This is a genomic window from Pseudenhygromyxa sp. WMMC2535, assembly GCF_011083025.2.
Window position 1 is genome coordinate 1 of the sequence record NZ_JABJWV010000011.1, and the last position, 40,638, is coordinate 40,638.

At 64.9% G+C, this 40,638-nt stretch carries 48 protein-coding genes and 1 CRISPR repeat array; of the genes, 19 read left to right on the top strand and 29 right to left on the bottom strand.

What is annotated here, in order from left to right:
- Positions 1–38: 38 nt before the first annotated feature.
- The 11 genes from G6O69_RS37805 to G6O69_RS37855 all read right to left on the bottom strand — a co-directional run bounded on the left by G6O69_RS37805 (position 39) and on the right by G6O69_RS37855 (position 7,558).
- Entirely contained in the window at positions 39–2,072 is a 2,034-nt protein-coding gene (locus G6O69_RS37805) for a methyltransferase (protein ID WP_176397352.1), read from the bottom strand.
- Between the two features lie 42 nt (positions 2,073–2,114).
- Positions 2,115–2,954, bottom strand: a complete 840-nt coding sequence (locus tag G6O69_RS37810; RefSeq protein WP_172303329.1) for a hypothetical protein — start codon at positions 2,952–2,954, stop codon at positions 2,115–2,117.
- Positions 2,955–2,982: 28 nt separating this feature from the next.
- Entirely contained in the window at positions 2,983–3,408 is a 426-nt protein-coding gene (locus tag G6O69_RS37815) for a hypothetical protein (protein ID WP_172303330.1), read from the bottom strand.
- Positions 3,405–4,151, bottom strand: a complete 747-nt coding sequence (locus G6O69_RS37820) for a hypothetical protein (RefSeq protein WP_346017006.1) — start codon at positions 4,149–4,151, stop codon at positions 3,405–3,407. Before G6O69_RS37820 ends, G6O69_RS37815 begins: the two co-directional genes overlap by 4 nt.
- The gene (locus G6O69_RS37825; protein WP_172302437.1) at positions 4,141–4,962 is read right to left on the bottom strand and encodes a hypothetical protein; all 822 of its coding nucleotides are present in this window, start codon (positions 4,960–4,962) and stop codon (positions 4,141–4,143) included. The genes G6O69_RS37820 and G6O69_RS37825 overlap by 11 nt, the downstream gene beginning before the upstream one ends.
- 3 nt (positions 4,963–4,965) lie before the next feature.
- On the bottom strand, positions 4,966–5,166 hold the full coding sequence (locus tag G6O69_RS37830) for a peptidoglycan-binding protein (protein ID WP_172303331.1): 201 nt from the start codon (positions 5,164–5,166) through the stop codon (positions 4,966–4,968).
- Entirely contained in the window at positions 5,163–5,849 is a 687-nt protein-coding gene (locus tag G6O69_RS37835; RefSeq protein ID WP_172302439.1) for a hypothetical protein, read from the bottom strand. The genes G6O69_RS37830 and G6O69_RS37835 overlap by 4 nt, the downstream gene beginning before the upstream one ends.
- Entirely contained in the window at positions 5,812–6,270 is a 459-nt protein-coding gene (locus G6O69_RS37840) for a hypothetical protein (RefSeq protein WP_255215756.1), read from the bottom strand. Before G6O69_RS37840 ends, G6O69_RS37835 begins: the two co-directional genes overlap by 38 nt.
- Positions 6,270–6,869, bottom strand: coding sequence for a hypothetical protein (locus G6O69_RS37845; protein ID WP_255215706.1), 600 nt, complete (start codon positions 6,867–6,869; stop codon positions 6,270–6,272). Before G6O69_RS37845 ends, G6O69_RS37840 begins: the two co-directional genes overlap by 1 nt.
- Positions 6,866–7,090, bottom strand: coding sequence for a hypothetical protein (locus G6O69_RS37850; protein WP_176396748.1), 225 nt, complete (start codon positions 7,088–7,090; stop codon positions 6,866–6,868). The genes G6O69_RS37845 and G6O69_RS37850 overlap by 4 nt, the downstream gene beginning before the upstream one ends.
- Positions 7,091–7,165: 75 nt before the next feature.
- Positions 7,166–7,558 (bottom strand): hypothetical protein, encoded by a 393-nt coding sequence (locus G6O69_RS37855; RefSeq protein WP_172302440.1) that lies wholly within the window; start codon positions 7,556–7,558, stop codon positions 7,166–7,168.
- A gap of 365 nt (positions 7,559–7,923) precedes the next feature.
- Here G6O69_RS37855 and G6O69_RS37860 point away from each other — a divergent pair, with 365 nt between their 5' ends.
- The 5 genes from G6O69_RS37860 to G6O69_RS37880 all read left to right on the top strand — a co-directional run bounded on the left by G6O69_RS37860 (position 7,924) and on the right by G6O69_RS37880 (position 12,346).
- Positions 7,924–9,051, top strand: coding sequence for a hypothetical protein (locus G6O69_RS37860; RefSeq protein WP_172303332.1), 1,128 nt, complete (start codon positions 7,924–7,926; stop codon positions 9,049–9,051).
- Between the two features lie 28 nt (positions 9,052–9,079).
- Positions 9,080–9,292: a hypothetical protein gene (locus G6O69_RS37865; RefSeq protein WP_172303333.1), complete on the top strand. Its 213-nt coding sequence runs from the start codon at positions 9,080–9,082 to the stop codon at positions 9,290–9,292.
- Positions 9,292–11,253, top strand: coding sequence for a hypothetical protein (locus G6O69_RS37870; RefSeq protein WP_172303334.1), 1,962 nt, complete (start codon positions 9,292–9,294; stop codon positions 11,251–11,253). Before G6O69_RS37865 ends, G6O69_RS37870 begins: the two co-directional genes overlap by 1 nt.
- A 14-nt stretch (positions 11,254–11,267) precedes the next feature.
- On the top strand, positions 11,268–11,696 hold the full coding sequence (locus G6O69_RS37875) for a hypothetical protein (protein ID WP_176396749.1): 429 nt from the start codon (positions 11,268–11,270) through the stop codon (positions 11,694–11,696).
- 122 nt (positions 11,697–11,818) lie between these two features.
- Positions 11,819–12,346 carry a hypothetical protein gene (locus G6O69_RS37880; protein ID WP_172303336.1) on the top strand — a complete coding sequence of 176 codons (528 nt, stop codon included), beginning with the start codon at positions 11,819–11,821 and terminating at the stop codon, positions 12,344–12,346.
- Here G6O69_RS37880 and G6O69_RS37885 read toward each other — a convergent pair.
- Positions 12,307–13,839, bottom strand: a complete 1,533-nt coding sequence (locus tag G6O69_RS37885; RefSeq protein WP_255216210.1) for a serine/threonine-protein kinase — start codon at positions 13,837–13,839, stop codon at positions 12,307–12,309. The two genes, G6O69_RS37880 and G6O69_RS37885, sit on opposite strands and share 40 nt — an antisense overlap.
- A 154-nt stretch (positions 13,840–13,993) precedes the next feature.
- On the opposite strand from G6O69_RS37885, the gene G6O69_RS37890 reads away from it, so the two are divergent.
- Entirely contained in the window at positions 13,994–14,533 is a 540-nt protein-coding gene (locus G6O69_RS37890) for a sigma-70 family RNA polymerase sigma factor (RefSeq protein WP_176396751.1), read from the top strand.
- 113 nt (positions 14,534–14,646) lie between these two features.
- Here the strand turns inward: G6O69_RS37890 and G6O69_RS37895 are convergent, their stop codons facing one another.
- Positions 14,647–15,456, bottom strand: a complete 810-nt coding sequence (locus G6O69_RS37895; RefSeq protein ID WP_172303339.1) for a hypothetical protein — start codon at positions 15,454–15,456, stop codon at positions 14,647–14,649.
- Positions 15,457–15,525: 69 nt separating this feature from the next.
- Positions 15,526–15,852 carry a hypothetical protein gene (locus G6O69_RS37900; RefSeq protein WP_172303340.1) on the bottom strand — a complete coding sequence of 109 codons (327 nt, stop codon included), beginning with the start codon at positions 15,850–15,852 and terminating at the stop codon, positions 15,526–15,528.
- Between the two features lie 145 nt (positions 15,853–15,997).
- Here G6O69_RS37900 and G6O69_RS37905 point away from each other — a divergent pair, with 145 nt between their 5' ends.
- From G6O69_RS37905 to G6O69_RS37925, 5 genes are all read left to right on the top strand, one after another.
- Positions 15,998–16,438, top strand: a complete 441-nt coding sequence (locus G6O69_RS37905; protein ID WP_172303341.1) for a hypothetical protein — start codon at positions 15,998–16,000, stop codon at positions 16,436–16,438.
- Between the two features lie 24 nt (positions 16,439–16,462).
- Positions 16,463–17,017, top strand: coding sequence for a Uma2 family endonuclease (locus G6O69_RS37910; protein WP_172303342.1), 555 nt, complete (start codon positions 16,463–16,465; stop codon positions 17,015–17,017).
- Between the two features lie 64 nt (positions 17,018–17,081).
- Positions 17,082–17,423, top strand: a complete 342-nt coding sequence (locus G6O69_RS37915; protein WP_172303343.1) for a helix-turn-helix transcriptional regulator — start codon at positions 17,082–17,084, stop codon at positions 17,421–17,423.
- Positions 17,424–18,281: 858 nt separating this feature from the next.
- Positions 18,282–18,697: a CRISPR direct-repeat array (repeat unit 36 nt; unit sequence GTCTTCCTTGCCTTGATGCCGAAAGGCGTTGAGCAC).
- A 169-nt stretch (positions 18,698–18,866) separates the two neighbouring features.
- Positions 18,867–19,094: a helix-turn-helix domain-containing protein gene (locus G6O69_RS37920; protein ID WP_172302468.1), complete on the top strand. Its 228-nt coding sequence runs from the start codon at positions 18,867–18,869 to the stop codon at positions 19,092–19,094.
- 68 nt (positions 19,095–19,162) lie between these two features.
- On the top strand, positions 19,163–20,308 hold the full coding sequence (locus G6O69_RS37925; RefSeq protein WP_172303344.1) for a site-specific integrase: 1,146 nt from the start codon (positions 19,163–19,165) through the stop codon (positions 20,306–20,308).
- Between the two features lie 368 nt (positions 20,309–20,676).
- Here G6O69_RS37925 and G6O69_RS37930 read toward each other — a convergent pair whose 3' ends face one another.
- The 12 genes from G6O69_RS37930 to G6O69_RS37985 all read right to left on the bottom strand — a co-directional run bounded on the left by G6O69_RS37930 (position 20,677) and on the right by G6O69_RS37985 (position 31,177).
- Positions 20,677–21,312 carry a peptidoglycan recognition family protein gene (locus tag G6O69_RS37930; RefSeq protein WP_172302433.1) on the bottom strand — a complete coding sequence of 212 codons (636 nt, stop codon included), beginning with the start codon at positions 21,310–21,312 and terminating at the stop codon, positions 20,677–20,679.
- Complete coding sequence (locus G6O69_RS37935) at positions 21,312–25,691, bottom strand: methyltransferase (RefSeq protein WP_172303328.1); 4,380 nt, start codon at positions 25,689–25,691, stop codon at positions 21,312–21,314. Before G6O69_RS37935 ends, G6O69_RS37930 begins: the two co-directional genes overlap by 1 nt.
- Positions 25,692–25,733: 42 nt before the next feature.
- Positions 25,734–26,573, bottom strand: a complete 840-nt coding sequence (locus tag G6O69_RS37940) for a hypothetical protein (protein WP_172303329.1) — start codon at positions 26,571–26,573, stop codon at positions 25,734–25,736.
- A 28-nt stretch (positions 26,574–26,601) separates the two neighbouring features.
- The gene (locus tag G6O69_RS37945; protein WP_172303330.1) at positions 26,602–27,027 is read right to left on the bottom strand and encodes a hypothetical protein; all 426 of its coding nucleotides are present in this window, start codon (positions 27,025–27,027) and stop codon (positions 26,602–26,604) included.
- A complete protein-coding gene (locus tag G6O69_RS37950) occupies positions 27,024–27,770 on the bottom strand; it encodes a hypothetical protein (RefSeq protein ID WP_346017006.1) in 747 nt (248 codons plus the stop codon). The genes G6O69_RS37945 and G6O69_RS37950 overlap by 4 nt, the downstream gene beginning before the upstream one ends.
- Positions 27,760–28,581, bottom strand: coding sequence for a hypothetical protein (locus G6O69_RS37955; RefSeq protein ID WP_172302437.1), 822 nt, complete (start codon positions 28,579–28,581; stop codon positions 27,760–27,762). Before G6O69_RS37955 ends, G6O69_RS37950 begins: the two co-directional genes overlap by 11 nt.
- A gap of 3 nt (positions 28,582–28,584) precedes the next feature.
- The gene (locus tag G6O69_RS37960) at positions 28,585–28,785 is read right to left on the bottom strand and encodes a peptidoglycan-binding protein (RefSeq protein WP_172303331.1); all 201 of its coding nucleotides are present in this window, start codon (positions 28,783–28,785) and stop codon (positions 28,585–28,587) included.
- Entirely contained in the window at positions 28,782–29,468 is a 687-nt protein-coding gene (locus G6O69_RS37965) for a hypothetical protein (protein ID WP_172302439.1), read from the bottom strand. Before G6O69_RS37965 ends, G6O69_RS37960 begins: the two co-directional genes overlap by 4 nt.
- Positions 29,431–29,889: a hypothetical protein gene (locus tag G6O69_RS37970; RefSeq protein ID WP_255215756.1), complete on the bottom strand. Its 459-nt coding sequence runs from the start codon at positions 29,887–29,889 to the stop codon at positions 29,431–29,433. Before G6O69_RS37970 ends, G6O69_RS37965 begins: the two co-directional genes overlap by 38 nt.
- A complete protein-coding gene (locus tag G6O69_RS37975; RefSeq protein ID WP_255215706.1) occupies positions 29,889–30,488 on the bottom strand; it encodes a hypothetical protein in 600 nt (199 codons plus the stop codon). Before G6O69_RS37975 ends, G6O69_RS37970 begins: the two co-directional genes overlap by 1 nt.
- Complete coding sequence (locus G6O69_RS37980) at positions 30,485–30,709, bottom strand: hypothetical protein (RefSeq protein ID WP_176396748.1); 225 nt, start codon at positions 30,707–30,709, stop codon at positions 30,485–30,487. Before G6O69_RS37980 ends, G6O69_RS37975 begins: the two co-directional genes overlap by 4 nt.
- Before the next feature lie 75 nt (positions 30,710–30,784).
- The gene (locus tag G6O69_RS37985) at positions 30,785–31,177 is read right to left on the bottom strand and encodes a hypothetical protein (protein ID WP_172302440.1); all 393 of its coding nucleotides are present in this window, start codon (positions 31,175–31,177) and stop codon (positions 30,785–30,787) included.
- A gap of 365 nt (positions 31,178–31,542) precedes the next feature.
- On the opposite strand from G6O69_RS37985, the gene G6O69_RS37990 reads away from it, so the two are divergent.
- The 5 genes from G6O69_RS37990 (at position 31,543) to G6O69_RS38010 (ending at position 35,965) form a co-directional block, all read left to right on the top strand.
- Positions 31,543–32,670: a hypothetical protein gene (locus tag G6O69_RS37990; protein ID WP_172303332.1), complete on the top strand. Its 1,128-nt coding sequence runs from the start codon at positions 31,543–31,545 to the stop codon at positions 32,668–32,670.
- A gap of 28 nt (positions 32,671–32,698) precedes the next feature.
- Entirely contained in the window at positions 32,699–32,911 is a 213-nt protein-coding gene (locus G6O69_RS37995; protein ID WP_172303333.1) for a hypothetical protein, read from the top strand.
- Positions 32,911–34,872, top strand: a complete 1,962-nt coding sequence (locus tag G6O69_RS38000; RefSeq protein WP_172303334.1) for a hypothetical protein — start codon at positions 32,911–32,913, stop codon at positions 34,870–34,872. The genes G6O69_RS37995 and G6O69_RS38000 overlap by 1 nt, the downstream gene beginning before the upstream one ends.
- Before the next feature lie 14 nt (positions 34,873–34,886).
- Positions 34,887–35,315, top strand: coding sequence for a hypothetical protein (locus G6O69_RS38005; RefSeq protein ID WP_176396749.1), 429 nt, complete (start codon positions 34,887–34,889; stop codon positions 35,313–35,315).
- A gap of 122 nt (positions 35,316–35,437) precedes the next feature.
- Positions 35,438–35,965, top strand: coding sequence for a hypothetical protein (locus G6O69_RS38010; protein ID WP_172303336.1), 528 nt, complete (start codon positions 35,438–35,440; stop codon positions 35,963–35,965).
- On the opposite strand, the gene G6O69_RS38015 is transcribed toward G6O69_RS38010, so the two are convergent.
- Positions 35,926–37,458: a serine/threonine-protein kinase gene (locus G6O69_RS38015; RefSeq protein ID WP_255216210.1), complete on the bottom strand. Its 1,533-nt coding sequence runs from the start codon at positions 37,456–37,458 to the stop codon at positions 35,926–35,928. The genes G6O69_RS38010 and G6O69_RS38015 overlap by 40 nt on opposite strands.
- A gap of 154 nt (positions 37,459–37,612) precedes the next feature.
- Here G6O69_RS38015 and G6O69_RS38020 point away from each other — a divergent pair, with 154 nt between their 5' ends.
- The gene (locus G6O69_RS38020) at positions 37,613–38,152 is read left to right on the top strand and encodes a sigma-70 family RNA polymerase sigma factor (protein ID WP_176396751.1); all 540 of its coding nucleotides are present in this window, start codon (positions 37,613–37,615) and stop codon (positions 38,150–38,152) included.
- A 113-nt stretch (positions 38,153–38,265) separates the two neighbouring features.
- On the opposite strand, the gene G6O69_RS38025 is transcribed toward G6O69_RS38020, so the two are convergent.
- Both G6O69_RS38025 and G6O69_RS38030 read right to left on the bottom strand, forming a co-directional pair.
- Positions 38,266–39,075, bottom strand: coding sequence for a hypothetical protein (locus G6O69_RS38025; protein ID WP_172303339.1), 810 nt, complete (start codon positions 39,073–39,075; stop codon positions 38,266–38,268).
- A 69-nt stretch (positions 39,076–39,144) separates the two neighbouring features.
- Entirely contained in the window at positions 39,145–39,471 is a 327-nt protein-coding gene (locus tag G6O69_RS38030) for a hypothetical protein (RefSeq protein WP_172303340.1), read from the bottom strand.
- Positions 39,472–39,616: 145 nt separating this feature from the next.
- Between G6O69_RS38030 and G6O69_RS38035 the strand changes: the two genes are divergently transcribed.
- The gene (locus tag G6O69_RS38035; protein ID WP_172303341.1) at positions 39,617–40,057 is read left to right on the top strand and encodes a hypothetical protein; all 441 of its coding nucleotides are present in this window, start codon (positions 39,617–39,619) and stop codon (positions 40,055–40,057) included.
- Positions 40,058–40,081: 24 nt separating this feature from the next.
- Positions 40,082–40,636 (top strand): Uma2 family endonuclease, encoded by a 555-nt coding sequence (locus tag G6O69_RS38040; RefSeq protein ID WP_172303342.1) that lies wholly within the window; start codon positions 40,082–40,084, stop codon positions 40,634–40,636.
- Positions 40,637–40,638: the final 2 nt, after the last annotated feature.

Genomic DNA, 40,638 nt, shown 5'->3' on the forward strand with positions numbered 1-40,638 from the left:
GTTGTCGCTGCGATGCTGGAGCCCGGCCGACGCGATCGCTACGAGGCGCCCACCGGCGCCAACATCCCCAGGGCGCGCTCGATGTGCTCGACATCTTGCTGACGCTCGAAGGGCGGGTTCATCACGATGCGGTCGTAGGGTCGCTCGGGCACGTGCGCGCAGAAGTCTCGCGCGATCACCTCAAAGCCGTCCTCACACAACATGTCCCGCAGCGTGGGACTCAGCTCGATCAGGTGTAGCGTCGCGTCCGGGTGACGGGCACGGATCTCCGAGGCCAACGCCCCCGCACCCGCCGAGGGCTCGAGCACGCGCATGCCCGCCTCGATCTCCGCGGCATCGACCACGCGCTTGGCGAGGTCTTCGGGGGTCGGGACAAACCCCGAGATGTTGATGTTCAGCAGCTTGCGCCCGCGGGCGTGCTTGGGATCCTCGCCCTTGGGAGCGACCGCGCAGCAGCCCAGGTACTCGCGCAGCGCGGCCTTGAGGGACACGGTGTCGGTGACCGAAAGCTTCGCCAGTCGGTCGCGGCTGCGCAGATCGTCGGCGAGCATCTCGGAGGGCAAGAAGACCTTGCGCTCGTGCTTCTTGGCGGCTTTGAGCAGGGCGCGGACGGCCTCGACATCCTCGGCGTCGAGCTCGGCCTTGTCGTCGCGCATCTTCTTGTGGAGGGCTCGCACGCGGGCGCGATCACCCGAGACACCCGAGAGCCCCTCGGTGGCCTTCAAGAGGTCATCGACGGCGTAGTTGGACGCACGAAGGGGCCTCAGCGTCGCAAACGCGATGTCCTCGGCAGCAGGCTTGGTGACGCTCGACGACGGGCGTCCTTCGCTACGCGCCCGCTCCCAGCCCGCGCGCCGAAGCTCGAGATCCAACGCCTTGACCTGGGTCTTGTTGGAGATCCGCGAGACATGCTCGAGCTCGCCAGCTTCGACTTCATCGGCGGCCCTGCGCAGAATCTCGGCGATCGCCAGCTCTCCGCGCGCCCGTTGCCGGACGCTGGCGGCTTGCTCGGCCCGCCGGTGGGTGTTCTCGAGGCGGTCGGTGTCGAGCTCGCGGCGCGCGGCGGCGGCGGCCTTGTCCGCGACCGCCCGCAGCTTTGCTGCGCGCTTGCTCGCGTCGGGCGTCCGACCTCGGGGCTTTGGCTTTGTCGCCTTCGTCTTCGCCCTCGCGCGTGAGGCCGTGGGAGTCTTTGGTGCCGGGGCGAGGGCTGGGACCGTCTTCAAGGCGTCGGCCTCGGGCTCGTGGTCGTAGTCCAGCACCGCAGGCACTCCTCGAAGGCGCAGCGCCTCCACGAGCTGCTCGACGCGCTCGCGCGGCTGAAAGGTGTCTCGTGTCCGCGGGACGTACCAAGCGCAGCCCTTCGGGAGCCGCCGGGACGGTTTGAGCCGATAAGGCACACGGATCTCCCGGATCTTCGCGCGGTGCGGGTAGGTCTCCCCGCACAAGATCACCCCTGCGATCCGCGAGTAGCGAACCACCACCTGCGTCGACATGTCCGCCGTCGACGAGGGCGGACCCAGCTGCTCACGCTGCGCGTCGATCAGCGCCTGGTCGGATGCGTGTCGCGCCCTCGCGGCTTCCTCGGCTTCACGCGCGAGCGAAGGGACCTCACGGTCGAGCTGCATCGCATAGTCTTTGGTGAAACCCATGGACGCCGTGTTGGGGTTCCACGTCCAGGAACCACGATGGTTGCGGATCCGACCTTGGTGATGGACCACCTGCTCGCGCAGCTGGAGGCGCACGGAGTCTGTGGGATCGCTGACGTAGGTGTAGCGTCCCCCCTGATGGGACTCCCAGCCGATCGCCCGTAGACGCGCGATGATCCGCCGGTTGGCCTCGTGCACCGTCTTGGGTCGCGGCAGGGCCGGCGCCTCGAACATGTCCCCGGGCCGCTTGATCGTCAGCACCTCGGAGGGCGGCCATGTCTGGCTGGGGGCGTCTTGCGCTTCGTCTCCGCGAAACCAGGCTCGAACTCGGTCTGTGCCCGCTTCGAGTCGACGGACTTCCTGCTCACCGACACCCGGAACCAAGACGACGTCTGCCATGCGCAGCTGCGCAGCTTCGATCTGCATCTCTCACCTCGTTGTCTCGTCGCCGGCCTCGCCGGCGAACGCTCAGTCGTCCAGCACGAAGTCCCAGCGGCCCACGAGGACCTTGCCGTGCATGGGATCGTTGTCGATCGCCCGCACCGTCACGTCTCCGCGCATGCTGCCCTCGGTGAACATGACCTGCTCGAGCAGGCCGTCTTCCCCGATGTGCTTCATCGTCGCCAGCTGTGGATCCACGTACCACTCCAGCTCCTTCGTGCGATAGGGGAGCTGAAAGTCGTAGGGCGTGCTCGGGTGGATCTTGTAGGTCTTCCCGGTCTCGGTGCTGGCCTTGAAGGTGTCCACGGGCTCACCCTTGCTCCCGTAGCCCTCGGCGGGCTGCGGACGACCGGCACCGAGCACGACGGAGCGCGGCACGTCGACGGCCATCCCCGCCCGCAGGCCGTGGCCCGCGTTGGTTCCGAAGTGCTCGGCGTAGCGGATCTCTCCGGTGACCCGCGCGCGGATCAGGGTCTTCTCGACCACGATCACGCTCGCCGAGATCAGTTCGCGTGCGGCCTTGTAGGCGCCGACCGGTCGGCTCTCGACCCCAAAGACGATCACGTCGCCAGTTTCGAGCTGGTCGAGCGTCTCCTCCGAGGGTGGCCAGCCGTCGCCGAGGATCTCATCGAGGGTCTCGGACTCCTCTTTGTTGAGCGCCTCGTCCCCGAGGAACTCGTACCCCAGGGTCTGCTTGGCGCCCCCAGGCGTTCGCGGGGGCGCGCTGGGAACGATGTCGGGGCTGTCCCCGTCCTCATTGGGGCTCGCTTGCCCGTTTTGGCGCCGCTTGTAGGCCCAGACGAGGCCACCGATGACGGCGGCTAATCCGACGCCGCCGGCGAGCCAGGCGATCCACTTCGTGCTCATGTCTGCATCCTCTTGCTCTCGATTCTCTTCAACACCTCGAACGCCCCTCCCAGCCCAAGGTGATCTGGCCGTGCACGCCTTCGACGATCTTCGTCAAGCGCACGGCCAAGACCATCAGGGATCCCTTGATCCCCACCGCGGGAAAGGCGGAGCCGTCGTCACTGCGATAGAACACCGGCTGATCCCCTGTGATGACCAAGGGCACCTGGTCGGGATCTGCGAGCGCGGCGTCGATCTCCTCGGTGGAGCTCGCTTCGTCGGTGACACGCTCTCGCGGCACCCAGGCCACGGTCAGCGTGGGCGCGTCGGGGGTGGGCGCGTAGGTCCCGGAGCCCTTGTCGAGGGTCACCAGCGCGATGAAGCGTAGGCCCGACATCTCGGGGGGAACGATCGCCGTGTGGAGGGCCTCGGACACGTCCCCGTCGAAGCGGCGAACCGTGGTCCAGCAGATCACGGCACCAGCTCCAGGCCGCCGCGGTAGTTGGGCCAGTCGAGGGGGACGGGCTGGTCGAGATAGTCCTCCCGCAAGCCGAGGGACTTCAGGGCCTTGGTCGCGTTCTTCCGGGAGGTCTGCGAGCGCGTCTTTTGCTCGTTGACGTCGCTCACCAGCGCAGGCGAGGCCATGCCGCGCTTGAGCGCCATGAAGGTGCGCGAGCGCTCGGGCAAGCTCGTGAAGCTCGACTTCCCGATCAACCGGCGGACGTACTCGAGGAAGAAGACCGTCGAGCGCCACGGGTTGAACACGTCGTAGGGGGTGACCTTGCCGCGGCGTAGCGCGTCGGTGTCCTGCCACGGCGCCAGCGCATTCGCCGGGAGCAGGCCATAGGCCCCGCCGCTACCAAAGACCCACATCTGCCTGGGATAGGGCGACTCGGCGTAGGCTTCTGCGTTGCGGTCGTAGGCGGACGCGGCCGCGTCGGCTTCGTTGAGCTGCTGGGCGCGCGAGGCGTTGCGGGGCTCGGCCCACGCAGGGAAGAGCTCGGGGCGGCCAAGGCCGGCCTTGGGGTTCCCGCGGCTCTCGGTGTAGCGCTGGATCGCCGCGAAGGGCCACAGCTCGCGGGGCGCCCCCGCTCGGCGCAGCAGGATCTCCCAGGCAGGCCGGCGCGCGCTGATGACCATGGCCCCGAGCAACCCGCCGAGGGTGACGCCGCCGAGGGCCGCCCAGGCCCACCCTGGGATCTCGAGATCACCGCTCACGATTGCCCTCGCGGGTGAGCAACACCGCGGTGCCCACGGCCCCGCTCACCACCACGGTGACCCCGCCCACGATCCACCAGTACGCTCGCTTCCATGCGGACTGGGCGTCTTCGGCGGTATCCCGCACCTCGTCCGAGAGCGCTTCGGCGGCGTCCTCGGCGACGCGATCCACGACCGCGAGGGCCGTCATGACACGACCGACAAAGCCCTCGCTCATGTCCTCGGCGTGCTGCTCGAGGATCCCGATCTGGTTGGAGAAGTACAGGTGCATGATCGCGTCCGGCACGGGGCCTGCCCCCGATCGACGCTTGATCAAGCCCAGGTAGATCTCGTCGGTGTCCCTGCTGGTCTCGGGCAGCACGAGCAGGGTCTGCTTGTAGCCCTTGAGCCGCTTGAGATAGGCCAGATACTCGCTTTGAAAGCGGTCAAACTCCGACTCGGGGATCGTCTTGGCCGCGAGGGAGTCCCAAAACTCGAGCTGCAATTGGTGCAGGCGCATGGACTCGGCCGCGACCTGCTCGACCAGGGCGAGCATGCGACCAGCCGTGCGCTCCTCGGGATCGTCGAACTCCATCCACAGCTGGTCGAGAACCTCGGTGTAGTGGGGAGCCTCGAGCTCGCCGAGGACCGGCGGCTGCCCGGGTTCGAGAGCCTGGAGGTCGATGTCGTCGAGCTCGTAGACCTCGTCGTGTGGCGGGCTCGCGCCCAGGCTCTGTGCCGGGACGAAGGGGATCACCTCGGGGCCGAGGCTCGGCTCTAGCGACGCCGTCGCCACGGAGGGTTGAATGAGCAGGTCCACGAAGTCGGGCATGGCTCAGTCTCCGTCGCGGGTCAGGATGAACATCGTGCGGACCTCGTAGGCGAGGTCGATCGCTTTGGCGGTTGCGGCGTCGAAGCGCCCCGTGAGAGGGAGCAGGCGCTTGGGCGGCAAGCGGTTGTAGTCGCGTTGAAAGCGCTCCATCTCCTTGGCGGTCGTCCCGTAGCCGAGGGCCTCGAGCTTGCGTCGGCTGTTCATCGCTTCGACTCCTCTCGCATCTTGGTGAACTTGACGAGGTTGGTCAGCGCGTTGCGGATCGCAATCTCGATGGCGCGCAAGGTGTACTTCCCGGGGATATCGTCGACGCTGAGCAGCCCGCGATACATCGCCAGCTTCTCCGGACTCTTCACGGACTTCGGCAAGCTGATCTTGCCGGTGTCGATCGCCTTGATGACCCGGTTCCAGTCGGTTTGAAAGCGCTGGACCTCGCCGTGGGTCTCCTCGTAGCCGACGAGGGGCGCAGCCTCGAACTCGACGTCATAGCCGAGGGACTTGAGCGCCAGGCGGACCGCCGCCGGCGAAGGAAAGAGCGAGGTGTTGTACCCCTCTGCATCTCCGCTCATGTTGGGTGGGTTCCCGATCGCAATGGTCGAGCTCTTGGAGCCGCCGCCGGAGTTGCTCTCCCCGCCGCCGCTTTGATCTCCGCCGCTGTCCGCAGGGTCGTCGATCACGATCGTGCTCGGATCCCCCCACCAGCCGGCACGCTCGCCGAGCTTGTAGAGGCCAAAGGCGACGAGCCCCGTGCCCGCGGCCGCGCCGAGGCCCGCCGCGACCACCCCACCAGAGGACCTGCGGACGTCGACGCGCGCCGGCTCGTCGGTCTTGGGGCGAGTCGCCGGGAGGTCAGCGCGGGCTGTCTTGGCGCCCTGCGTGGGTGTCATCGCCGGCCTGTCCTTCGCTTTGTCCGCAGCAGCACTGCTCTTTGCCATGGTCTTGCTCCTTCGTCTCACTCTCGAACTTGCTCAGCGGATCCGCGACCGCGCCGTCTTCACGCTGATAAGCCAGGCGTTGCCCGTCGATCAGCACCACGCGGCAGGCCACGCCCTGCGCGAGCTCGCGGCCCATGGAGTAGGCCACGATGCTCGCGGGCGAAGCCTGCCTTGCCTCGAGCAGGCGCTTGGCGTCGCGCAGCGGGGCTTCCCGATCGAGCTCGCAGCCAGCACACTGCGCGCAGCAAGGCGAGTCCTCGGGCTGCTCACGCACGAACTGACGCGCGTTGAGCTTGGCGAGGGCTTCGGTGAAGAACACCGCCCCCTCGCTGAGCAGCTGCTCACCGACAAGCTCGATGGGGAAGCGGATCATCACTTCGCCCCGCTGCTCTCGATCGTGATCCCAGACTCTCGCAGCCAGGTGCCCAGCTTGCTGAAGAGCTGATCGGACAGGCCGATGTTGTCCTGAAGGTAGCGAAGCCCGGCGTAGCCACCGATCGCCCCGAAGAAGGTGGCCTGGAAGAGCTGGCTCTTGTCGCCAGTGAGGTTGGAGACCGTGATCTGAAAGCCCTTGCTGCTGTCGACGGGGCCGATGTCTGGGGGGAAAGGGTTGAAGGGCGTCTTGAGGGGCTCCCAGTCGAAGCTGTCGGGGTCGCGTGTGGTCGTGATCCCCGTTCCCGTGAGTCCCGCGGCACGGTCGTCTCGGCGCGTGATCGCCTCGATCCGAATATCCGATCCCGACAAGTGGGCGACCATGGCGACGGGCAGGAGCCGGACGTTGGGCTTGACCTCATGGCTCACGCGTGTGCCAGGGGCCAAGGCGATCTCGACCTCGAAAGGCACGACGCAGCCAAAGGCAAACTCGCTGGGGCAGACCATCTTGCGCTCCATGGCCTCCTGCGCGGCTTCGAGGCCGTAGGGCGAGCCTGGTGTGGTGCAAGGGAGAAGACTGTTGAGATGGGATCCGATCATGACTTGGCCTCTTGGTTCAGTGGGGACTGGGTTTCAGGGGCGAACTCGGCGAGGAGGGTCTCCAGCTTGGCGCAGCGAGCCTCCAGCCCAGCGACGCGCACGTCGACGTTGGAGATCTGCAGCTCCAGCTGCTCGTCGCGGGTCTTCTTCTCGTCTTGAGCGGCCAAGATCATCTCGGCCCGACGGTCGCGGCCTGCTTGCTTGGCCTGCTTGCGCTGCATCTTTCGCTGTTCGAGGGGGCGCTCTTGTGTCTGGGTTTTGGTCATGGGTCTACCTTTGTGGGTGCGCATGCGCGCTCAGGGGTCGAGGATCGCGTTGCGGGCGAGGATCGCCAGCTGGCAGTGCAAGAACTCCTTGCCTCCCCGGCTGAGAACCTGGGCCGCAGGGTGCTTGGGGGCCATGAAGCTGAGCACCTTCGAGGCGCCGCCGATCAAGAAGTTCGCTGCGGCGCCAGCAGGCACGGAGCCCAGATGCACCGTGGACAAGCTGCCCGCGCACACGCTCGTGGCCACCTCCAGGCCCTCGGCCGTGCGGTGAAACAAGAGCGAGCGGCGCTCATCTTCGGCCTCTCGTCGAGCGCACTCGAGACCAAAGGCCGTGGCCTCGGTCTCTTCGGTGAGCCTCACCATTTCGGCGTCGAGGCTGTCGAGCATCTCCTCGCGCGTCGCCAACTGACTACTGACTGCCATGGCAACAAACTGGGCTGGTTTTCGCAAAGCGTCAACATGCCCGCGGGTCTGCATGTGTCCAGATTATTCGCGGCCAGGTCATGCACATGCCTTTTGGCGTGCCATCGCCAGGGGTTGTCGAAAACCGGCAAATGTTCCCGCTTTTGAGAGCCTCGAGGTCACCGCCTGGTTTTTTCGTTTGTGTTTCAGGCCTTCCGGTCTATTCGATTCTCTATTGCCCGGTCTATTATCCGGTCTATTGTCCGGTCTATTCGTGCTCATAGATCCTCGAATTAGACAGCGGAGAGGAAAAATAGACTTTTGCCGTTGACCTTTGCCCAGGGTTCCCTCAGCTTGGTGTTCGTCGCTCGTTAGAAGGAGAGAACATGACGGTGAAGAAACGGGAGGCGTCCGCGCCGAACGAGTGGATCGATGCGCTCGTCGCCCACGACGAACAACTGCTCCGAGTACGGCTGCTGTGGCGGCGAGGCTCGAGCCGGTACCGGCCGATGGTCTCGCCGGCGCTGGACCTGTCCGAGTTCGAGGGGGCACCCGTAAGGACCTGGGAGGGCTTCGAGCTCTCGGATACCCACTTCGAGTGGCCGCCCGGCGAGGACGAGGATCCGCAGGAACTTCGCGAGCAGGCGCGGCTCATCGTCGAGGGGCTGTGGCGCCGCTGTGTCCACTGGGCCCGCGGCCTCGACTCGCGCTGCGACTTCCAGCTGCGCGGCTACGGAGAAGACGGTGCCGTGCTCTTCGAGGTCTCACGCCGCGTCGAGGGCGGGCGAGGCCCCAGCGAGGAGATGGGCGAAGAGGAGCACTCCCCACCGCAGGATCGGTTTGGAGACGACTTCGAGCGCATCAACGCGATCAAGGACGAGCTGCTCCTCAAGCTCACCGAGGAGCGCAACCACTCGTTCTCGCTCGCGCAAAAAGCGTCGGCCGCCGCGCCCGAGCTGATCTCGAGCACCCGGGCGATCCTCGAGCGGGCGATCGAGTACGAACAGGAGCAGGTGCGAGGGCTGCTCGACCAACACACCGGGCGGACCGAAGCCCGCGCCCGCGCCTTCGAGGCCAAGCAGCAGACCCAGCGTCGGGGGATGACCCTGGAGTTCCTGCGCTACGCAGTCGACGCCACGTTGACGACGGTCGTGCCCACGGCACGGGCGATGTTCGAGAACTGGGCCAACCGCTCCATGCAGGTGTTCCCTGAGTTTCGATGCGCACAGCAAGCGCTGGCCTATGTGGGGATGACACTGACGCAGCCGCAGCTATGCAAGCTCTTCAATGACAATCGCAACGCGATCGAAGGCTTCATGGTGTTGGTGGAGGAAGCTGCAAAGATGGAAGACGAACGCGAGGCGCTCTTGCACTTGCGTGGGATGAGTAAGGTATTTGTGACCAAACGATTCTTGGAGATTGGAACGCCCGAGCAGCAGCTCGCGGGGCGCTACATCGTGGGCCGGTTGGCCATGTACAGGTTGGGGGACTATGGCGAGCCAGCGCAAGAGTAGCTCTGAAGGGCGGCTCGGTCCGACGGTCTTGGAGCTCGAGGCGGGCGAGCTCGAGGGGCTCACCTGCGAGGACCTCGAGCGGGCCTTGGGGTTCGAGGAATTCGAGGACGAAGAAGCCCTCGCGCTCGCGCTCTTCGGCGATCTCGTCGAGATCGTCGACACGCCACGGCCCGCGCCCTCGAGCGGCGGTGAAGGACTCAAGGTGACCCAGGTCGGACCTGGGCGACGGGAGAAGGACTGATGTTGTTGCGACCAGCCGAGACCTACATCAGCGAGGTCACCAAGCGAGCCGAGCGAGTATTTCCCCAGGGGTCCGAGTGGCTCACCTTTGCCAGCAAGATGCCGGGCAAGGAGGTGCTTCAAAACTCCGTGCTCGATCCCGCCGTGGGGCTCGTGGGGGAGCTGGCGATGCAAGCCTTCGCCTCGGCGGATTGGCAAAACTGGATCTCGAGCATGCAGATCGGGGTCTATGAGCTGGCGACCCGAGTGGGGCTCCCAGCGCTGGACAAGGTCGACCTCGGCGGCGCCGTGGCGACCGTCTACGGGAACATCACCCGGACGCTCGACGCCTTCGGCAACTTCGAGAACGCCGAGGAGGTGCTCCCGACGCTGCTCAAGGACATGGGCTTGCAGGTCTTGCAGTTGATCGCCGCGAACACGGGGATCATCGCGCGGACGATCGCGCAGGTGATCGCGGTGGCGGTGTGGGCGGTGGACGTGGGGATGGCCATCCGGGCGGAGGAGCTGGGCAAGGACGTGGTGTTGCCGCCGCTCCAGACCGACGACCCCGCGACGGACTCGTGGCAGGTCAACCGCGTGTTCGAGGTCTTCAGGGAGCTGGGGACCGGCGGGATCGTGTATCCCGACGGCAAGATCGAGCCAGCCTACAACGCCGACTACACCTCGCTATACTTGCCGGCCTATCGCCACGATCAGCCTTGGACCTTTCAGCATCGCGAAGATGGGATCGCCGCGCAGCAAGGGACCCCGCAGGTTGCACGGGGGCCGAAGGGCGACACGGAGTTCAGCTTCGACCCCGGCGATGGATCGACCTTCGGGTTCATGCCAGGCACGATGGTGACGCTGCGGGTGTTGCAGGCGTCGTATCGCTTCTACTACTCGGTGCGCGGGACGTCGGTGGATCGCTACACCTTGAGGTGCAAGGGCGTGGACAAGCCCTGCTACAAGGGCGTGAAGACCTTCGACGGGAGCCGAGACTGCCGGCAGTGCGTGGACCCGGAGTCGGTGTGGCCGACGGAGGGGGTCGGGTGGGCCTACGGCGGGGCTCCGCTCAACGCGTCGACCCCTGGGGAGAACGTGGGGGCGTTCTATCCATCGACGAACAAGTTGTTGCTCAACACTCTCGACATGATCTCCCGGCCGGGGCCACTGCTCTATACGCTGGACACCGACAAGATGCTGACTCAGTGGAAGAGCTCCTTCGAGTTTTTCTGGGAATTCGCTGCCGAGGAGTGGCTTCACTATAAAGGCCAAGGCTGGCGGGGACTGATCTCCAGGCTGGCAACGCTGATGACATCCTTCGACGGGAAGACCGGGCCCGAGCTGGGGGGACGGGAGCCCGACATGCCGCTCGGGCTGATCGCGTCACCGCGGGAGGACAGCACGTTCTCGATCCCCTTCGAGGCGTCGGTGTTCTCGAGGATCATCAAGCCGTTTTGCGAGGACCTGCGAGCGCTCCAGGCCCACTACCTCGACTCTTTTCAAGTCGCCTACGTCCCGCCAGGAGCAGGCGCGCTCTACCATCCCGGCGGCAAGCTGCGCTCCACGGCGCTCGCCGACCGCTTCATGGATGCTCGGCGAGCGCTCCTCAACGACGGCAAGCGGATGCTCATCGACCTCCGGCAGGTGAGCGATCCCGAGTACCGCGCGGAGCTCGAGGCCGTCGGGGTCAAGGCATCGCCGGTCAATCCCTTGCTCAAGGGTCCGGGGGTCGATGGCCACCAGCTGCTCGCACCCGATATCAGGCCACCGAGGGCGCCCCGACGGCCGCAGGTCGTTGGGCGACCCACCCTCACCAGTGCGAACGAAATCGCGGCTAAGGCGCCCCGCGTCCCGATGAACACAGCCGGCCGGAGCCGTTGGCGTCGGGCGGTCACCGTGGGTGTTGGCGTGAGTAGCGCGGCCGTGCTTGCTGGTGCAACACTCAGGCTCAGCCGTTCTAGCGAAGATCAGGAGGGATAGCCTACCATGGCACCATGCCAAGGCGCCTATGCCGCATGTTTCTGATGGCCTCGCTTTCTTGCGTCGCATGCCAGCAGCCCCCCGATGTCTCGGAGGAACTCGAACTCTACGCGAGCCTCCAAAACATGGCGTTCGCAGAGATCTGTGAATGCCCGGAGGACGTGCTCTACGCGAGCATACAGGCATGTGCGGACGCACTCTATCTTCGAGCTGAAGACCGCGAGTGTCTCGCCGACTCGCTCGAGGGCTTCGAGGAGGAGGGCAAGCGCTACCTCGACTGTGCAAATCCGGTAGTGGAAGAGTACGGCAACTGTCTGAGCATGAACCCAGGGTGCGAAGCCGGCTGGTACGATGACTGCACTGTCGCCTACCAGGACGCCATCGAGATGTGTCCCGAGCTGCCCGATGGTGCTCGAAACAAGTTCATCACCTGCGACTTGTAGCGCCTGATTCGTGCGGTGGCCTCGCGGCTGAGCTCTTTGAGCTTTGGCCAGAGGCTTGCTCGAGTTCCTCTCGCCTTCAGAGCTCGAAGTGGGCTACCTTTGGCCCTTAGAGGAAGCCCATCATGATCAGGAACAACACGCTCATACTCGCCTTTGCCCTGGGACTACTGCTGCCAGCCTCGGCCTTGGCCTCGCTTCCGGATCTTTGCGACGACGTCTACCTCGATGAGATCGGCGCACCAGTCACCGACAGCGAGGGCACCAGGCTCTCTCGCTTTTGCAAGTGGACCGGGCCCGACGCGCCGCTGTGGGCCGACCACGTGTGCTGCTCGATCGGCGCGAGCGCGAGCTGTACGGCCACCGACGAGAACGGGCGATGCACGACAGGCATCAAGATGTGGTGCGACTACGGGGAGAAGAACAACGGGGAGGTCGTGTGCTACCAGCCCTTCGACGATGCCTGCGATCGAGGGTTCTGTGATGTGGCGCCCTCGGGGAGTTCATCTCTTGTATATACGGTTCCGCTGTGCTGCTACTCGAGCAGTAACGAGTGCTACGAGCTCAGCTTCGCTGAAATATGTGGAGGGTTCTTCGTTCACTGCGATTCGCCTTATTCAAACATAGATGGGACAGCGGGCTGTGAAGAGTAGTCGCATCGCTCTCCAACTGCATTGGCGATTGCGCAGTATTGCTGCAACCTCGCCAGATCGATTTCGCCTGCACTTTCGAGCAAAGACGCGGCTTGACTCCTGGCCATGGATGCTCGCCTCCAATCCTCGGTATACTCCCATGACTGAGATGCCCCCTCCGCGATCCAGCCTGCAATGATGTAGTTGGCGGGTGTCGGGGATAACTCGAGAATCTCGTTTGAGATCGCCTCTGAGAAAAGACTGTGGGCACGGGGAAGAGTCCGTTGAAGGAGCTCTCGGCTCAACAGCCAGTGGCTATAACACTCTTGTGTTTTCCCCGCAGATGCCGCGTTCCACGCCTCCAGGTTCTCATGTAACCCCACCCACCACCTGGGGACCGAGGGCAGCGGCAGGACCGGCGAGGAATCCTCACTGCCAGGCACATCTCCGAGCTTGGTTACCGCAAATCCTCCCAGGGAGGCCAAGAGCAGACCCCCAAGGAGCACCTGCCCCCACATCGAACGCCTGCGCGTCTTCCGCTCCAGTGCCTCTCGCTCCGCGCTCTCGAGCTCGGCGAGCAGGGCCTCCATGCTCGGGTGCCTGTCTTGCGCTCGCCAGGCCAGCCCCCGAAGCAACGCAGCCCGGACCCGCGGAGGGATCCCCGGCAGGGCTCTGTCTCCGGCCGCCAACTCCCCGGCCTCCATGGCCTCGAGCACGGCGATGCGTGTCCCTCCACCAAAGGGCAGCGTCCCATAGAGCGCCCCGTAGACCGCCGCACAAAACGAGAACTGATCGGACTGTGCATCCCCAGGACCCCCGATCACGCGCTCGGGCGCCATGTAGCCGGTCGTCCCCCCAGGCTTCTGCTCCGACTCAACGCCCCGGGGCATCGACGCCGCCAGGCCCAGATCCGCCACGCACACGCGCCCATCGTCCCCGAGCAGCAGGTTCTCGGGCTTGAAGTCGTTGTGGACCAAGCCGGCCGCGTGGATGGCGATCAGACCACGAGCCGCCAGGCCGTAGACATAGAGCACCTCCCTCCAGTGGCGCGGATCCCAGTGCGCGGCGTCCTGACCACGGATGAACTCCATCACCACGTAGAGGTGGCCCTCGTACTCGCCGACGTCGAACACGGAGACCACGTTGGGGTGCGAGAGGCGAGCCAGGGCCTGCGCTTCCTGAAGCATCCGCGCGTCCTCGCTGGGCATCGCGTCGGTCCACAGCTTGAGCGCCACCATGCGCCCGAGCGTGGAGTCCCAGGCCCGGAACACCACGCCCATGCCCCCATGGCCGATCTCCCAGAGCAGCTCGAAGCGCCCGATGGCCACGTGCTCCCCGTCACCCAGCACGGCACTCAGATGACGCTCATCGACCTCGCGTCGCAGCTCTCGCCAGGGTCCCTCGGCGTAGCGATCCTTGCCCTCATCGGCGGCGCGGGGACGATCGATCGCGTCATCGGGGCCGAAGACCTTGGCGTACTCGCGCTCGATCACCTCGAATTCCTCGGGCGTCATCGGCACGTATTGCTCTTCGGAATGGTACTTGATCTCCACGAGGGACCCCGGGGCGCCAATCCTACACCAACGTGCATGGACCTTGGTACAGTTTCGCGTCGGTTGCAGTCAGTGATAGCGTTTGATGGTGAACGACGAAGGGTTGGCCAAGCGTTTGGAAAAACTCAGAGTCGACACGCTCGCCCAAAAGCCCGGTGCCAGTCAGGCGCTGGGCAAGGTGCTCGCCGAGGAGCTCGAGCGCATGCTGGGTTCTGGGGATCTCACTCATGACGCCTTCTTGGCTGTCTGGGAGAAGATCTGGTCCTTCGAGCCTCGGCAGGAAGACTCCCTTCTGCGCTGGCTGCGGGTGACTGCAAAGAACAAGCGCCTTCAAGCCCACCAGAGCCAGGTCAGGCGGCCCTGGGTGCAGCTCGAGGCCGAACCACTGGCGCGAGACAAGAGCCCCAGTCAGGAGCTCGAGATGCAGGAGCAGGCGAGCCGCTTGGAGAGCGCTGTGGCCAAGCTCGGCTCGATCTTCGTGCGTGCGCTTCGGCATCGCCTCGCGGGAGGTCGCCCCGAAGCGCTCGCGCAGGCCGAGTCCATCCAGCTGAGCACGGCTCGGTGGCGCATGGGGGAGGTGGTTCGTCAGCTCCGGCGACTGCTCGATGAGAGCCAGAGGAAGCCCCGGGTTTCTCTAAGCAGCTCCTCGTCCTGAAGGCGCACTCCCCAGCAACCATGCGCATCTGCATACAGCGATGCTGCACATCCTCTGCCCCCCCTCTTGGGGGGAACGAGTTTGCCATCACGAACTATTTTTCAGTCAATTTATCAATACGTAGAAGGACCGAGGGCTTGGAGGATCGTCTGACAAGCGTAGGGAATCGTGTCTTTGCAGTGTTGCGTTGTCGGGCTACACCACCCGTAGTCCCCACCGAGCGGCGGGTCACAACTGTAGTAGTCCTTGGGGTCGCAGGGATCACCAAAGTCCAACCGAGGTGTGCAAATACCCTCGCCATCCTCCTGGAGACCTTGGCAGAACCCGAAGTGGCAACCGAAGACATGCGTGCAAGGTTCATCGCACTCCGCCCGCTGCCGACAAACACCCTCATCACAGTAGAGATATTCATTGAAGCAATTGTTTGTTAACGCTTCAGAGCAGATGTCCCCTTCTGACTTGAAGTCTGGAAAAGGCGGGTCATTGTCACACACGCCGGTGACAAAGTAGCAGTCCACTCCCTCCACGCAGGTGTCAGTGGGGTTCATGTCTCCAAAGAGCGCGTTGGGAATGCAAGATTCCCCCTCGACAGCCGAGCCGTAAAACGCTGCACAATCGGGAAAGAGGTCCCTCGCTTCTTGGGGAGTGCCACAGCTCTCATAGGCGCCGCTTGCCAAAAAGGCGTCAAAGCACTCCTGGTCGAAGTCGCGCAGCCCCCCAGCGATGGCATCGAACTGCTCGGCCACCACGACCTCGCAGGCTTCGGAAGATTCGAAGTAGCCACAGCCACAGTCCTGAACCGAAGCACAGAGCGCCTCAGCGTAGCGCTGCGCCGTACCATCGGGAATCGGCTCGGGAATCGGGCGCTCCGAGCAGCTCAGGCCCAGCAGGGGAAGAAGCACCCAGCGTAGACGTAGGCTCACGGCGCTACCTCATAGCGAAGGTTCAGTGCGACTCCATCACGCTCAATTTGAATTCCCATATTCTCTAGATTATAGATGGAATCCGCACAAAAAGACAACCTCCCAGTCATCCGGCCCAGGATCATCCTTGGTCTGTAGCAAGCACTGCTCGGGGTGATTGCAGTCCGTGCTGCACACCTGCTCGATCAGACTACCAGCCTCGTCATCGCCACCACCAAACGCTCCTCCACAGGCTGGCAGCAGAACCGAAGAGGTCAGCAGAAGAAGTGAGAGATTTTTTCTTTGGACTTCCGGCACATGAGCATGCTGCCACCAGACATATTTACGATTAACGAGTTGCTCGGTGTCAGGGGCCGCACTCTTCGGCGTCACGAGATACTGGTGCAAGGACATCATTTCGTGTGTCCAACTCGAACTTGCGCCCATCTCCTTCTTAGAGTCGTAGAAGCAAGCCAAGCGCCCCCGTCCGGGGAGTGACTTTACTCTCGTTCCGCTTCCCAGATTTGGGCCATCACTTCGAGGGGTTTGGTGACCTAAAGGCGTGAGCCTGGAAGCCCTTCTCGAAGACGGTCAGCGCAGCGCGGTGCTCCGCGTCATCTATGGTCATCCGGAGATCAGCCTCGGCGAGCTCGCCAGCTTCGTCATGAGCGACGACCCCCTGGCTCCGGTCCTCAGAACCCTGACGATCGATGAGCTCCTTCAGGTGAGCCGCACTGCGCAGGGCGGCGACTCCGACCCGTCAGCGATCGACTACGCCCGCCTGGGGCGCGCCAAGAAGGCCACCGGGGAGGACTTCGATGAGCTCGCCATCGAGGTGCTCACCGCAGCTGGACGGCCTGTCGCGGCGGCCTACCTGCGAACTCGCCTCGGGGGCCCTCGCTGGAAGCTGCAAGCGTCGATGCGCCGTCTCGAGGCCGCGGGGGTCGTGCGGCGTCACGGTCAGACCAGCGGAACACGCTGGGGGTTGGTAGAGCGTTCCTAGTTGGGCCCCTCCTGCGTGCCTGCGATGAGCCGCGCCCTGCCAAAGCCCATCAAGCGAGGGGCGACCTTTCGTGATTTCAACCAGCACGATCGCAAAGACCGGGTGACGGAGCTGATCGGGGGAGACCTCTACAGTCGACCCGCGCCCCACTTCTTCGACCTCGTCGTGCGCTCGACCTTGCTCAGCGAGCTGGAGCGGCGCGAGGGGTGGCTACTCCTCGAGGAACCATTGCTCCGGCTCGATGGAGTAGAGCTGCTCGTGCCCGGCATCGCAGGGTGGCGCTACGAGGGCGAGGCCGCGGAGTTCGAGGCGCAGCACATCTGCGCCCAGAAGCGGCCGGACTGGGTCTGCGAGCTACTCACGCCTGCGTTCGAGGAACTCGACCGCCAGCGCAAGCTGCCGCGCTACGCCGCGGCCGGAGTGGCCTTCGTCTGGCTCATCGACCGGCCCCGACGGCGGCTGGAGATCTATCAGACACGAGATGGCGTGCCTGCCCTGCTCCAGACTCACTCCGGCAACGCCTACGTGCGAGCCGATCCTTTTGTCTCGTGCACCCTGAGCCTGGGCCCGCTGTGGTGATCGCCCGAAATGCGAGCTCGCCTCCTGAGCGAGAATGTCTCTATCGAATCGGTATCGGTGATTGATGAACACGACCGACAATGAGTTCAGGCAAGACTTTGGCAGTCATGTTCGATCTCTGCGCAAGGCTCGGAACATGACTCAAGAGGGTCTCGCCGAGAGCTCGGGGTTGTCCGCGGACACGATCCGCCGGCTCGAGAAGGGGAACTTCTCGCCGAGCCTCGACACGCTGAGGAAGCTCTCCCAGGGAATGACGCTCAGCCTCAGCACGCTCTTCGCGGCCTTCGAGTTTGGCGAGCTGGATCCGAGTCGGGAGCTCCAGGATTTACTCAGGGGGCTCGAGACGCAGGAGGTGAGGCAGATGCTCAGGGTGTTGCAGGTGTTGCTCGATTGCCTCAAGGGGTAAGCCCCCGATCCAAGAACGGCCTGGCGAGTCGATGGTCGTGTTCACGGCTGTGCTTGGCGTCTCGGTCCGGGAGCGGCCGATGATCCCGCGGTGCGGCTGCTGGTGATCAGCGATGCGGTACAGATGCATGTGGACGTCCGAGACCGAGGGCCCACTGCCGTAGGCCGCATTCGCCGAGGGGCCCGCCTGCGCTTTGCTCCCGCGGTCGTGCCCCTCGACGTCAGGCTCAGTGAGTAGGTGAATTGATTAGGCATTCCCTCGGCAAACGTGCAGTGCGCATGGTCACAAATGGTGAGTGATCGGACGCCGCTTCGGCCGGATGAAGATCTGCGCGATCGTGTGGATGCGATCAATGAAATGCGCGCGCGTGCAGGTGTGGCGCCCCTCGTCCTCGCAGTTGCCCTGAATGAACGTTTCGACGCCTTGCTCCCTCAATATGTCGCCACGAGGGTGAGGGAGACTTCGAGCGTGCGGAGCGGATCACCCTGGGCCTGCTCGCCAGCTGGGAGCCCACTGGGGAGCACCTGATGCTTGCATGAAAAGTGCTACCATCGAGGTCAGGGTTTGCGTATTTTGCTCTCGATCCGCCAACACGACAGCTTCTGAGCAGGGGTGAGCACCTCCGGGTGTTTGCCGAGGGAAGCCCCGGTTTGACAACTTTCATGAATGAACACGCGCACTTAGAGGCTGTGGAGGGGGGCAGAGGTGCTCACCGGGGGATTTGGGGCCAGGGAACGTCGTTTGGCGGGGTTTTGGGTCAGGGGTTGGTCTCCTTTTGGCGTGCGGAGAGAGCGCACGGGGAGGTGCTTGCGGAGGAGGTGAAAAAAGTGTTTTATCTTGCGGACTTGCAGAGGCAGGGTCTTCCTTGCCTTGATGCCGAAAGGCGTTGAGCACTCTGTCTCGGCGCTCCCCGACATGAGAGTCACCAACGGCTGTGTCTTCCTTGCCTTGATGCCGAAAGGCGTTGAGCACTCGGCGAAGCAGGTTGAGCGCACCGTTTCGGAGATGCTTGTCTTCCTTGCCTTGATGCCGAAAGGCGTTGAGCACCAGCGAGCGCTGGCCGCCCTCGCTGCTGGTGACCCGGGGTCTTCCTTGCCTTGATGCCGAAAGGCGTTGAGCACAGGCTGTGGCAGCCGCTCGCGTGGTGTCTGGTCTTCACCTCGGTCTTCCTTGCCTTGATGCCGAAAGGCGTTGAGCACAGCGAAAGAACGCGTCGGAGCCACTAGAACTTGACGCCTGTATTCCTTGCCTTGATGCCGAAAGGGCTTGCAGGGGGGCGACGCGCTCGGGGTCACGGGTGGCCGGAAGCCCAGCCACCCAAAGGACGACTGTGCGACCCGACATCACCGCCCGGCCTACACACCGGAACGATCGCAAGACGTCGGCATCGATCCCCGCCCCACGGCCGTTGGCGGCCTTTCGGACCCGCGCCACACTCCTTGGATGGCGCGCCGCTCCCGTCGCCTGCCAGGCTTCGAAGACCTCCCCCTGCTCCTCCAGGCAGACGAGGTCGCCCAGCTCCTCCGCGTGAGCCGCAAGGCCGTGTACGCCATGGTCGAGCGCGGAGAGATCCCCGGGGTCACCAAGCTCGGCCGGCGGCTGCGCTTCCGCCGTGACGCTCTCGAGGCGTGGCTGGCCTCCTCCGTCGAGCCTGGCCCGTGGGCTGGCTAGGTCGATCCCCCGCTGCTAGGCTGGGTGGGCATCAGACGTGCGGTCGCGCCTGTCAGGAGAGACAGGCAATGACCGTGAAAATCAGGCCGTACCGCAAGGGCGGCTGGGAAGTCGACATCATGATCCGGCTCGACAACGGAGAGCGATACCGCGAGCGCCGCAAGGCGCCCGTCGAGCTCAAGTCGGCCGCGTTGCGCTGGGGTCAGCAGCGGGAGCGCCACCTGCTCAAGCACGGGCCCACGCCCAAGACGTCGACGCGCACCAAGGCCGGGGCGGCGCCCCGGTCCGAGACGAAGGAGGTCCCGACCTTCGCCAAGTTCGCGCCGCGCTTCCTCGAAGGACACGTGTACGCCAACCGGCACAAGCCGACCACCGTCAAGAACACCAAGAAGAAGCTGCGCCTTCACATCCTCCCCGCCTTCGGGGGCACTCGGCTCCACGAGCTCGCGCCCGAGGACATCCAGCTCTTCAAGGGCCAGCGCAAACACCTCGCCAACAGCACCGTCAACAAGCTCCTCGGGCAGGTCAAGACCATGCTCAAGGTCGCCGTCCGCTGGCGGATCATCGAGGCGATGCCCCTCGAGATCGAGATGCTCAAGCTGCCCATGACCGCGATGGAGTTCTACGACTTCGACGAGTTCGAGGCGCTGGTCACCGCAGCGACGCGGCTGGACCACCGCATGCTCGTGATGGTCCTGCTCGGCGGCGAGGCGGGCCTGCGCTCCGGTGAGATCCGCGGCCTCGAGTGGTCGTCGATCAACTTCCGCCGGCGGCTGCTCACGGTCGAACAGGCGGAGTGGGAGGGCCACGTGACGCTGCCCAAGCACGACAAGATCCGCACGGTCCCCATGACCGAGCGGCTCACGAAGGCGCTCAGGAAGCACCGGCACTCACAAGGCCCGCGGGTCCTCTACGAGGACGACGGGGAGCCCTTGCACGTCAACAGCCTGGCGAACTGGCTCATGAAGCTGTGCCGGCAGGCCAAGCTGAAGTACAGGTCGCCCCACAAGCTCCGGCATACCTTCTGCTCCCACCTCGCCATGAGGGGGGCGCCCGCGAGGGCGATCCAGGAGCTCGCCGGGCACGGCAACCTCCAGACGACGCAGCGCTACATGCACTTGAGCCCTGCTGCGCTCGAGCGGGCGATCAAGCTCCTCGAACTTCCTTCGCCCGGCTCGCCGGTCGGGAGTGGAGACATGGTGGAGACGGTCTAGCCGGGCTCCAGAAACTTGTTTGATCTCGATGGCTTAGGGGCGTATTCAGGATTCCGTGGTGGAGTCTGACATCGGTTCTCTAACTAGGCGCCACCGCACATCTTTTGCAGCAGACGCCACCTCGGAGCCTGGAGCCGCCCCTTCATCGAGTCCTCGTGAGTCCCCATCCGTCCCCCCAATTCCTCCGATCTCGTGGAGACATGGTGGAGACGGCTCGGGGGCTATTCTGGATCGATCCTTGCCGGTGCCAAAGGGTCTGTAGAGGCCCAGAACTGCCGGCTGGGAGCACTTCTAGCCGATCGAGATCGATCGCACAAGAGACGAGGGCGACCCGCCGGGTCGCCCTCGTCTCCATGCTCGAGAGATCATCACGCCAGCGTCGGTGCTCGTCGCCACGCGTCGGGGATCGGCGCCCCGGTCCCGACCGCGTACCCCGGGCCGCCGTCCGACATGCCCAGCGCCGTCACGGCCCACTGCCCGACCGCGTGCCAGATCTCCGGCCCCGGGTCGTTCCCTCGCGTCTCCAGGCTCTGCCGGTGCGCAAACACGTAGCGCACGCCCACTCGCTGAAGCTCGCGCAAAAGCTGTCGACCCGCACGGATCTGTGCGGCGGAGGGCGTGTTGCGTCCGTACTTCTCCGGCTTCCACCACCCACCCTGCACCGACCGAAAATTCCCCACGAACTCGACCGCGACTGACCTCGAGTTGAACCCGTTCGAGGCTGACAAGCGCGCCGACACGGGATGCAGTTGCACCACGGTCCCATCGGGGAGGACCACGAAGTGCGCTGTCACCTTGCGATAGCGGATCGGATCGAGCCCACGAGAAAATCCAGTCTGATGAAGGACGACAGCATCGACCGTGGCCTTGCGTACCTGGCGTTTGCTCGCCGGGGCCTCCGCGCGCAGATCCACGACCTCGAGCGTGTTCGCCCGCGCCCGTGCCCAGGCCATCACGACCCCAGAGGCGAGCACCGACGACAGGCCAAGGACGAGCTCGAGCATCAGTACCTCCGCGCGAGCTCGACCATGAGCCGCTGAGTCGCCTTCGAGACAGATCCCCCGAGCTTGGAGAGCCGTGCGGCGCAGCGGCGGATGTCTGCCGGCATCGCGTCTGCGCGCTCGACCAAGGCGAGATGACCCACGGGGATCGCGGGCGCCTGGCTGGGCTTGGTCAGGCCCAAGTCGAGGACAGCGAACTCCCGGTTGTCGCGGGCCACGACACGCAGCACCCGAAACACGCGCTCGCTGTCGATGCCCAGGCCGATGGCGATCCGCGAGTTGGAGCGAAACCGGACCTTGTCGTTGCGACGCAGCCGAAACCCCTTGGGCTCCCGGCGCTTGCCCTCGTTGCGCTCGGTCTGCGGACTCTCAGTTCGTTTGCGTGCTCCCGCCTTGGTCGTGGTCTTCCTCTTGGCGGTGGCCTTCTTCTTGGCGGTGGCCTTCTTCTTGGCGGCGGTCTTCTTCTTGGCGGTGGCCTTCTTCTTGGCGGTGGTCTTCTTCTTGGCGGCGGTCTTCTTCTTGGCCGCGACGGTCTTCTTCTTGGCGGTGGTCTTCTTCTTGGCGGCGGCCTTCTTCTTGGCGGCGGCCTTCTTCTTGGCGGCGGTCTTCTTCTTGGCGACGGTCTTCTTCTTGGTGGCAGTGGTCTTCTTCTTGTGCTTGCCCATGTCATCGTCCTCCGCAGAAGTCTTCTTCGACCGCTTGGAAACCGCCCTCGCCGAGCTCTGCTCTCGAAGCCACCGCTTCACCCAGCGGATCCTCTTCGGCCCCATCTTCACCCACAGCTGAAGCGGCTCATTGTCCGGGGACGCGCTCAGCAAGGAGACGTACTCGCCGTACTCCTCGGTCGCCTGCTCCACGCTCACCGCTCCACCCGTCGGCGGATCGAAGCTCACCCGGTCCCCGAAGTCGCTCGGATAGAGCACGCCCAGCCACGGCCCGGCCACGCGCAGCCGAACGGAGTCGGGTGCTCGCTTCACAGCCTCGTGAAGCGCGTACGCCGAGGCGTGCATGATGTCCACGAACCCGTCCTTCTCGGCCCACTGCGCGCGCCTCGGGAGGGCGTCTTGTTCGAGCCAGTCTTCGTCGCCCTCCGCCTTGAAGAGTATCTTCCCCGCCTTGGCGTCCCACAGGTTCCAGACCACCCGGTTGCTGATGAGGCTCGTGATCTGAAGCGTCGTCTTGGGATCCCAGCCTGCGGGCAGCTCGGGCAAGGGAAGCGCTGGCTCGGCGTAGAGCTTGCTGAAGTGCGCTCGGATCGCCTTCGTGTTGACGTGCTCTCCAGTCGCGGTCACGGGCCCGTAGGTGAACCGGCCTTCGTGGTCGTGTAGCCAGTACAGCGAGCGCCTACCGATCCGCCCAAACTGAATATCGTGCATGGTCAGACCACGCGCCGCGAGCTCGGCACGACGAGGCGCGGGGATCTCCTTCAACACGTGCGCTGCGGTCGAGGGAGCCACGTGGCCGCGGTAGGGGATGAGCGTCGAGCCCAGCTTGGCCTCGAACGTATCGAAGTCCATCCGACTGCTCGCGCTCACCTGCATGACGATCTTCGCGTCCTTGGGGATCGCGCCACGCCAGCGAAGGATCGAGACGGACGCCCCGTCGGGCGTCACGATCTGGGGTGGAAGCAGCACCACGTCGAGCAGCTGGAAGGGCATGCGCGGGAGGTAGACCCTTCGCGTGGGTACCAGCGTGTCCAAGAGCTGCTCTTGTGCCTCGAAGTCGTCGATGGCCACGGGGCGCGTCGGCGCATCGAGCTCGGCGAAGCGGCGCATGCGGCCGCGGACGATCCGGTTGTCGGCCTCGGCTTTGGCCGCGGTGATCCCAGGCGTGTGTCCCCGAAAATACTCGGGGCCCTCGCCCGCTTGGCACAGCACCAGCTGCGACGAGTTCCCCTTCAGCATGGCCTGGGTCGGCGGACAGTCGCCGGTCGGCTCGTCGAGCAAAGCCGCGCACAGCGTCACGGAGACGCTCCCCTCCTTGCGGATCCAGCACGCGGTCTTGGGGATGGCGTTCCAGTAGCGTTCCTTGTCGACCTGCTGGCGCTGCGCCTCGTGGCGACGCCATTTGCTGAGCAGGTGCTGAATGTCCCTGCTCGGCGCTGGCCGCTTCGAGGATCCCGGGGACCGTGTCTTGGCAGAACTGGGGACCGGCTGTTCGTGCGCTGGCATCACCTTCTTCGCCGGTGCCTTGTCGACGATCACCAGCACCGTCTCGACGGCGGTGCCCGACGCCTTGAAGGACCCTGCGGGGAGCTTCCGTATGCTGCCGTCGAGCTCGAGCAGCTTCTTGCGCAGCCGCTCGGTCTTGTTGTCGCTGCGATGCTGGAGCCCGGCCGACGCGATCGCTACGAGGCGCCCACCCGGCGCCAACATCCCCAGGGCGCGCTCGATGTGCTCGACATCTTGCTGACGCTCGAAGGGCGGGTTCATCACGATGCGGTCGTAGGGTCGCTCGGGCACGTGCGCGCAGAAGTCTCGCGCGATCACCTCAAAGCCGTCCTCACACAACATGTCCCGCAGCGTGGGACTCAGCTCGATCAGGTGTAGCGTCGCGTCCGGGTGACGGGCACGGATCTCCGAGGCCAACGCCCCCGCACCCGCCGAGGGCTCGAGCACGCGCATGCCCGCCTCGATCTCCGCGGCATCGACCACGCGCTTGGCGAGGTCTTCGGGGGTCGGGACAAACCCCGAGATGTTGATGTTCAGCAGCTTGCGCCCGCGGGCGTGCTTGGGATCCTCGCCCTTGGGAGCGACCGCGCAGCAGCCCAGGTACTCGCGCAGCGCGGCCTTGAGGGACACGGTGTCGGTGACCGAAAGCTTCGCCAGTCGGTCGCGGCTGCGCAGATCGTCGGCGAGCATCTCGGAGGGCAAGAAGACCTTGCGCTCGTGCTTCTTGGCGGCTTTGAGCAGGGCGCGGACGGCCTCGACATCCTCGGCGTCGAGCTCGGCCTTGTCGTCGCGCATCTTCTTGTGGAGGGCTCGCACGCGGGCGCGATCACCCGAGACACCCGAGAGCCCCTCGGTGGCCTTCAAGAGGTCATCGACGGCGTAGTTGGACGCACGAAGGGGCCTCAGCGTCGCAAACGCGATGTCCTCGGCAGCAGGCTTGGTGACGCTCGACGACGGGCGTCCTTCGCTACGCGCCCGCTCCCAGCCCGCGCGCCGAAGCTCGAGATCCAACGCCTTGACCTGGGTCTTGTTGGAGATCCGCGAGACATGCTCGAGCTCGCCAGCTTCGACTTCATCGGCGGCCCTGCGCAGAATCTCGGCGATCGCCAGCTCTCCGCGCGCCCGTTGCCGGACGCTGGCGGCTTGCTCGGCCCGCCGGTGGGTGTTCTCGAGGCGGTCGGTGTCGAGCTCGCGGCGCGCGGCGGCGGCGGCCTTGTCCGCGACCGCCCGCAGCTTTGCTGCGCGCTTGCTCGCGTCGGGCGTCCGACCTCGGGGCTTTGGCTTTGTCGCCTTCGTCTTCGCCCTCGCGCGTGAGGCCGTGGGAGTCTTTGGTGCCGGGGCGAGGGCTGGGACCGTCTTCAAGGCGTCGGCCTCGGGCTCGTGGTCGTAGTCCAGCACCGCAGGCACTCCTCGAAGGCGCAGCGCCTCCACGAGCTGCTCGACGCGCTCGCGCGGCTGAAAGGTGTCTCGTGTCCGCGGGACGTACCAAGCGCAGCCCTTCGGGAGCCGCCGGGACGGTTTGAGCCGATAAGGCACACGGATCTCCCGGATCTTCGCGCGGTGCGGGTAGGTCTCCCCGCACAAGATCACCCCTGCGATCCGCGAGTAGCGAACCACCACCTGCGTCGACATGTCCGCCGTCGACGAGGGCGGACCCAGCTGCTCACGCTGCGCGTCGATCAGCGCCTGGTCGGATGCGTGTCGCGCCCTCGCGGCTTCCTCGGCTTCACGCGCGAGCGAAGGGACCTCACGGTCGAGCTGCATCGCATAGTCTTTGGTGAAACCCATGGACGCCGTGTTGGGGTTCCACGTCCAGGAACCACGATGGTTGCGGATCCGACCTTGGTGATGGACCACCTGCTCGCGCAGCTGGAGGCGCACGGAGTCTGTGGGATCGCTGACGTAGGTGTAGCGTCCCCCCTGATGGGACTCCCAGCCGATCGCCCGTAGACGCGCGATGATCCGCCGGTTGGCCTCGTGCACCGTCTTGGGTCGCGGCAGGGCCGGCGCCTCGAACATGTCCCCGGGCCGCTTGATCGTCAGCACCTCGGAGGGCGGCCATGTCTGGCTGGGGGCGTCTTGCGCTTCGTCTCCGCGAAACCAGGCTCGAACTCGGTCTGTGCCCGCTTCGAGTCGACGGACTTCCTGCTCACCGACACCCGGAACCAAGACGACGTCTGCCATGCGCAGCTGCGCAGCTTCGATCTGCATCTCTCACCTCGTTGTCTCGTCGCCGGCCTCGCCGGCGAACGCTCAGTCGTCCAGCACGAAGTCCCAGCGGCCCACGAGGACCTTGCCGTGCATGGGATCGTTGTCGATCGCCCGCACCGTCACGTCTCCGCGCATGCTGCCCTCGGTGAACATGACCTGCTCGAGCAGGCCGTCTTCCCCGATGTGCTTCATCGTCGCCAGCTGTGGATCCACGTACCACTCCAGCTCCTTCGTGCGATAGGGGAGCTGAAAGTCGTAGGGCGTGCTCGGGTGGATCTTGTAGGTCTTCCCGGTCTCGGTGCTGGCCTTGAAGGTGTCCACGGGCTCACCCTTGCTCCCGTAGCCCTCGGCGGGCTGCGGACGACCGGCACCGAGCACGACGGAGCGCGGCACGTCGACGGCCATCCCCGCCCGCAGGCCGTGGCCCGCGTTGGTTCCGAAGTGCTCGGCGTAGCGGATCTCTCCGGTGACCCGCGCGCGGATCAGGGTCTTCTCGACCACGATCACGCTCGCCGAGATCAGTTCGCGTGCGGCCTTGTAGGCGCCGACCGGTCGGCTCTCGACCCCAAAGACGATCACGTCGCCAGTTTCGAGCTGGTCGAGCGTCTCCTCCGAGGGTGGCCAGCCGTCGCCGAGGATCTCATCGAGGGTCTCGGACTCCTCTTTGTTGAGCGCCTCGTCCCCGAGGAACTCGTACCCCAGGGTCTGCTTGGCGCCCCCAGGCGTTCGCGGGGGCGCGCTGGGAACGATGTCGGGGCTGTCCCCGTCCTCATTGGGGCTCGCTTGCCCGTTTTGGCGCCGCTTGTAGGCCCAGACGAGGCCACCGATGACGGCGGCTAATCCGACGCCGCCGGCGAGCCAGGCGATCCACTTCGTGCTCATGTCTGCATCCTCTTGCTCTCGATTCTCTTCAACACCTCGAACGCCCCTCCCAGCCCAAGGTGATCTGGCCGTGCACGCCTTCGACGATCTTCGTCAAGCGCACGGCCAAGACCATCAGGGATCCCTTGATCCCCACCGCGGGAAAGGCGGAGCCGTCGTCACTGCGATAGAACACCGGCTGATCCCCTGTGATGACCAAGGGCACCTGGTCGGGATCTGCGAGCGCGGCGTCGATCTCCTCGGTGGAGCTCGCTTCGTCGGTGACACGCTCTCGCGGCACCCAGGCCACGGTCAGCGTGGGCGCGTCGGGGGTGGGCGCGTAGGTCCCGGAGCCCTTGTCGAGGGTCACCAGCGCGATGAAGCGTAGGCCCGACATCTCGGGGGGAACGATCGCCGTGTGGAGGGCCTCGGACACGTCCCCGTCGAAGCGGCGAACCGTGGTCCAGCAGATCACGGCACCAGCTCCAGGCCGCCGCGGTAGTTGGGCCAGTCGAGGGGGACGGGCTGGTCGAGATAGTCCTCCCGCAAGCCGAGGGACTTCAGGGCCTTGGTCGCGTTCTTCCGGGAGGTCTGCGAGCGCGTCTTTTGCTCGTTGACGTCGCTCACCAGCGCAGGCGAGGCCATGCCGCGCTTGAGCGCCATGAAGGTGCGCGAGCGCTCGGGCAAGCTCGTGAAGCTCGACTTCCCGATCAACCGGCGGACGTACTCGAGGAAGAAGACCGTCGAGCGCCACGGGTTGAACACGTCGTAGGGGGTGACCTTGCCGCGGCGTAGCGCGTCGGTGTCCTGCCACGGCGCCAGCGCATTCGCCGGGAGCAGGCCATAGGCCCCGCCGCTACCAAAGACCCACATCTGCCTGGGATAGGGCGACTCGGCGTAGGCTTCTGCGTTGCGGTCGTAGGCGGACGCGGCCGCGTCGGCTTCGTTGAGCTGCTGGGCGCGCGAGGCGTTGCGGGGCTCGGCCCACGCAGGGAAGAGCTCGGGGCGGCCAAGGCCGGCCTTGGGGTTCCCGCGGCTCTCGGTGTAGCGCTGGATCGCCGCGAAGGGCCACAGCTCGCGGGGCGCCCCCGCTCGGCGCAGCAGGATCTCCCAGGCAGGCCGGCGCGCGCTGATGACCATGGCCCCGAGCAACCCGCCGAGGGTGACGCCGCCGAGGGCCGCCCAGGCCCACCCTGGGATCTCGAGATCACCGCTCACGATTGCCCTCGCGGGTGAGCAACACCGCGGTGCCCACGGCCCCGCTCACCACCACGGTGACCCCGCCCACGATCCACCAGTACGCTCGCTTCCATGCGGACTGGGCGTCTTCGGCGGTATCCCGCACCTCGTCCGAGAGCGCTTCGGCGGCGTCCTCGGCGACGCGATCCACGACCGCGAGGGCCGTCATGACACGACCGACAAAGCCCTCGCTCATGTCCTCGGCGTGCTGCTCGAGGATCCCGATCTGGTTGGAGAAGTACAGGTGCATGATCGCGTCCGGCACGGGGCCTGCCCCCGATCGACGCTTGATCAAGCCCAGGTAGATCTCGTCGGTGTCCCTGCTGGTCTCGGGCAGCACGAGCAGGGTCTGCTTGTAGCCCTTGAGCCGCTTGAGATAGGCCAGATACTCGCTTTGAAAGCGGTCAAACTCCGACTCGGGGATCGTCTTGGCCGCGAGGGAGTCCCAAAACTCGAGCTGCAATTGGTGCAGGCGCATGGACTCGGCCGCGACCTGCTCGACCAGGGCGAGCATGCGACCAGCCGTGCGCTCCTCGGGATCGTCGAACTCCATCCACAGCTGGTCGAGAACCTCGGTGTAGTGGGGAGCCTCGAGCTCGCCGAGGACCGGCGGCTGCCCGGGTTCGAGAGCCTGGAGGTCGATGTCGTCGAGCTCGTAGACCTCGTCGTGTGGCGGGCTCGCGCCCAGGCTCTGTGCCGGGACGAAGGGGATCACCTCGGGGCCGAGGCTCGGCTCTAGCGACGCCGTCGCCACGGAGGGTTGAATGAGCAGGTCCACGAAGTCGGGCATGGCTCAGTCTCCGTCGCGGGTCAGGATGAACATCGTGCGGACCTCGTAGGCGAGGTCGATCGCTTTGGCGGTTGCGGCGTCGAAGCGCCCCGTGAGAGGGAGCAGGCGCTTGGGCGGCAAGCGGTTGTAGTCGCGTTGAAAGCGCTCCATCTCCTTGGCGGTCGTCCCGTAGCCGAGGGCCTCGAGCTTGCGTCGGCTGTTCATCGCTTCGACTCCTCTCGCATCTTGGTGAACTTGACGAGGTTGGTCAGCGCGTTGCGGATCGCAATCTCGATGGCGCGCAAGGTGTACTTCCCGGGGATATCGTCGACGCTGAGCAGCCCGCGATACATCGCCAGCTTCTCCGGACTCTTCACGGACTTCGGCAAGCTGATCTTGCCGGTGTCGATCGCCTTGATGACCCGGTTCCAGTCGGTTTGAAAGCGCTGGACCTCGCCGTGGGTCTCCTCGTAGCCGACGAGGGGCGCAGCCTCGAACTCGACGTCATAGCCGAGGGACTTGAGCGCCAGGCGGACCGCCGCCGGCGAAGGAAAGAGCGAGGTGTTGTACCCCTCTGCATCTCCGCTCATGTTGGGTGGGTTCCCGATCGCAATGGTCGAGCTCTTGGAGCCGCCGCCGGAGTTGCTCTCCCCGCCGCCGCTTTGATCTCCGCCGCTGTCCGCAGGGTCGTCGATCACGATCGTGCTCGGATCCCCCCACCAGCCGGCACGCTCGCCGAGCTTGTAGAGGCCAAAGGCGACGAGCCCCGTGCCCGCGGCCGCGCCGAGGCCCGCCGCGACCACCCCACCAGAGGACCTGCGGACGTCGACGCGCGCCGGCTCGTCGGTCTTGGGGCGAGTCGCCGGGAGGTCAGCGCGGGCTGTCTTGGCGCCCTGCGTGGGTGTCATCGCCGGCCTGTCCTTCGCTTTGTCCGCAGCAGCACTGCTCTTTGCCATGGTCTTGCTCCTTCGTCTCACTCTCGAACTTGCTCAGCGGATCCGCGACCGCGCCGTCTTCACGCTGATAAGCCAGGCGTTGCCCGTCGATCAGCACCACGCGGCAGGCCACGCCCTGCGCGAGCTCGCGGCCCATGGAGTAGGCCACGATGCTCGCGGGCGAAGCCTGCCTTGCCTCGAGCAGGCGCTTGGCGTCGCGCAGCGGGGCTTCCCGATCGAGCTCGCAGCCAGCACACTGCGCGCAGCAAGGCGAGTCCTCGGGCTGCTCACGCACGAACTGACGCGCGTTGAGCTTGGCGAGGGCTTCGGTGAAGAACACCGCCCCCTCGCTGAGCAGCTGCTCACCGACAAGCTCGATGGGGAAGCGGATCATCACTTCGCCCCGCTGCTCTCGATCGTGATCCCAGACTCTCGCAGCCAGGTGCCCAGCTTGCTGAAGAGCTGATCGGACAGGCCGATGTTGTCCTGAAGGTAGCGAAGCCCGGCGTAGCCACCGATCGCCCCGAAGAAGGTGGCCTGGAAGAGCTGGCTCTTGTCGCCAGTGAGGTTGGAGACCGTGATCTGAAAGCCCTTGCTGCTGTCGACGGGGCCGATGTCTGGGGGGAAAGGGTTGAAGGGCGTCTTGAGGGGCTCCCAGTCGAAGCTGTCGGGGTCGCGTGTGGTCGTGATCCCCGTTCCCGTGAGTCCCGCGGCACGGTCGTCTCGGCGCGTGATCGCCTCGATCCGAATATCCGATCCCGACAAGTGGGCGACCATGGCGACGGGCAGGAGCCGGACGTTGGGCTTGACCTCATGGCTCACGCGTGTGCCAGGGGCCAAGGCGATCTCGACCTCGAAAGGCACGACGCAGCCAAAGGCAAACTCGCTGGGGCAGACCATCTTGCGCTCCATGGCCTCCTGCGCGGCTTCGAGGCCGTAGGGCGAGCCTGGTGTGGTGCAAGGGAGAAGACTGTTGAGATGGGATCCGATCATGACTTGGCCTCTTGGTTCAGTGGGGACTGGGTTTCAGGGGCGAACTCGGCGAGGAGGGTCTCCAGCTTGGCGCAGCGAGCCTCCAGCCCAGCGACGCGCACGTCGACGTTGGAGATCTGCAGCTCCAGCTGCTCGTCGCGGGTCTTCTTCTCGTCTTGAGCGGCCAAGATCATCTCGGCCCGACGGTCGCGGCCTGCTTGCTTGGCCTGCTTGCGCTGCATCTTTCGCTGTTCGAGGGGGCGCTCTTGTGTCTGGGTTTTGGTCATGGGTCTACCTTTGTGGGTGCGCATGCGCGCTCAGGGGTCGAGGATCGCGTTGCGGGCGAGGATCGCCAGCTGGCAGTGCAAGAACTCCTTGCCTCCCCGGCTGAGAACCTGGGCCGCAGGGTGCTTGGGGGCCATGAAGCTGAGCACCTTCGAGGCGCCGCCGATCAAGAAGTTCGCTGCGGCGCCAGCAGGCACGGAGCCCAGATGCACCGTGGACAAGCTGCCCGCGCACACGCTCGTGGCCACCTCCAGGCCCTCGGCCGTGCGGTGAAACAAGAGCGAGCGGCGCTCATCTTCGGCCTCTCGTCGAGCGCACTCGAGACCAAAGGCCGTGGCCTCGGTCTCTTCGGTGAGCCTCACCATTTCGGCGTCGAGGCTGTCGAGCATCTCCTCGCGCGTCGCCAACTGACTACTGACTGCCATGGCAACAAACTGGGCTGGTTTTCGCAAAGCGTCAACATGCCCGCGGGTCTGCATGTGTCCAGATTATTCGCGGCCAGGTCATGCACATGCCTTTTGGCGTGCCATCGCCAGGGGTTGTCGAAAACCGGCAAATGTTCCCGCTTTTGAGAGCCTCGAGGTCACCGCCTGGTTTTTTCGTTTGTGTTTCAGGCCTTCCGGTCTATTCGATTCTCTATTGCCCGGTCTATTATCCGGTCTATTGTCCGGTCTATTCGTGCTCATAGATCCTCGAATTAGACAGCGGAGAGGAAAAATAGACTTTTGCCGTTGACCTTTGCCCAGGGTTCCCTCAGCTTGGTGTTCGTCGCTCGTTAGAAGGAGAGAACATGACGGTGAAGAAACGGGAGGCGTCCGCGCCGAACGAGTGGATCGATGCGCTCGTCGCCCACGACGAACAACTGCTCCGAGTACGGCTGCTGTGGCGGCGAGGCTCGAGCCGGTACCGGCCGATGGTCTCGCCGGCGCTGGACCTGTCCGAGTTCGAGGGGGCACCCGTAAGGACCTGGGAGGGCTTCGAGCTCTCGGATACCCACTTCGAGTGGCCGCCCGGCGAGGACGAGGATCCGCAGGAACTTCGCGAGCAGGCGCGGCTCATCGTCGAGGGGCTGTGGCGCCGCTGTGTCCACTGGGCCCGCGGCCTCGACTCGCGCTGCGACTTCCAGCTGCGCGGCTACGGAGAAGACGGTGCCGTGCTCTTCGAGGTCTCACGCCGCGTCGAGGGCGGGCGAGGCCCCAGCGAGGAGATGGGCGAAGAGGAGCACTCCCCACCGCAGGATCGGTTTGGAGACGACTTCGAGCGCATCAACGCGATCAAGGACGAGCTGCTCCTCAAGCTCACCGAGGAGCGCAACCACTCGTTCTCGCTCGCGCAAAAAGCGTCGGCCGCCGCGCCCGAGCTGATCTCGAGCACCCGGGCGATCCTCGAGCGGGCGATCGAGTACGAACAGGAGCAGGTGCGAGGGCTGCTCGACCAACACACCGGGCGGACCGAAGCCCGCGCCCGCGCCTTCGAGGCCAAGCAGCAGACCCAGCGTCGGGGGATGACCCTGGAGTTCCTGCGCTACGCAGTCGACGCCACGTTGACGACGGTCGTGCCCACGGCACGGGCGATGTTCGAGAACTGGGCCAACCGCTCCATGCAGGTGTTCCCTGAGTTTCGATGCGCACAGCAAGCGCTGGCCTATGTGGGGATGACACTGACGCAGCCGCAGCTATGCAAGCTCTTCAATGACAATCGCAACGCGATCGAAGGCTTCATGGTGTTGGTGGAGGAAGCTGCAAAGATGGAAGACGAACGCGAGGCGCTCTTGCACTTGCGTGGGATGAGTAAGGTATTTGTGACCAAACGATTCTTGGAGATTGGAACGCCCGAGCAGCAGCTCGCGGGGCGCTACATCGTGGGCCGGTTGGCCATGTACAGGTTGGGGGACTATGGCGAGCCAGCGCAAGAGTAGCTCTGAAGGGCGGCTCGGTCCGACGGTCTTGGAGCTCGAGGCGGGCGAGCTCGAGGGGCTCACCTGCGAGGACCTCGAGCGGGCCTTGGGGTTCGAGGAATTCGAGGACGAAGAAGCCCTCGCGCTCGCGCTCTTCGGCGATCTCGTCGAGATCGTCGACACGCCACGGCCCGCGCCCTCGAGCGGCGGTGAAGGACTCAAGGTGACCCAGGTCGGACCTGGGCGACGGGAGAAGGACTGATGTTGTTGCGACCAGCCGAGACCTACATCAGCGAGGTCACCAAGCGAGCCGAGCGAGTATTTCCCCAGGGGTCCGAGTGGCTCACCTTTGCCAGCAAGATGCCGGGCAAGGAGGTGCTTCAAAACTCCGTGCTCGATCCCGCCGTGGGGCTCGTGGGGGAGCTGGCGATGCAAGCCTTCGCCTCGGCGGATTGGCAAAACTGGATCTCGAGCATGCAGATCGGGGTCTATGAGCTGGCGACCCGAGTGGGGCTCCCAGCGCTGGACAAGGTCGACCTCGGCGGCGCCGTGGCGACCGTCTACGGGAACATCACCCGGACGCTCGACGCCTTCGGCAACTTCGAGAACGCCGAGGAGGTGCTCCCGACGCTGCTCAAGGACATGGGCTTGCAGGTCTTGCAGTTGATCGCCGCGAACACGGGGATCATCGCGCGGACGATCGCGCAGGTGATCGCGGTGGCGGTGTGGGCGGTGGACGTGGGGATGGCCATCCGGGCGGAGGAGCTGGGCAAGGACGTGGTGTTGCCGCCGCTCCAGACCGACGACCCCGCGACGGACTCGTGGCAGGTCAACCGCGTGTTCGAGGTCTTCAGGGAGCTGGGGACCGGCGGGATCGTGTATCCCGACGGCAAGATCGAGCCAGCCTACAACGCCGACTACACCTCGCTATACTTGCCGGCCTATCGCCACGATCAGCCTTGGACCTTTCAGCATCGCGAAGATGGGATCGCCGCGCAGCAAGGGACCCCGCAGGTTGCACGGGGGCCGAAGGGCGACACGGAGTTCAGCTTCGACCCCGGCGATGGATCGACCTTCGGGTTCATGCCAGGCACGATGGTGACGCTGCGGGTGTTGCAGGCGTCGTATCGCTTCTACTACTCGGTGCGCGGGACGTCGGTGGATCGCTACACCTTGAGGTGCAAGGGCGTGGACAAGCCCTGCTACAAGGGCGTGAAGACCTTCGACGGGAGCCGAGACTGCCGGCAGTGCGTGGACCCGGAGTCGGTGTGGCCGACGGAGGGGGTCGGGTGGGCCTACGGCGGGGCTCCGCTCAACGCGTCGACCCCTGGGGAGAACGTGGGGGCGTTCTATCCATCGACGAACAAGTTGTTGCTCAACACTCTCGACATGATCTCCCGGCCGGGGCCACTGCTCTATACGCTGGACACCGACAAGATGCTGACTCAGTGGAAGAGCTCCTTCGAGTTTTTCTGGGAATTCGCTGCCGAGGAGTGGCTTCACTATAAAGGCCAAGGCTGGCGGGGACTGATCTCCAGGCTGGCAACGCTGATGACATCCTTCGACGGGAAGACCGGGCCCGAGCTGGGGGGACGGGAGCCCGACATGCCGCTCGGGCTGATCGCGTCACCGCGGGAGGACAGCACGTTCTCGATCCCCTTCGAGGCGTCGGTGTTCTCGAGGATCATCAAGCCGTTTTGCGAGGACCTGCGAGCGCTCCAGGCCCACTACCTCGACTCTTTTCAAGTCGCCTACGTCCCGCCAGGAGCAGGCGCGCTCTACCATCCCGGCGGCAAGCTGCGCTCCACGGCGCTCGCCGACCGCTTCATGGATGCTCGGCGAGCGCTCCTCAACGACGGCAAGCGGATGCTCATCGACCTCCGGCAGGTGAGCGATCCCGAGTACCGCGCGGAGCTCGAGGCCGTCGGGGTCAAGGCATCGCCGGTCAATCCCTTGCTCAAGGGTCCGGGGGTCGATGGCCACCAGCTGCTCGCACCCGATATCAGGCCACCGAGGGCGCCCCGACGGCCGCAGGTCGTTGGGCGACCCACCCTCACCAGTGCGAACGAAATCGCGGCTAAGGCGCCCCGCGTCCCGATGAACACAGCCGGCCGGAGCCGTTGGCGTCGGGCGGTCACCGTGGGTGTTGGCGTGAGTAGCGCGGCCGTGCTTGCTGGTGCAACACTCAGGCTCAGCCGTTCTAGCGAAGATCAGGAGGGATAGCCTACCATGGCACCATGCCAAGGCGCCTATGCCGCATGTTTCTGATGGCCTCGCTTTCTTGCGTCGCATGCCAGCAGCCCCCCGATGTCTCGGAGGAACTCGAACTCTACGCGAGCCTCCAAAACATGGCGTTCGCAGAGATCTGTGAATGCCCGGAGGACGTGCTCTACGCGAGCATACAGGCATGTGCGGACGCACTCTATCTTCGAGCTGAAGACCGCGAGTGTCTCGCCGACTCGCTCGAGGGCTTCGAGGAGGAGGGCAAGCGCTACCTCGACTGTGCAAATCCGGTAGTGGAAGAGTACGGCAACTGTCTGAGCATGAACCCAGGGTGCGAAGCCGGCTGGTACGATGACTGCACTGTCGCCTACCAGGACGCCATCGAGATGTGTCCCGAGCTGCCCGATGGTGCTCGAAACAAGTTCATCACCTGCGACTTGTAGCGCCTGATTCGTGCGGTGGCCTCGCGGCTGAGCTCTTTGAGCTTTGGCCAGAGGCTTGCTCGAGTTCCTCTCGCCTTCAGAGCTCGAAGTGGGCTACCTTTGGCCCTTAGAGGAAGCCCATCATGATCAGGAACAACACGCTCATACTCGCCTTTGCCCTGGGACTACTGCTGCCAGCCTCGGCCTTGGCCTCGCTTCCGGATCTTTGCGACGACGTCTACCTCGATGAGATCGGCGCACCAGTCACCGACAGCGAGGGCACCAGGCTCTCTCGCTTTTGCAAGTGGACCGGGCCCGACGCGCCGCTGTGGGCCGACCACGTGTGCTGCTCGATCGGCGCGAGCGCGAGCTGTACGGCCACCGACGAGAACGGGCGATGCACGACAGGCATCAAGATGTGGTGCGACTACGGGGAGAAGAACAACGGGGAGGTCGTGTGCTACCAGCCCTTCGACGATGCCTGCGATCGAGGGTTCTGTGATGTGGCGCCCTCGGGGAGTTCATCTCTTGTATATACGGTTCCGCTGTGCTGCTACTCGAGCAGTAACGAGTGCTACGAGCTCAGCTTCGCTGAAATATGTGGAGGGTTCTTCGTTCACTGCGATTCGCCTTATTCAAACATAGATGGGACAGCGGGCTGTGAAGAGTAGTCGCATCGCTCTCCAACTGCATTGGCGATTGCGCAGTATTGCTGCAACCTCGCCAGATCGATTTCGCCTGCACTTTCGAGCAAAGACGCGGCTTGACTCCTGGCCATGGATGCTCGCCTCCAATCCTCGGTATACTCCCATGACTGAGATGCCCCCTCCGCGATCCAGCCTGCAATGATGTAGTTGGCGGGTGTCGGGGATAACTCGAGAATCTCGTTTGAGATCGCCTCTGAGAAAAGACTGTGGGCACGGGGAAGAGTCCGTTGAAGGAGCTCTCGGCTCAACAGCCAGTGGCTATAACACTCTTGTGTTTTCCCCGCAGATGCCGCGTTCCACGCCTCCAGGTTCTCATGTAACCCCACCCACCACCTGGGGACCGAGGGCAGCGGCAGGACCGGCGAGGAATCCTCACTGCCAGGCACATCTCCGAGCTTGGTTACCGCAAATCCTCCCAGGGAGGCCAAGAGCAGACCCCCAAGGAGCACCTGCCCCCACATCGAACGCCTGCGCGTCTTCCGCTCCAGTGCCTCTCGCTCCGCGCTCTCGAGCTCGGCGAGCAGGGCCTCCATGCTCGGGTGCCTGTCTTGCGCTCGCCAGGCCAGCCCCCGAAGCAACGCAGCCCGGACCCGCGGAGGGATCCCCGGCAGGGCTCTGTCTCCGGCCGCCAACTCCCCGGCCTCCATGGCCTCGAGCACGGCGATGCGTGTCCCTCCACCAAAGGGCAGCGTCCCATAGAGCGCCCCGTAGACCGCCGCACAAAACGAGAACTGATCGGACTGTGCATCCCCAGGACCCCCGATCACGCGCTCGGGCGCCATGTAGCCGGTCGTCCCCCCAGGCTTCTGCTCCGACTCAACGCCCCGGGGCATCGACGCCGCCAGGCCCAGATCCGCCACGCACACGCGCCCATCGTCCCCGAGCAGCAGGTTCTCGGGCTTGAAGTCGTTGTGGACCAAGCCGGCCGCGTGGATGGCGATCAGACCACGAGCCGCCAGGCCGTAGACATAGAGCACCTCCCTCCAGTGGCGCGGATCCCAGTGCGCGGCGTCCTGACCACGGATGAACTCCATCACCACGTAGAGGTGGCCCTCGTACTCGCCGACGTCGAACACGGAGACCACGTTGGGGTGCGAGAGGCGAGCCAGGGCCTGCGCTTCCTGAAGCATCCGCGCGTCCTCGCTGGGCATCGCGTCGGTCCACAGCTTGAGCGCCACCATGCGCCCGAGCGTGGAGTCCCAGGCCCGGAACACCACGCCCATGCCCCCATGGCCGATCTCCCAGAGCAGCTCGAAGCGCCCGATGGCCACGTGCTCCCCGTCACCCAGCACGGCACTCAGATGACGCTCATCGACCTCGCGTCGCAGCTCTCGCCAGGGTCCCTCGGCGTAGCGATCCTTGCCCTCATCGGCGGCGCGGGGACGATCGATCGCGTCATCGGGGCCGAAGACCTTGGCGTACTCGCGCTCGATCACCTCGAATTCCTCGGGCGTCATCGGCACGTATTGCTCTTCGGAATGGTACTTGATCTCCACGAGGGACCCCGGGGCGCCAATCCTACACCAACGTGCATGGACCTTGGTACAGTTTCGCGTCGGTTGCAGTCAGTGATAGCGTTTGATGGTGAACGACGAAGGGTTGGCCAAGCGTTTGGAAAAACTCAGAGTCGACACGCTCGCCCAAAAGCCCGGTGCCAGTCAGGCGCTGGGCAAGGTGCTCGCCGAGGAGCTCGAGCGCATGCTGGGTTCTGGGGATCTCACTCATGACGCCTTCTTGGCTGTCTGGGAGAAGATCTGGTCCTTCGAGCCTCGGCAGGAAGACTCCCTTCTGCGCTGGCTGCGGGTGACTGCAAAGAACAAGCGCCTTCAAGCCCACCAGAGCCAGGTCAGGCGGCCCTGGGTGCAGCTCGAGGCCGAACCACTGGCGCGAGACAAGAGCCCCAGTCAGGAGCTCGAGATGCAGGAGCAGGCGAGCCGCTTGGAGAGCGCTGTGGCCAAGCTCGGCTCGATCTTCGTGCGTGCGCTTCGGCATCGCCTCGCGGGAGGTCGCCCCGAAGCGCTCGCGCAGGCCGAGTCCATCCAGCTGAGCACGGCTCGGTGGCGCATGGGGGAGGTGGTTCGTCAGCTCCGGCGACTGCTCGATGAGAGCCAGAGGAAGCCCCGGGTTTCTCTAAGCAGCTCCTCGTCCTGAAGGCGCACTCCCCAGCAACCATGCGCATCTGCATACAGCGATGCTGCACATCCTCTGCCCCCCCTCTTGGGGGGAACGAGTTTGCCATCACGAACTATTTTTCAGTCAATTTATCAATACGTAGAAGGACCGAGGGCTTGGAGGATCGTCTGACAAGCGTAGGGAATCGTGTCTTTGCAGTGTTGCGTTGTCGGGCTACACCACCCGTAGTCCCCACCGAGCGGCGGGTCACAACTGTAGTAGTCCTTGGGGTCGCAGGGATCACCAAAGTCCAACCGAGGTGTGCAAATACCCTCGCCATCCTCCTGGAGACCTTGGCAGAACCCGAAGTGGCAACCGAAGACATGCGTGCAAGGTTCATCGCACTCCGCCCGCTGCCGACAAACACCCTCATCACAGTAGAGATATTCATTGAAGCAATTGTTTGTTAACGCTTCAGAGCAGATGTCCCCTTCTGACTTGAAGTCTGGAAAAGGCGGGTCATTGTCACACACGCCGGTGACAAAGTAGCAGTCCACTCCCTCCACGCAGGTGTCAGTGGGGTTCATGTCTCCAAAGAGCGCGTTGGGAATGCAAGATTCCCCCTCGACAGCCGAGCCGTAAAACGCTGCACAATCGGGAAAGAGGTCCCTCGCTTCTTGGGGAGTGCCACAGCTCTCATAGGCGCCGCTTGCCAAAAAGGCGTCAAAGCACTCCTGGTCGAAGTCGCGCAGCCCCCCAGCGATGGCATCGAACTGCTCGGCCACCACGACCTCGCAGGCTTCGGAAGATTCGAAGTAGCCACAGCCACAGTCCTGAACCGAAGCACAGAGCGCCTCAGCGTAGCGCTGCGCCGTACCATCGGGAATCGGCTCGGGAATCGGGCGCTCCGAGCAGCTCAGGCCCAGCAGGGGAAGAAGCACCCAGCGTAGACGTAGGCTCACGGCGCTACCTCATAGCGAAGGTTCAGTGCGACTCCATCACGCTCAATTTGAATTCCCATATTCTCTAGATTATAGATGGAATCCGCACAAAAAGACAACCTCCCAGTCATCCGGCCCAGGATCATCCTTGGTCTGTAGCAAGCACTGCTCGGGGTGATTGCAGTCCGTGCTGCACACCTGCTCGATCAGACTACCAGCCTCGTCATCGCCACCACCAAACGCTCCTCCACAGGCTGGCAGCAGAACCGAAGAGGTCAGCAGAAGAAGTGAGAGATTTTTTCTTTGGACTTCCGGCACATGAGCATGCTGCCACCAGACATATTTACGATTAACGAGTTGCTCGGTGTCAGGGGCCGCACTCTTCGGCGTCACGAGATACTGGTGCAAGGACATCATTTCGTGTGTCCAACTCGAACTTGCGCCCATCTCCTTCTTAGAGTCGTAGAAGCAAGCCAAGCGCCCCCGTCCGGGGAGTGACTTTACTCTCGTTCCGCTTCCCAGATTTGGGCCATCACTTCGAGGGGTTTGGTGACCTAAAGGCGTGAGCCTGGAAGCCCTTCTCGAAGACGGTCAGCGCAGCGCGGTGCTCCGCGTCATCTATGGTCATCCGGAGATCAGCCTCGGCGAGCTCGCCAGCTTCGTCATGAGCGACGACCCCCTGGCTCCGGTCCTCAGAACCCTGACGATCGATGAGCTCCTTCAGGTGAGCCGCACTGCGCAGGGCGGCGACTCCGACCCGTCAGCGATCGACTACGCCCGCCTGGGGCGCGCCAAGAAGGCCACCGGGGAGGACTTCGATGAGCTCGCCATCGAGGTGCTCACCGCAGCTGGACGGCCTGTCGCGGCGGCCTACCTGCGAACTCGCCTCGGGGGCCCTCGCTGGAAGCTGCAAGCGTCGATGCGCCGTCTCGAGGCCGCGGGGGTCGTGCGGCGTCACGGTCAGACCAGCGGAACACGCTGGGGGTTGGTAGAGCGTTCCTAGTTGGGCCCCTCCTGCGTGCCTGCGATGAGCCGCGCCCTGCCAAAGCCCATCAAGCGAGGGGCGACCTTTCGTGATTTCAACCAGCACGATCGCAAAGACCGGGTGACGGAGCTGATCGGGGGAGACCTCTACAGTCGACCCGCGCCCCACTTCTTCGACCTCGTCGTGCGCTCGACCTTGCTCAGCGAGCTGGAGCGGCGCGAGGGGTGGCTACTCCTCGAGGAACCATTGCTCCGGCTCGATGGAGTAGAGCTGCTCGTGCCCGGCATCGCAGGGTGGCGCTACGAGGGCGAGGCCGCGGAGTTCGAGGCGCAGCACATCTGCGCCCAGAAGCGGCCGGACTGGGTCTGCGAGCTACTCACGCCTGCGTTCGAGGAACTCGACCGCCAGCGCAAGCTGCCGCGCTACGCCGCGGCCGGAGTGGCCTTCGTCTGGCTCATCGACCGGCCCCGACGGCGGCTGGAGATCTATCAGACACGAGATGGCGTGCCTGCCCTGCTCCAGACTCACTCCGGCAACGCCTACGTGCGAGCCGATCCTTTTGTCTCGTGCACCCTGAGCCTGGGCCCGCTGTGGTGATC

Coding starts and splice junctions, on each gene's coding strand:
- G6O69_RS37875 (WP_176396749.1), top strand. CDS start 11,268: ATGCCAAGGCGCCTATGCCGCATGTTTCTGATGGCCTCGCTTTCTTGC.
- G6O69_RS37935 (WP_172303328.1), bottom strand. CDS start 25,691: ATGCAGATCGAAGCTGCGCAGCTGCGCATGGCAGACGTCGTCTTGGTT.
- G6O69_RS38015 (WP_255216210.1), bottom strand. CDS start 37,458: ATGACGCCCGAGGAATTCGAGGTGATCGAGCGCGAGTACGCCAAGGTC.
- G6O69_RS38010 (WP_172303336.1), top strand. CDS start 35,438: ATGATCAGGAACAACACGCTCATACTCGCCTTTGCCCTGGGACTACTG.
- G6O69_RS37870 (WP_172303334.1), top strand. CDS start 9,292: ATGTTGTTGCGACCAGCCGAGACCTACATCAGCGAGGTCACCAAGCGA.
- G6O69_RS37880 (WP_172303336.1), top strand. CDS start 11,819: ATGATCAGGAACAACACGCTCATACTCGCCTTTGCCCTGGGACTACTG.
- G6O69_RS37910 (WP_172303342.1), top strand. CDS start 16,463: ATGAGCCGCGCCCTGCCAAAGCCCATCAAGCGAGGGGCGACCTTTCGT.
- G6O69_RS37805 (WP_176397352.1), bottom strand. CDS start 2,072: ATGCAGATCGAAGCTGCGCAGCTGCGCATGGCAGACGTCGTCTTGGTT.
- G6O69_RS37940 (WP_172303329.1), bottom strand. CDS start 26,573: ATGAGCACGAAGTGGATCGCCTGGCTCGCCGGCGGCGTCGGATTAGCC.
- G6O69_RS38040 (WP_172303342.1), top strand. CDS start 40,082: ATGAGCCGCGCCCTGCCAAAGCCCATCAAGCGAGGGGCGACCTTTCGT.
- G6O69_RS37930 (WP_172302433.1), bottom strand. CDS start 21,312: ATGCTCGAGCTCGTCCTTGGCCTGTCGTCGGTGCTCGCCTCTGGGGTC.
- G6O69_RS37845 (WP_255215706.1), bottom strand. CDS start 6,869: ATGATCGGATCCCATCTCAACAGTCTTCTCCCTTGCACCACACCAGGC.
- G6O69_RS37990 (WP_172303332.1), top strand. CDS start 31,543: ATGACGGTGAAGAAACGGGAGGCGTCCGCGCCGAACGAGTGGATCGAT.
- G6O69_RS37855 (WP_172302440.1), bottom strand. CDS start 7,558: ATGGCAGTCAGTAGTCAGTTGGCGACGCGCGAGGAGATGCTCGACAGC.
- G6O69_RS37885 (WP_255216210.1), bottom strand. CDS start 13,839: ATGACGCCCGAGGAATTCGAGGTGATCGAGCGCGAGTACGCCAAGGTC.
- G6O69_RS37975 (WP_255215706.1), bottom strand. CDS start 30,488: ATGATCGGATCCCATCTCAACAGTCTTCTCCCTTGCACCACACCAGGC.
- G6O69_RS37925 (WP_172303344.1), top strand. CDS start 19,163: ATGACCGTGAAAATCAGGCCGTACCGCAAGGGCGGCTGGGAAGTCGAC.
- G6O69_RS37825 (WP_172302437.1), bottom strand. CDS start 4,962: ATGCCCGACTTCGTGGACCTGCTCATTCAACCCTCCGTGGCGACGGCG.
- G6O69_RS37830 (WP_172303331.1), bottom strand. CDS start 5,166: ATGAACAGCCGACGCAAGCTCGAGGCCCTCGGCTACGGGACGACCGCC.
- G6O69_RS37900 (WP_172303340.1), bottom strand. CDS start 15,852: ATGATGTCCTTGCACCAGTATCTCGTGACGCCGAAGAGTGCGGCCCCT.
- G6O69_RS37835 (WP_172302439.1), bottom strand. CDS start 5,849: ATGACACCCACGCAGGGCGCCAAGACAGCCCGCGCTGACCTCCCGGCG.
- G6O69_RS38005 (WP_176396749.1), top strand. CDS start 34,887: ATGCCAAGGCGCCTATGCCGCATGTTTCTGATGGCCTCGCTTTCTTGC.
- G6O69_RS37970 (WP_255215756.1), bottom strand. CDS start 29,889: ATGATCCGCTTCCCCATCGAGCTTGTCGGTGAGCAGCTGCTCAGCGAG.
- G6O69_RS38030 (WP_172303340.1), bottom strand. CDS start 39,471: ATGATGTCCTTGCACCAGTATCTCGTGACGCCGAAGAGTGCGGCCCCT.
- G6O69_RS37960 (WP_172303331.1), bottom strand. CDS start 28,785: ATGAACAGCCGACGCAAGCTCGAGGCCCTCGGCTACGGGACGACCGCC.
- G6O69_RS37810 (WP_172303329.1), bottom strand. CDS start 2,954: ATGAGCACGAAGTGGATCGCCTGGCTCGCCGGCGGCGTCGGATTAGCC.
- G6O69_RS37850 (WP_176396748.1), bottom strand. CDS start 7,090: ATGCAGCGCAAGCAGGCCAAGCAAGCAGGCCGCGACCGTCGGGCCGAG.
- G6O69_RS38000 (WP_172303334.1), top strand. CDS start 32,911: ATGTTGTTGCGACCAGCCGAGACCTACATCAGCGAGGTCACCAAGCGA.
- G6O69_RS37980 (WP_176396748.1), bottom strand. CDS start 30,709: ATGCAGCGCAAGCAGGCCAAGCAAGCAGGCCGCGACCGTCGGGCCGAG.
- G6O69_RS37955 (WP_172302437.1), bottom strand. CDS start 28,581: ATGCCCGACTTCGTGGACCTGCTCATTCAACCCTCCGTGGCGACGGCG.
- G6O69_RS37840 (WP_255215756.1), bottom strand. CDS start 6,270: ATGATCCGCTTCCCCATCGAGCTTGTCGGTGAGCAGCTGCTCAGCGAG.
- G6O69_RS37915 (WP_172303343.1), top strand. CDS start 17,082: ATGAACACGACCGACAATGAGTTCAGGCAAGACTTTGGCAGTCATGTT.
- G6O69_RS37985 (WP_172302440.1), bottom strand. CDS start 31,177: ATGGCAGTCAGTAGTCAGTTGGCGACGCGCGAGGAGATGCTCGACAGC.
- G6O69_RS37965 (WP_172302439.1), bottom strand. CDS start 29,468: ATGACACCCACGCAGGGCGCCAAGACAGCCCGCGCTGACCTCCCGGCG.
- G6O69_RS37920 (WP_172302468.1), top strand. CDS start 18,867: ATGGCGCGCCGCTCCCGTCGCCTGCCAGGCTTCGAAGACCTCCCCCTG.
- G6O69_RS37860 (WP_172303332.1), top strand. CDS start 7,924: ATGACGGTGAAGAAACGGGAGGCGTCCGCGCCGAACGAGTGGATCGAT.